This window comes from Saccharothrix sp. ALI-22-I (genome assembly GCF_001984175.1).
Lineage (GTDB): Bacteria > Actinomycetota > Actinomycetes > Mycobacteriales > Pseudonocardiaceae > Actinosynnema.
In genome coordinates this window covers 1-41,386 of the sequence record NZ_MTQP01000027.1, presented here as the reverse complement: position 1 = coordinate 41,386, position 41,386 = coordinate 1, and the positions used below count along the sequence as shown (strand labels likewise).

General features: G+C 69.2%; 42 protein-coding genes. 18 read left to right on the top strand and 24 right to left on the bottom strand.

The window, feature by feature from the left end; genetic code table 11:
- A partial coding sequence (locus tag ALI22I_RS01940; protein ID WP_143531894.1) for a transposase occupies positions 1 to 706 on the top strand: 706 nt, incomplete at its 5' end.
- A 278-nt stretch (positions 707 to 984) separates the two neighbouring features.
- Here the strand turns inward: ALI22I_RS01940 and ALI22I_RS01935 are convergent.
- The gene (locus ALI22I_RS01935) at positions 985 to 2,352 is read right to left on the bottom strand and encodes an FAD-binding oxidoreductase (RefSeq protein ID WP_077003849.1); all 1,368 of its coding nucleotides are present in this window, start codon (positions 2,350 to 2,352) and stop codon (positions 985 to 987) included.
- 87 nt (positions 2,353 to 2,439) lie between these two features.
- Here ALI22I_RS01935 and ALI22I_RS01930 point away from each other — a divergent pair, with 87 nt between their 5' ends.
- Complete coding sequence (locus tag ALI22I_RS01930; RefSeq protein WP_143531893.1) at positions 2,440 to 3,525, top strand: helix-turn-helix transcriptional regulator; 1,086 nt, start codon at positions 2,440 to 2,442, stop codon at positions 3,523 to 3,525.
- 7 nt (positions 3,526 to 3,532) lie between these two features.
- Here ALI22I_RS01930 and ALI22I_RS01925 read toward each other — a convergent pair whose 3' ends face one another.
- The 7 genes from ALI22I_RS01925 to ALI22I_RS50270 all read right to left on the bottom strand — a co-directional run bounded on the left by ALI22I_RS01925 (position 3,533) and on the right by ALI22I_RS50270 (position 10,537).
- Entirely contained in the window at positions 3,533 to 3,976 is a 444-nt protein-coding gene (locus ALI22I_RS01925) for a helix-turn-helix domain-containing protein (protein ID WP_238598013.1), read from the bottom strand.
- A 91-nt stretch (positions 3,977 to 4,067) separates the two neighbouring features.
- Positions 4,068 to 5,150 carry a hypothetical protein gene (locus ALI22I_RS01920; RefSeq protein WP_077003847.1) on the bottom strand — a complete coding sequence of 361 codons (1,083 nt, stop codon included), beginning with the start codon at positions 5,148 to 5,150 and terminating at the stop codon, positions 4,068 to 4,070.
- Positions 5,151 to 5,250: 100 nt separating this feature from the next.
- On the bottom strand, positions 5,251 to 6,600 hold the full coding sequence (locus ALI22I_RS01915; protein ID WP_077003846.1) for a hypothetical protein: 1,350 nt from the start codon (positions 6,598 to 6,600) through the stop codon (positions 5,251 to 5,253).
- On the bottom strand, positions 6,597 to 8,009 hold the full coding sequence (locus ALI22I_RS01910) for a hypothetical protein (protein ID WP_077003845.1): 1,413 nt from the start codon (positions 8,007 to 8,009) through the stop codon (positions 6,597 to 6,599). The genes ALI22I_RS01915 and ALI22I_RS01910 overlap by 4 nt, the downstream gene beginning before the upstream one ends.
- On the bottom strand, positions 8,006 to 8,440 hold the full coding sequence (locus ALI22I_RS01905; protein ID WP_077003844.1) for a hypothetical protein: 435 nt from the start codon (positions 8,438 to 8,440) through the stop codon (positions 8,006 to 8,008). Before ALI22I_RS01905 ends, ALI22I_RS01910 begins: the two co-directional genes overlap by 4 nt.
- 36 nt (positions 8,441 to 8,476) lie before the next feature.
- A complete protein-coding gene (locus ALI22I_RS01900; RefSeq protein WP_077003843.1) occupies positions 8,477 to 9,787 on the bottom strand; it encodes a hypothetical protein in 1,311 nt (436 codons plus the stop codon).
- Between the two features lie 585 nt (positions 9,788 to 10,372).
- A complete protein-coding gene (locus ALI22I_RS50270) occupies positions 10,373 to 10,537 on the bottom strand; it encodes a hypothetical protein (protein ID WP_179118057.1) in 165 nt (54 codons plus the stop codon).
- A gap of 759 nt (positions 10,538 to 11,296) precedes the next feature.
- Here ALI22I_RS50270 and ALI22I_RS01895 point away from each other — a divergent pair.
- Both ALI22I_RS01895 and ALI22I_RS01890 read left to right on the top strand, forming a co-directional pair.
- Complete coding sequence (locus ALI22I_RS01895) at positions 11,297 to 11,803, top strand: hypothetical protein (RefSeq protein ID WP_143531892.1); 507 nt, start codon at positions 11,297 to 11,299, stop codon at positions 11,801 to 11,803.
- 64 nt (positions 11,804 to 11,867) lie between these two features.
- Positions 11,868 to 12,062 (top strand): hypothetical protein, encoded by a 195-nt coding sequence (locus ALI22I_RS01890; RefSeq protein ID WP_077003841.1) that lies wholly within the window; start codon positions 11,868 to 11,870, stop codon positions 12,060 to 12,062.
- Here the strand turns inward: ALI22I_RS01890 and ALI22I_RS01885 are convergent.
- The gene (locus tag ALI22I_RS01885) at positions 12,043 to 13,956 is read right to left on the bottom strand and encodes a hypothetical protein (RefSeq protein WP_143531891.1); all 1,914 of its coding nucleotides are present in this window, start codon (positions 13,954 to 13,956) and stop codon (positions 12,043 to 12,045) included. The genes ALI22I_RS01890 and ALI22I_RS01885 overlap by 20 nt on opposite strands.
- A 143-nt stretch (positions 13,957 to 14,099) precedes the next feature.
- Between ALI22I_RS01885 and ALI22I_RS01880 the strand changes: the two genes are divergently transcribed.
- From ALI22I_RS01880 to ALI22I_RS01865, 3 genes are all read left to right on the top strand, one after another.
- Positions 14,100 to 15,074 carry an endonuclease/exonuclease/phosphatase family protein gene (locus tag ALI22I_RS01880; protein ID WP_077003839.1) on the top strand — a complete coding sequence of 325 codons (975 nt, stop codon included), beginning with the start codon at positions 14,100 to 14,102 and terminating at the stop codon, positions 15,072 to 15,074.
- 514 nt (positions 15,075 to 15,588) lie between these two features.
- Positions 15,589 to 16,215, top strand: coding sequence for a hypothetical protein (locus tag ALI22I_RS01870; RefSeq protein ID WP_143531890.1), 627 nt, complete (start codon positions 15,589 to 15,591; stop codon positions 16,213 to 16,215).
- A 6-nt stretch (positions 16,216 to 16,221) separates the two neighbouring features.
- Positions 16,222 to 16,860, top strand: coding sequence for a hypothetical protein (locus tag ALI22I_RS01865; protein WP_077003837.1), 639 nt, complete (start codon positions 16,222 to 16,224; stop codon positions 16,858 to 16,860).
- Positions 16,861 to 16,889: 29 nt separating this feature from the next.
- On the opposite strand, the gene ALI22I_RS50265 is transcribed toward ALI22I_RS01865, so the two are convergent.
- Positions 16,890 to 17,063: a hypothetical protein gene (locus ALI22I_RS50265; protein WP_179118056.1), complete on the bottom strand. Its 174-nt coding sequence runs from the start codon at positions 17,061 to 17,063 to the stop codon at positions 16,890 to 16,892.
- A 238-nt stretch (positions 17,064 to 17,301) separates the two neighbouring features.
- On the opposite strand from ALI22I_RS50265, the gene tyrS reads away from it, so the two are divergent.
- Together tyrS and ALI22I_RS48445 are read left to right on the top strand one after the other, a co-directional pair.
- Positions 17,302 to 18,699: a tyrosine--tRNA ligase gene (gene tyrS / locus ALI22I_RS01860; protein WP_077003836.1), complete on the top strand. Its 1,398-nt coding sequence runs from the start codon at positions 17,302 to 17,304 to the stop codon at positions 18,697 to 18,699.
- An 8-nt stretch (positions 18,700 to 18,707) separates the two neighbouring features.
- The gene (locus ALI22I_RS48445; protein WP_143531889.1) at positions 18,708 to 18,887 is read left to right on the top strand and encodes a hypothetical protein; all 180 of its coding nucleotides are present in this window, start codon (positions 18,708 to 18,710) and stop codon (positions 18,885 to 18,887) included.
- A gap of 97 nt (positions 18,888 to 18,984) precedes the next feature.
- On the opposite strand, the gene ALI22I_RS01855 is transcribed toward ALI22I_RS48445, so the two are convergent.
- Positions 18,985 to 19,362, bottom strand: a complete 378-nt coding sequence (locus tag ALI22I_RS01855) for a hypothetical protein (RefSeq protein ID WP_077003835.1) — start codon at positions 19,360 to 19,362, stop codon at positions 18,985 to 18,987.
- Positions 19,363 to 19,814: 452 nt separating this feature from the next.
- Between ALI22I_RS01855 and ALI22I_RS01850 the strand changes: the two genes are divergently transcribed.
- Positions 19,815 to 20,063, top strand: coding sequence for a hypothetical protein (locus tag ALI22I_RS01850; RefSeq protein WP_202970564.1), 249 nt, complete (start codon positions 19,815 to 19,817; stop codon positions 20,061 to 20,063).
- A gap of 214 nt (positions 20,064 to 20,277) precedes the next feature.
- Here ALI22I_RS01850 and ALI22I_RS01845 read toward each other — a convergent pair whose 3' ends face one another.
- The 6 genes from ALI22I_RS01845 to ALI22I_RS01820 form a co-directional block, all read right to left on the bottom strand.
- The gene (locus tag ALI22I_RS01845) at positions 20,278 to 20,922 is read right to left on the bottom strand and encodes a non-canonical purine NTP pyrophosphatase (protein WP_238598012.1); all 645 of its coding nucleotides are present in this window, start codon (positions 20,920 to 20,922) and stop codon (positions 20,278 to 20,280) included.
- A gap of 2 nt (positions 20,923 to 20,924) precedes the next feature.
- A complete protein-coding gene (locus ALI22I_RS01840) occupies positions 20,925 to 21,518 on the bottom strand; it encodes a DUF6461 domain-containing protein (RefSeq protein WP_077003833.1) in 594 nt (197 codons plus the stop codon).
- The gene (locus ALI22I_RS01835) at positions 21,506 to 22,129 is read right to left on the bottom strand and encodes a NucA/NucB deoxyribonuclease domain-containing protein (protein ID WP_077003832.1); all 624 of its coding nucleotides are present in this window, start codon (positions 22,127 to 22,129) and stop codon (positions 21,506 to 21,508) included. Before ALI22I_RS01835 ends, ALI22I_RS01840 begins: the two co-directional genes overlap by 13 nt.
- Before the next feature lie 261 nt (positions 22,130 to 22,390).
- A complete protein-coding gene (locus ALI22I_RS01830; RefSeq protein ID WP_077003831.1) occupies positions 22,391 to 22,735 on the bottom strand; it encodes a hypothetical protein in 345 nt (114 codons plus the stop codon).
- Complete coding sequence (locus ALI22I_RS01825) at positions 22,728 to 23,027, bottom strand: hypothetical protein (protein WP_077003830.1); 300 nt, start codon at positions 23,025 to 23,027, stop codon at positions 22,728 to 22,730. Before ALI22I_RS01825 ends, ALI22I_RS01830 begins: the two co-directional genes overlap by 8 nt.
- A 3-nt stretch (positions 23,028 to 23,030) precedes the next feature.
- On the bottom strand, positions 23,031 to 23,588 hold the full coding sequence (locus ALI22I_RS01820; RefSeq protein WP_179118054.1) for a DUF4254 domain-containing protein: 558 nt from the start codon (positions 23,586 to 23,588) through the stop codon (positions 23,031 to 23,033).
- A 322-nt stretch (positions 23,589 to 23,910) separates the two neighbouring features.
- Here ALI22I_RS01820 and ALI22I_RS01815 point away from each other — a divergent pair, with 322 nt between their 5' ends.
- The 3 genes from ALI22I_RS01815 to ALI22I_RS01805 all read left to right on the top strand — a co-directional run bounded on the left by ALI22I_RS01815 (position 23,911) and on the right by ALI22I_RS01805 (position 26,654).
- Positions 23,911 to 24,438: a hypothetical protein gene (locus ALI22I_RS01815; protein WP_077003829.1), complete on the top strand. Its 528-nt coding sequence runs from the start codon at positions 23,911 to 23,913 to the stop codon at positions 24,436 to 24,438.
- Positions 24,439 to 24,490: 52 nt separating this feature from the next.
- Positions 24,491 to 25,327: a hypothetical protein gene (locus ALI22I_RS01810; protein WP_077003828.1), complete on the top strand. Its 837-nt coding sequence runs from the start codon at positions 24,491 to 24,493 to the stop codon at positions 25,325 to 25,327.
- Between the two features lie 337 nt (positions 25,328 to 25,664).
- Positions 25,665 to 26,654 carry a phosphotransferase family protein gene (locus ALI22I_RS01805; protein WP_077003827.1) on the top strand — a complete coding sequence of 330 codons (990 nt, stop codon included), beginning with the start codon at positions 25,665 to 25,667 and terminating at the stop codon, positions 26,652 to 26,654.
- A 17-nt stretch (positions 26,655 to 26,671) separates the two neighbouring features.
- On the opposite strand, the gene ALI22I_RS01800 is transcribed toward ALI22I_RS01805, so the two are convergent.
- From ALI22I_RS01800 to ALI22I_RS01770, 7 genes are all read right to left on the bottom strand, one after another.
- On the bottom strand, positions 26,672 to 27,652 hold the full coding sequence (locus ALI22I_RS01800; protein WP_077003826.1) for a hypothetical protein: 981 nt from the start codon (positions 27,650 to 27,652) through the stop codon (positions 26,672 to 26,674).
- Complete coding sequence (locus ALI22I_RS01795) at positions 27,649 to 28,914, bottom strand: ATP-grasp domain-containing protein (RefSeq protein ID WP_077003825.1); 1,266 nt, start codon at positions 28,912 to 28,914, stop codon at positions 27,649 to 27,651. Before ALI22I_RS01795 ends, ALI22I_RS01800 begins: the two co-directional genes overlap by 4 nt.
- Positions 28,911 to 30,059 carry a glycine amidinotransferase gene (locus ALI22I_RS01790; protein WP_077003824.1) on the bottom strand — a complete coding sequence of 383 codons (1,149 nt, stop codon included), beginning with the start codon at positions 30,057 to 30,059 and terminating at the stop codon, positions 28,911 to 28,913. Before ALI22I_RS01790 ends, ALI22I_RS01795 begins: the two co-directional genes overlap by 4 nt.
- Before the next feature lie 449 nt (positions 30,060 to 30,508).
- Positions 30,509 to 31,906, bottom strand: a complete 1,398-nt coding sequence (locus tag ALI22I_RS01785) for a hypothetical protein (protein ID WP_077003823.1) — start codon at positions 31,904 to 31,906, stop codon at positions 30,509 to 30,511.
- A 66-nt stretch (positions 31,907 to 31,972) separates the two neighbouring features.
- A complete protein-coding gene (locus tag ALI22I_RS01780) occupies positions 31,973 to 33,136 on the bottom strand; it encodes a cytochrome P450 (protein ID WP_143531888.1) in 1,164 nt (387 codons plus the stop codon).
- A 399-nt stretch (positions 33,137 to 33,535) separates the two neighbouring features.
- Positions 33,536 to 34,414 (bottom strand): aminoglycoside phosphotransferase family protein, encoded by an 879-nt coding sequence (locus tag ALI22I_RS01775; RefSeq protein ID WP_077003851.1) that lies wholly within the window; start codon positions 34,412 to 34,414, stop codon positions 33,536 to 33,538.
- Entirely contained in the window at positions 34,414 to 35,754 is a 1,341-nt protein-coding gene (locus ALI22I_RS01770) for a helix-turn-helix domain-containing protein (RefSeq protein WP_202970563.1), read from the bottom strand. The genes ALI22I_RS01775 and ALI22I_RS01770 overlap by 1 nt, the downstream gene beginning before the upstream one ends.
- A 711-nt stretch (positions 35,755 to 36,465) precedes the next feature.
- On the opposite strand from ALI22I_RS01770, the gene ALI22I_RS01765 reads away from it, so the two are divergent.
- From ALI22I_RS01765 to ALI22I_RS01745, 5 genes are all read left to right on the top strand, one after another.
- The gene (locus ALI22I_RS01765; protein WP_077003821.1) at positions 36,466 to 37,281 is read left to right on the top strand and encodes a GPP34 family phosphoprotein; all 816 of its coding nucleotides are present in this window, start codon (positions 36,466 to 36,468) and stop codon (positions 37,279 to 37,281) included.
- 159 nt (positions 37,282 to 37,440) lie between these two features.
- Entirely contained in the window at positions 37,441 to 39,003 is a 1,563-nt protein-coding gene (locus tag ALI22I_RS01760; protein WP_077003820.1) for an amino acid permease, read from the top strand.
- Entirely contained in the window at positions 39,000 to 39,626 is a 627-nt protein-coding gene (locus ALI22I_RS01755; protein ID WP_077003819.1) for a GNAT family N-acetyltransferase, read from the top strand. The genes ALI22I_RS01760 and ALI22I_RS01755 overlap by 4 nt, the downstream gene beginning before the upstream one ends.
- 412 nt (positions 39,627 to 40,038) lie before the next feature.
- Complete coding sequence (locus tag ALI22I_RS01750; protein WP_077003818.1) at positions 40,039 to 40,608, top strand: DUF3558 domain-containing protein; 570 nt, start codon at positions 40,039 to 40,041, stop codon at positions 40,606 to 40,608.
- A gap of 137 nt (positions 40,609 to 40,745) precedes the next feature.
- Positions 40,746 to 41,354 (top strand): DUF3558 domain-containing protein, encoded by a 609-nt coding sequence (locus tag ALI22I_RS01745; protein WP_077003817.1) that lies wholly within the window; start codon positions 40,746 to 40,748, stop codon positions 41,352 to 41,354.
- Positions 41,355 to 41,386 lie beyond the last annotated feature (32 nt).

Sequence of the window (41,386 nt, the reverse complement as noted above, 5' to 3'; positions counted from 1 at the left end):
AGCCCTGATCGCCGGCGAACGCGACCCCAAGCGGTTGGCGCAACTGGCCCGCAGCCGGATGCGCGCCAGGCTCGGCCCGCTGGAGGAGGCGTTCACCGGGCACTTCACCGACCACCACGCGTTCCTGCTGGAGCGGATGCTGGCCCGCGTCGACGCGATCGACGCCGACATCGCCGCCCTGGAGGCCAAGGTCGAGGAGATGGTGCTCCCTTTCGCCCAGGCCACCGCCCGGCTGGATGAGATCCCGGGCATCGGCCCGACCGCCGCCGCGGTGGTCCTCGCCGAGATCGGACCGGACATGGGCCGGTTCCCCACCGCCGGGCACCTGGTCTCATGGGCACGGTTCGCCCCCGGGGTCAAGGAATCCGCCGGCAAAAAGAAGGGCAACGCCGGCACCGGACACGGCAACCGCTACCTGGCCCGCATCCTCGGCGAGGCCGCCGTCGGCGCCGCCCGCACCGACACCTTCCTCGGCGAACGCTACCGACGCCTCGCCAAACGCCGCGGCAAGAAGAAAGCCCTGGTCGCCATCGGCCGCTCCATCCTGATCATCATCTGGCACCTGCTGTCCGACCCCGACACCCGCTACCTCGACCTCGGCCCCGACTTCCACGACAAGCGCGTCGGCGACGACCGCAGGAAACGCAACCACATCCGCCAACTTGAAGCCCTCGGCTACACCGTCACCCTCACCCCGGCAGCCTGACCACCACACACCACCGCCAACCCGGCTTCGCCGGGCGATCCCTGGCTGCCCGGTCACGGCGATTTTCGGACTAGTGGTGTGTCTCGGAGGGTTGACCCGGTAACTGGGGCCGCAAAGGACCCGGTGGGGTTGCGGCGGGCGATCGCGGCGTTGATGTCCGGCCAGGGCATGCCCGGATTGACCTGTGGGCGATGCGTCAGCCCGGAGGCAGGTTTTCTGCCAAGTCGTTCGTTCCCGGTCGGATCGGATTCCGAGGAGTCTTGGAACGCTGGAAGAGCTCACTCCGGGCGCTGTGTCCGTCGAGGCGGGACGTTGTTGTTGTGGTGGAAGACGTTCGTCGGGTCGTACCGGGTTTTCAGGTCGACCAGCTTCGCCCACGTTTCGGTGCCGTAAGCCTCGCGAACCCGGGCGCGGCCCTCGTCGTCGAGGTGGTTGACGTACGCGCCACCCGCCGACCACGGACGCAGAGCCGTCCAGGCGCTGCGAGCCCAGGCCCGGTGTGGTTCTCCGTCGTCCGAACTGTCCGACCACAACGCGGCCAGCGTCAGCATCGCGGCGGCCTCGCGGAAGCGGAATGCGGTGGAGTCGGGCGGGACTCGCGCGATGGCCCCGCCCATGATCCGCACCAGCGTCTGGTTGAGCGGGGACGTCATCCGTTCTGCCGCTTCGACCAGGGCGTCGACGGCGTCGCCCGACATCGGCCCCAACCATTCCGAGCGGACGTGTGCGGCCAGACCCGGCGGTGTCGCGGCGTCCGCCATCGACTGGAGTGCGGTGTAGCGCAGGGCACCGAAGGTGTCCAGGTGTGCGCCTTCCCGGAGCGTGCGGGTCAGTTCGACGCCCTCGCCGTACGGACCCAGGTAGCCCGCGGCGAGCACGACCACCGGCCTTCCGCGCAGTTCGGCGGGCACGAACGGTTCCGGCGGTGCGGTGATGAGCGCCGCGTTCAGCCCCAAGTCGTCGGGTGCGTGTGCGGCGAGATCGAAAAAGGCGCGCAACGGCTCGCGGTCCAGCGGGTGCATCGCCATCCCGGCGAACAGCGGAACCGGGATCGGGTTCAGCCGGAAGGTGAACCGGGTGACCACGCCGAAGTTGCCGCCGCCACCGCGCAGACCCCACAGCAGGTCCGCGTGGTCGTCCTCGCTCACGTCGAGCACCGTGCCGTCGGCCGTCACGACGCGCGCGGCGACGAGGTTGTCGCAGGCCAGCCCGTATTTCCGGGAGAGCCAGCCGATCCCGCCTCCGAGCGTCAGACCGGCGACCCCGGTGTCGGAGATCTCCCCGCCCGGCACGGCGAGCCCGTGCGCTTCGGTGACGGCGTCCAGCTCCCGCCACAGGACACCCGGACCGACCTGCACCACCCGCCCTTCGACGCGGATCGACTTCATCGGGGAGAGGTCGACGACCAGCCCGCCTTCGCACACGGAGTGGCCGGGAATGCTGTGCCCGCCGCCGCGAACGGCGATCGTCAGCCCGTGCCGCACGCCGAACCGGATCGCAGCCACCACGTCGGCCGTCGACAGACACCGCGCGACGAACGCGGGCCTGCGGTCGACGGCGCCGTTCCACACCCTCCGGGCCTCGTCGTAGCCGTCGTCCCCAGGCCGCAGGAGCAGTCCGGTGAAACCTTCGAACATCGTTGTCATGACTCGACGATCGACCCGGCCGTGAACCCGCCGCCATCCCCGGAATCGGGGGTGCCCACGACGCACAGGAGGGTGATACTGCAGGTCATGCGGGTCCGGTCGGCCCAGCGGGTCGCGGAGGACGTCCGCCGAGCCTGCCGTGTCGCGGGCGGCCCGGTGGCGGTGGAACGCGCCGTCGTCGGCCCCCTGCGCGCGGCCGTGCCGTTCGACGCCTGGTGCGTGCTCACCGTCGACCCCGCCACGGTGATGACCACCGGTGGCTTCCACGAGGAGGGGTTGCCCGCCGAGCACCTCGGCCACCTCGCCGAGATCGAAGCCCGCGGCAGTGACGCCCTCGCACTGGCGGACCTGGCCCGGGGTCGGGGCAACGCCGCCACGCTCAACGGCGCGACCGGCGGACGACCGGAGCGCAGCGAGCGGTACCGCGACATCCTCGTGCCCAGCGGGCTGGCGTACGAGATGCGGCTGCTGTTCCGCTCCGGCCGGGCGGTGTGGGGGGCCATGGTCGCGTTCCGCGGCTCCGACGTCGCCGACTTCTCACCCGCTGAGATCGCACTCGCGGGGCAGGCCACGACGGGTGTCGCCGACATCATGCGCCGCGAGATGGTGCTCGCCGAGATCACCCACCGGCCGATGCCGGACGGACCCGGCCTCGTCCTGGTGAGCGGGGACCTGGAGCGGGTGAGCTGCACCGAGGCCGCCGAGCAGCTGCTCGCCGAGATCGACGACGGACTCGACCCCCGTTCCGGACTGCCGTTCTCGGTGGTGGTGCTGGCCCGACGGGTGCTCGCGAGCGGTCCGGTGCGCAGCAGGCTGCGCACCCGTCGGGGCAGGTGGTTGACCTTGCACGCCGATCGGACGGCGGACCAGGCGTCGATCATCGTCGAACCCACTCGCCCGGTCGAAGTCGCCGCGATCGTCGCCGACGCCTACGGACTGACCCGGCGTGAACGCACCGTGGTGCGGCTGCTGGCCTGCGGGCACTCCCGGCACGAGATCGCGCGTGGGCTGGCAGTGTCACCACACACGGTGGACGACCACATCAAGCACGTCTACGCCAAGCTCGGCGCACGCAGCCGCGCCGAGCTGACCTACCGGCTGTTCTTCGACCAGTACGTGCCGCGTATCCAGGACCAAGTCCCGCTCGGTCGCACCGGCTGGTTCCTCGACTAGCGGCTTGTCACGCAGCCTTGGCCGGGTAACGGGTCCAGGTGCGGATGGGTGAGTCGGTGGCGAAGTTGGTCTCGGGCTGTCCCACCCCGGGACATCGGGGTGTCGGTGTCGAGAACGCGGTGATGCCCCAGTCGGCGGGCGAGGTACGGGCGATCGGACAGATCCGTTGCCGGACCGCCTCTCCGATCGTCCGACTCCGCCCGCCGCTCCATTTCGGGTCCAGCGCCGCGAACCCCCGCTCGTTGAAGCCGTGGACCACATCCCGCACGTAGTCCTCGCCGACCTGCATCAACGAGGTGACGTCCCGGACCGCCAAGCCCTGGCGGGACATGAGCACCGCGATCGCCCGCCGCAACCGCACCGGGTCCTTCGCGGTCCTGGTGACCCGCTGAAGCCTCCGACCCTCCTCCATCGACAACGGCCGCACGAACACACTCGGATGACGAGCCACAACCACCTCCCACACTCGACATCCGGGACAAGCCCGACCCGCTGGCCCCACCGACCGGTTACCGGGTCAACCCTCTGAGACACACCACTAGTTAGTCCAGATCGCCCAGCGTGATCTCGGCCGTGCCGCTGTCGGCCGGTCGGCTCGGCGTGCCCAGCTTCGCCACGATCTTCTCGGCGGCGGCCTGTGCCGACTCGCACGAGGCGGTGCTGATGTGGACCAGTTCGAGGGCGGTGACGGGAGTGCGGGCCCGTCGGTCCTCCACGATCCCGGTGTCCTGGTCCCACACCACATACACGGAACAGCCGTTGCCCTGCTGGAGGATCACCGCCTTGCGCCCGCCGAGGGCGAGTTCGCCGGCGTTGCCGAGCGCAGCGACCAGACGCGCTGGGTCGCTGTCGAGCACGAAGCTCACCCTGGTCGCGCGGGGAGCCGACGTGCGCGGGGCCTGGGGGTCCGGCTTCGGTCCGGCCTCGCAGGCGAAGACCTCGACCGGGTTGAGTTCGGCGCCTTCGCCGTAGGTGTCCAGCACCGCCGAGGCGGCCGTGCACGGGTCCTGCTCGGCCAGGCTCAACCGCGGGGTGGTGCGGCCGTCGGCGCGCTCGGGCGGGTCGCTCCACAACGCCGCGGTCTCGGTGAGGTACTCCGTGGCCACCTGGCACGGTTTCTTCGCGGGCGTGCCCGCGCCCGTGGGGGAGACCAGCAGTTCGAGGGTCCGCAGGTCGTCCAGCGGTTTGGACAGCGTGCAGTTGCGCTCGGTCTCGCGCTGGTACACCTCGACCGCGCCCAGTGTCCGCTCCGGCAACTCCCGGCGCTCGGGGGACAGCAGCCGCGCGCCGACTTCCAGCTTGAGCCGCCACGTCGTGCGGTTCTCGGCGCTGTGCAGGTGCAGTTCACAATGGTTGAGACCGTCGGAGGTGGCCAGGATCGAGTCACCGAGGTCACCGGTGACCTTCTCGGCGGCCTCGATGTCGTGCAGCCCGCACGCGTCGATCGTGCGATAGGTCCCCAGCGCCGCCGCGGCCTCGCGGTCCTTGTCGGGGATCGCCGGTTGGCTCTGCGGTGCCTGCCGGTTCCGGCTGCCTGGCGTCGGGCTGTCCGACGGCGAGGCGCCGCCACCGGCGCACGCCGACAGCAACGCCACGGCCGGCACCGCCCACAGGTATCTGATCATGTCCTCGTTCCCCCTTGATCGGACTGTGTGGTGATCGACCTGCACGGTTCCTGTGCCGGCCCTGCCGGGCGCCCGTCGCGGACCCGCGACGTTCGGCGCGTCATGCGAGCGGGGCGGGTCCAGGGCCCCGCCTCCCGCCGGTGCCGCCCGACTCCCGGCCCCGCGCGGGTTCGCCGAAGACGGCGCCGGGCCCCGGCCTGCCGCCGTGGTCGCGCGTCGGTGCACCGCCCGCCAACGGCCGGTTCGCGCGGTGTCGCCGTTGTCGCCGTAGAGCTCTCCCCACAGCCACATCGTGGCGATCGTGGTGATGGCGTCGGCACGGTGCAGCGTCTCCAGGAGGTCGTCGAGGTCGCCGAGGTCGACCCGGCGGTGAGTGCCGGCCGCGTCGATCTCGGCGACGACGAGGTCGACGGTCTCGTCCGGGCACGAACCCGATCCGCAGTCCGGAGATGCTGATCCGGGTGGCCGGCAGGACATCCAGAGAGGTGTGTGCGGCGGCCACGACGTGCCAGTCCACGATCCTTGCGTAGGCGGCGGGCGCGACAGGCCGGCCGTCGATGCGGGCGGTGTGGTCGGCGGCGAGACGGACCACGCCGAGGGCGTCGGCGAGGAACTCCGCGGTCGGGCGCAGTCGAGCGGCCACGTGCTGCCGGTCGGGGCCGGGGAAGCGCGCCGCGTCCAGGGCGCGGGGTGGCGGAAGGCGGGTGGCGGACAGGCGGGCGATCTCGGCGTCGACCTGGTCGCGCGAGTGCCGCACGTGATCGTGGGTGACGATGCCGCCGGGCAGGCCGAGGGCGATCCCGAGACCGGCGATCGCCTTCGGGGAGGCGGGGCGGTGTGGTTCCCAGTAGGTCTTGCCGATCTCCGGGGCGGCCAGGCGGGCGTCCGGTGACCACGGTCCGCGCAGTTCGGCCAGCGCACGCGAGCACAGGGTGTGCAGTTGTTCCAGACGCGGGTCGGGCAGGGAGCCGGCCGGCCGGGCGTGTTCCGCGTGGAGGGTGTCGATGTCGGCGAACACGGCAAGCTGGACCCAGTGGGCCAGGTCGCGGGCGCCTTCGGCGAGCGGGTCGGGTTCGCCCTCGATGGTGCCGTCGTCGGCGAACCGGCCGGGAGTGCGGCGCAGTTCGCGGTGCAGGATCTCCACGACCCGCGGCGGCGCGCCCAGGTCGGTGTAGAGGGCGGCGGGGTGGACGTCGGCTTGTTGCAGCACCCACAGTTCGCCGACGACGGTGTAGACGCCGAGCAGGCAGCGGGCGTCCTCCATGACGGGGTCGAGGCGGCTGTCCGGGTCGTAGGTCTGGCCGTGCCATGGCGGGCGGGTCGACCTGTGCAGCGCGGCGCGGTGCCGGCGCTGCCGGATTTCGCGTGTGGCGGTCGTGTCGTGGTGGCCGGAGGTCAGCGAGGCGATCACCAGCTCCGGCAGTGGTGTCGCGGCGTGGCCGGTGCTCATCGTCGCCTCTGGTGGGAGGAGGTCTGTCCTGGTGGGACGGTGATGGTGGGCCGTTGCCCCATCGACCCGATCGCGGTGGCGGCCGTGGTGTGGATCGCGCGGTGCACGGCGTATCGGGCGATCCTGGCGACCGCGTCGGGACTGCCGAGCACGTCGAGCAGGCCGTGGAGCCGGCGGAAGTCGAAGCGGGCACTTACCCCGGCGGCGTTGATCTCGGCCACCACGGGGCGGGCGAGGTCGAAGCGGGTGGTCATCGTCCCGGCGGCGTTGAGCTCGTGCATCTCGACGCGGGCGTTGGCGTCGGGCCGGAAGTCGATGGTCAGCCCGGCCACGGTGATGGTGGTGCTGGGCAGTGCCCGCTGTACCGCCACGTCCGGCTTGCTCGTGATCATCTCGTGCCACGGTCCGGCCGCGTAGTGCTCGCTGAGCACATGGCCGCGCATGTCGCCGGGGACCGGGCGGCCGTCGACACGCATGAGGTCGTCGGCGGCGATCCGGGTGACCGCCAGCGCCGCGGTGAAGAAGCCCGCGACGTGGTTGCCGGCGGTGTCGGCCAGGCTCCCCGCCTCGGGCTGCGCGGCCGTCGATCCGTCCTGCAGGGCCGTGGTGCCGGTCAGGCGGGCGATCTCGGCGGCGAGTTCGGCTCGCACCGCCTGGCGTGCGGTGGCGAGTTCCGCCTCGGCGTCGGCCGCCGGTAGCCCGGGGCGGCCCAGGGCGATGTCGAAGCCGGTGACGACCGGCGTGCCCGTGGACTGGTGAGGCCGGTGGTAGTCCTTGCCGAGACCGGGGCCGGCCAGGGCGTGCTCCAGTGCCCAGGGCCCGTGTAGTCGGGGCAGGGCTTCGGAGCACAGCAGGCGCTGCTCACGCAGCGAGTCCTCGTGCAGGCTCCCGGCCCACCGCAGCAGCTGGTCGTGCAGCTGGTCGGGGGCGGCGAACAGGGCCAGTTCCACCGCGCGGGACAGGTACCAGGCTCCGGCGCCCAGCGGGTCCGGGACCGGCGCGCCGTTCTCCAGGTGCGTCTCGTGGCGGGTGGCTTCGCGGTGCAGCACGTCGTGCACCCGCGCGGTGTGCTCGGGCGTGGCGTAGAGGTTCTCGGGTTCGACCTCCGCCTCCTGCAGCACCCACCGCTCGTAGATCAGGGTGAGCGCGCCCAGGTAGGCGCGGGCGGGTTCGAGGTCGGCCGGGTCGTAGCCGGCGGCGGACGCGGCCCGCTGCGCCGTGGCGGGATCCAGGCGGGTGAAGCCGTCGCCGGCGCGCTCGACTGCGGTGTCCCGGAGTTCGCTCGCGTGTTCGGCCCTTTCCCAGCGGCGGCGCAGTTCGGCGGCGCCGGCCGCGCGGTCGGGGTGGTCGCGTGTCAGGGAGGCGAGCACCAGCTCGATCGCCGCGGCGGTGGACGGGTCGTCGATCATGTCAGCTCCAGCGGGGCGCGCCGGCCGGCCGGGCGTGGGACGCCCACCGCGGTCCAGAGGTGCACGACGCCACCGGGTGCCGGGTACTGGAGCGTCAGGCCGTGCTCGACCGACACCTCCCGCTCACCGGTGACGGCGGCGGTGTCGGGGGCGGGGGCGGTGTCGGTGCCGGGGTCGAGGTGGCGGCCGTAGAGGATCCACGCGCCGTGGTCGGCGGCCGAACGCAGGAACACCGCCAGGTCCATCGGGGTGTCGGTGCCCGGTCCGACCGGCGCGGTGACCGGAGCACCGGCGAGCAACCCCGGCCACAGCGACAGGCGGGGGTCGGTCGCGTGTACGAGTTCGACCAGCAGGTGCCACCGGCGGGCCCGGGGCGTCGTGGGCCCTGCCTCGGACGCGGGATGCCGGTGGGTGACGAGGTGCGCTCTCATGGTGTTCTCCTGGTGTGGTTGTCTCCGGTGTCGCGGTCAGCGGCGTGGGACGGGCGTGGGCGGCGCGGCGGGCGCGGGTGCGCGGTGCGGCCGGCGTGCCGGTTGCGCCGAAGTGACCTGGGCCGCGGTGGCGGGCGCGGTGGTGACCGGCGCGGTGGTGACCGGCGCGGGGACGTCGCCGTATCGCGAGACGAGACGTCCCACGGTGGTGATCGCATTGGGGCGGGGTTGGAGCAGCGTGTCCAGAACAGCGGGAAGCCGGTGTGCGGGGAAGCGCAGTACTGCCTGGTCGGCCCGGATGTCGACGACGACGGCACCCACGGTGCGGTCGAAGGCGTGGTCTATGCGCAGGCCCGCGACCGTGATGGTGGTGGTGGGCACCGCGCTGGGTGTACGCGCTGCGGCGGCCTCGCGATGCAGGCCCAGGACACGGTCGCGCAGGTCGCGGGCGACGGGCCGGCCGTCGACGCGCAGGTCGCTGTCGGCGGCCAGGGCCACCATGCCCAGCGCCTCGACGAGGAACGCGACCTCCTCCCGCCGGCGCTGCGTCCGCTCGTCGACTCCGGCGGCGGGTGGTGGAGGATGCGCGGCGGCCGCGGCGGCGATCTCGGCGCGTGTCGCCGCGCGCGCCCGGTCGAGTTCCGCCCTGGTGATCGTGTCGCCGGGACGGCCGAGGGCGACGTCGAGCGTGGGCAGCGTGTCCCAGCTCGCCGCGTCGCGGAACAGGTAGGGCTGTTTGCCCAGGCCCGGTACGGCCAGCGCCTGCTGCAGCGTCCACGGACCGTGCAGGCGGGCGAGCGCGTCGGTGCACACCCAGGCGCACTGCTCCAACAGGGCCGTGGCCATGTGGCCCGCCTGGCGGGTCTGGTCGTCGTAGAGGGCGCGCGGTTCACGCAACAGCGCCAGATCCGTCCAGTGGGCCATGTGGCGTGCGGCCAGTCCGACCGGGTTGTACCCCTCGGCTCGCGCGGTCTCGCGCTCCAGCACGGCGATCACCTGCCGGGCGGCGTCGGGCTCGGCGTAGAGCCGCTCGGGACGCACACCGGCTTCCTGGAGAACCCACAGGCTGTGGATCTCGGTGAGCGCGCCCAGGTAGCAGCGGGCGCTCTCGACGGTGGACGCGACGGAAGCCGAGTCCTGCGGTGACCGGTTCACCATGGGCGTCGTGGACGTGGGGGCCTGCGGCCGGACAGTTGCGGGCGTGGGCGGTGACACCGTGGAGCGGAGCGCCGTGGCGAGATCCCAGCGGCGCTGGATCTCGGCGCGGTGCTCGGCCTCGTCCGGGTGTCCCGGGGTGAGTGCGGCGGGCACCAGTTGGATCATCGGCGCGTCGGTCAGGTCGGCCATGGGTCACCTCGCCGCCGGGGTGGACGCGGGAGCGGTCCGCGAGCCGAGAACTCGTCGGCAAGCCAGGGCATCGGGATGGGCTGGCAGGGAAGGGGGCCTGCTGCTCGGCTCATGGGATGTGCGTGCCAGGCGTCCCCTCGACGGCGCCGGTCCGCACGCTCTGCGGTGGTCGGGTCAGCGGGCCTGGAGCCCGAGGAACACGCCGTCGATAGGGGAGTCCGGGCCATCGCCCTGGATCTGGGACCGGATGCGGCCCGAGTCGGGCTCCGCCGGGGGTCCACCGTCTCGGCCGCAGCCGTGGGAGACTGCTCCGCAGGCGGCTCCTTCCCCCGCGGTTGCCCGTACACGCGGTCGCCACCAACAGCACGGTGTCCAACGCGAGCACCCTGACCGACTTGATCATTCCCATCCCCCGATGAGCTGTGGATTCGTTGAGCGGGTCCCGCAGCTGCGTTCGGCAGGCGATCCGCGCGTGGCGCACGGCCTGCGGGGCAGCCCGGATTCGGTTACGGCTAGGTCAAACCGGACAAGTGGTCCGGGACTCACGCCGATCGTGTTGGCCTCTGCCGCGTCGGGCACACCGGGTCACGCCGAGAGCATCAACGCCAGCAGGATCACGAGAATCGCGACTACGAGCAGGAATCTGCGTGCCGCCACTGGCACCCTGGTAGGGGTGTCCTCCCATACCGAGACGCGTGGCGCGTTCTCGGGCAGGATGTCGTCCAAGCGCTCTTGACTGAGCGATCTCATTGCCGCCACGTCCCCCAACGTGGTTTGACGGACGTTGTGCAAGGAGCTTCGATGCTCTTCGTAGGCGCCCGTGACGTCGAGTCGGCATCCTGCGGATGCGGCTTTGTGTCCGCTCGTGGCCACCAGTTGTCGGCGCGCCGAGCGGTCACTTAACCGGACACGTACCGTATCCCGACCCGTTCAGTACCCCCTGTACTGAACGTAATCAGACTTTGCCTTACGGGCGCACGTGGAGTCAACGACCTGCGAAAACAACTACAGAGGTCGTGCGATTTGGGTACGCACTGTAATCTTGGGTTGTGGGTTGCTGTGACGCTGGACGGGGTGCATCGGGCCGGGACACGGCGGGAGCTGATGCCCGGATGCGCTGTTCCTCGTGACCGCGGGATATGCGAACTGGTAGAGCCGGTCCACGCCTCCGCCCGTGGAGGCCGGATGGCTCGTTTGTTCACCATCTATGTTTGAAAACCTGTCTGCGGACTGCGGGGATGTCGCCTTCCCCCGTAGTGTGATTGTGGAACCCGCGGGCGTTGGACATTCTCCCGACGCAGGCCTCGAATGCGGCAGCCTCCTCCACCAAGCCCGTTGACGGTAGCCGCCCGGCACCAGGCCAAGCAGGCACTCTGAGCGGTGCGCTGCCGGGTACGGCCGGGCCCGGCCTACCGGTCACCGACCGTCCGCAGCGGGAACACCCGCACCTGCCCGTGACGTGGCAAGAGTCGTGGTCGGCGGGTGGGAGGCGGTAGTCGGGTGGTGAGCGTGAGGGTGTCGTGGTCGCAGGCGGTGGCCTGTGCCGAGCGGCTGCGGTCCTGGTACGAGGAGGTGTCGCCGTCGCCATCAGGGTGGGGCGGCGAAGCCGGGTACCGATCCACAGTGGAGCGGTTGGCGCTGGTCGTGTATGCGGTCGCAGGGGGGACCGGGCAGGACCCGGACGCGGTGTCGGAGTCGCTGTGGGCTTCCCGGTTGCGGTACCGATTCGACGACCGGGACAGCTTCACCGGGTGGCTGGGCGGGCGGCTGAACGCGATGGGGCACCCGGTGGATCCTGTGGAGATACCGGAGTGCCTCCGCGGCGCAGCCGCCGACGCGCAGGCGGCCGACATGCTGTTGGCCGCGCTCCGGGCGGAGTCGGACCCGCGGTCGGACGATCCGGTGGCGGCGCGGTGGCGGTCGGACACGGTGGTGACGGCGGGCTCGTCGGAGACGACCGACGGCATGGTCGTGACGGACCCGTACGACTGCGCGTTGTGCGGTACCGGTTGGTGATGGTCCGCCAGCTGGACGCGGTGTTGCTGCTGGAGCGGGGTGGCTGGCTACCAGGGACGCGGGGGTGCCGCACTGGATCGGCAAGGACGGGCGGCTGGCCGCCGAGGCCGGTGTGTCCGGCGACCTGGACGCCGCCTGGGCACGGCCGCATGTGCTGTTGCGGCCCATGGTGCCGGCCGTGGACGCGGGACCAACCGGATCCAGGCAACCGGGGACCGGGGACATCGTGGAAACCGTGGTCAAGGGCTCTCGGGTGTGATCAGGGCGGGGCCGAGCAGATCATGCACCCAGGCGGGCAGCGCGGCCAGGACGTTGCGCCGCCAGACGGGTGGGGTGCCGTCACGGCCCAGGTGCACGGTGGGGTGGCGCAGCCACGGCATCACCGGCCGGGTGAAGGCGCGCAGCACGGCCAACTGGACCCGCAGGCTGGGTTCGTCGCCGGAGGAACGACGTCGGGGGTGCGCGGTGATCCTGCCGAAGGCGATGTTCGTGCGCCGTCCCTGCGCGTCGAACATGATCTGACCGGCGGGCCCCGGGATCAGCAGGCCGTGGTCGAGTTCGGCGGCGTTGAGGTGGACGCGGACGTTCTCCACCCGCGGTCCGGATCCCGAGTCGGGGGCGTGGACGGTGGCCAGCCACCCGGTGTCGGGGTTGACCAGCACCACGTCCACCCCGTCGGGGCCTGCGGCGAGCACACCGGTGGCATCGGGCGGGGTCCAGGTCGGCACCGTGCGCACATGGAGGAAACCCTCCTGGCGCAGCACGTCCTCGACGTCCGCGAGGGTGGAGTCCGGGCCGAGTCCGTCGAGGACCTCGCGTTGCCGGAGCGTGCACCAGCGCATCGCCCGGAGCCAGTTCCGCAGCTCGTCGCGGGCGGTGCCGGTGACGAGCTCCCGGTCCGGGTCGCACCACGGTGCCAGGTCCGGTATCGGCCGGTTCCTTCGTGCCTGCTCGGCCTGCAACAGGTCCCGGCTGGTCGGCGGCTTCTCGTCCACGCCGAGGTACGCGCCGGCGACGAGGCGTTCCGCGACCCGTCGCGGTGTCGAGTCGCCGCACTCGGACAGTTCCCGGTCGCGCAGCTGCCACAATCGGTTGATGGCCGCCGCCCGGTCCGGGTCGACGTCGGCGGGCACCCCCGGAACCCCGCTGCCGGTCGGCCCGGATGCCGTGCCGGCCGCCGACGCGACCCCGGCGTGCGGCAGCGGCTTCGGCTCCGTGTCCCGGTCGACCACCGGGACGACGTCACCTTTGTCGGTGACGTGTTTGTCGGTGACGTGCGGGTCCGTCGACTCCGTGGCCGGCGGCTCCGGCAGGGCCACGGGGGTGGGGTCGGGGAACGGGTCCAGGTCCAGCACGAGCGCCGACGCGGGGACCGGGCCGGGAGCGTCCGCGGCGGCCCGGCCGGTGGACAGGCTGCGGTGGCGCAGTCGGTACGCGCGCGGCGGCCCGTCGGCCAGGCGGTGCCGCTCGTGGTCGAGTTCCCATACCGGGGAAAGGACTTCCGCCCGGTCGCCGGACACCCCGGCTTCGGCGGGCAGCCGCCCGTCCGGGCCGATCCAGTGAGGCACCCCGCGTGTGCGTACCCGCGTTCCCGGCAGCCAGCCGCCCCGCTCCACGTGCAGCGCCGCGTCCAGTCGGCCGATCATCACCGGCCGGTGCTGCCACAGCGGGCAGTCGTACGGGAAGGTCACGGTCACGCCGTCGGTCGTCTCCGCCGAGCTTGCCGTCACGATCGTGTCCGACCGCCAGCGTGCCGCCACCGGGTCGTCCGACCGCGGGTCCGACTCCGCATAGAGGGCGGCCAGGTGCATGTCGGTGGCCTGCGCGTCGGCGTATCCGCCGCGGAGGCGTTCCGGCATCTCCAACGGCTTCACCGGGTGTCCCATCGCGATCAGCTGGCCGCCCAGCCATTCGGTGAAGGCGTCCCGGTCGTCGAGTCGGTACCTCAACCGGGAAGCCCACTCCGACTCCGGCACCGCGTCGGGGTCCTCTCCGGTTTCCCCGGCGATCGCGTACACGACCAGCGCCCACCGCTCCACCGTCGACCGGTACGCGGCGTCGCCGAGCGGCCGCGACGGCGACACCGCCTCGCATCCGGACTGCAGCCGCTGCGCGCACGTCACCGCCTGCGACCACGACACCCGTACGGTCACCACCCCACCACCGCCTCCGTCCCGGCCACCACACGACACGGCCCGCGTCCCCGTGCGACGGAGCCCAGGGTGACCACACCGCTACAGTAGCGGCGCTGCGGTGACGATCCGGCGATTTCGAGCAGGACCCGCGAGGAGCTTCCATGATCACGTTGATGTCGGTGAACGCGTTGGACCTGTACGGCAGCGACGATCCGGCCGAGGAAGCACGGTTCGCCGGCCTGGAAGCCCTGATCCGCGACCGGGACGCCGATGTGATCGCCGTGCAGGAGATCATCTCCACCGGAGAGGACCACAAGGACAAGTGCCCGGGTGCCGTCGCGGGCTTGCGTCGACTCGCCGAAGCCGTCGGCCGTCGCTGCGAGGTGGCCGGGGAACCGGCGGTCGCGGTGGGCGGGATCATCCACCACACCGGGCTGCTGTGGCGCGACGGGATCGAGCCGGTGCCCGGCACCCTGCATCCGCTGACCCGGGAAGGCGCGGGGATGTGGCACTGCGCCGTCGCCGCGGTGTTCGACCTCGGCGGGCCGAAGGCCCGTATCGGATCCGTCCAGCTCTCGCCGTTCGATCAGACCTGGGCCCGGATGGACACCAGCCAGTTGCTGCGCGTCTTCAACCGCGACGACATCCCGGGATTCCTGGGCGGGGACTTCAACGGCATCGGCGCCCAACAGGTCGTCGACGAGGACGGCTACAGCTGGTACGACCACGACCCCTACGTCGGCAGGTCCGCCCCGCCGTGGCATCCCGACCACGCCTATCAGCTGGGTGAGGACGGCCTGGTCGACCGCCAGGCCGCCGTCCGGCTCGAACACCCCCGGCTGGGCCGGATGCGTGACTGCGCCGTCATCACCGGCACCGGGTGGATCCCGACGACCGGGTTCCACCCGGCCGACAGGAACCCCGATCGACGAATCGACCGCTGGTATGCCACCCACCACGCCCCGGACGCCGCGATCGCCGCCTACCGGGTGGTGCCGTTGGAGCAGGTCAGGATTCTGATCGACGACCGGCCGGTCGAGTTGACCGATCACAATCCGATCGAAGTCGACGTCGACGAGCACGCGCTGGCCGGCGGCGCGGACGCACGACCCTGGAACGCCTCCGATCGCGCTTGATATGGCACGGGCCTCTGATACGGAGGACCTCGACGGAAAGCCCCGAACCGGCCTTCTGACCTCCAACCGGCGAACCGACAGAACATCACGGAAGGGCTGTACCGGGTACTACGACCCCGCACTCTCCCGCATCCGCACCCTTGACTGAGTGACCATCCTCTGTCGACAACCGGCGGCGGTGGCTGTACCCGACGCTCCTCGACGGCGCTGCGCAGCTGGTTGACCAGCGTGGTGTCGGACTTGAGCTGGGCGGCGGAGGTGACCGCTGTCGACTTGAGCGCGACGTCGATCGGCGCGGTGGTGCTCTCGGTGTAGGCGAGGTTCTCGGTGTAGACGAACTTGTCGCAGGCCGCGACGAACGGCTTGGGCGTCTTGCGTTCGCCGAACCCGTACACGGTGAGGCCGGACTCGCGAAGACGCGCGGCCTTCTCCGGACTAGATCTTGCCCGAATTGACCCGTTCCCTAGTCGGGATCGCTCGTTCGTGTCACGGTGTCCGTGACTACGGTCCGTGTGTGGCCACTACATCTTCCGCTGATAGTACGCGTACGGCCCTGGATCTGGTCGCCGAGGCGATCACTCGGCTGCGGTCGACAGATCCGACCGACACGGCGGCGTCGTTGCTGGCTGCGTGGCACGGCTTCGGCACTGCGGAGGCGGCGGGCGGGTTCCTCGCACAGGACAACGCGGATGACGCCGTGCTGGCCCGGAATGCCCGCCCGGTGATGGCGGCCGTGGCCACGCGGCTGCGCGACGCGCCGTCCTTGCCCTATACCGACGAGGTCGTCGAGACCGTGGACGGCCTGGTCCCCGACGACTTCCGGATTCCCGTCGACGACCGGGCAGCCGTCCACCACGACCCGGACCAGCCGGTGGACCGATCCGCAGCGGGGATTGTGCGCCGCGCCATCCTGGCGTTGGCGCTGGAGCTGAACACGTTGCTGCCGCAGGTGGCCGAGCACGCCGCGGATCCCGCTGACCGGGTCGCGTGCGAACACGGCACCCGGCTCGCCTACGAACTCGGGCGCTGTTGGGAAGGCCGGCTGAGCTCCTTCCTCGGCAGCTCCCGCGACCTGGGCGCGGCTGGTCGACCTCGTCGGCAACCGAGCAAGAACACCAAGCGCGCGAAGAAGAGGACCTGACTGCTGATGCTGCCGACAGACCGGTTGGTCCTCATCGACCTGGAGAACGTGGTCGGATTCCGCCCGAAACCTCGCACTCTGCGCGCTCGGGTCACCGCCCTGCTCAACGCCGCCGGACAACGCCATCACGCAGTGGCCGCCTACGCGGCCCACGACGCCGAGGACGATCCCACGGCCTCGGCGCTCGCCTGCCTGGGTGTCGCACCCCTTCGGGTGCCACCCGGCTCGGACGCCGCGGAAACCGCGTTGCTGGCCCACGCACAGCGGATGCGGGTCGAGGGGTGCGTGTTGTTCACGGTCTGCTCAGGTGATCGCGCTTTCACCGCGTTGGCCGACGATGAGTCCGCCCGCGTGAACGTGCTGATCTGGGAGGGACAACCAGTAAGCTCGAAACTCGAACAGGTGGCTGATCACGTTCACCGATTGCCCCGGCCGGGCGGCGAGGTTTCCGTCGCCGAGCCCGTGACGACCGCGGCGCTATCGCATGATGCGCATCCGGTGCCGTGTCACCACAATCGCCTCGTACGCCAACCGCTGGGCAGCTTGACCGCGGGACTGGTCACCGGCATCGGCCTCGCACTGGGACACCGCCTGGCCGACCGACTGCTGTCACGGCGAGGCAGGATCCCGCCCGGCCGGCGGTGAGCGGTCCTCCAGCGACATCAGCCGAGCCGTCAGCGACGCTCGCGGTCGGCCGGACTCGTGATGACCGGCATTCCGAGGCCGGCACGTCTCGCCGTGCTGTTATTGCGCGTGCGTTCCAGAGTGCGATCGAGACTGACGAGTTTCTTCTTGGCGTCGATGAGACTGACCTGGAGTCCTTGCACTTCGCCGAGCCAGTTGTTCATCTTGGCCTCGGTAATTCGGCCGGATAGATTGCGGATGATTTCCAGAAGTCGCGGACGTTGCGTCGGCGCAACCCCGCAGCATCGGGCACCCGACGTCCCGTTGACCGAAATGGTTCGGGACGTCCTTGGCCCTCCCGAGGTGCGCGATCCGATCAGCTTGTGGCCACGTTGACCAGGAGGAATCGGCTCGCGATGGCCCGGTAGCATTGATGCACATCCAGTTTCCAGGAGAGCGTTGATGACCCGACTGAGCCAGTCCGTTGACCGCGCCACCGCCCTGCTGAACGGCGCGGACCTCGCGGCCGACGCCACCGTGCGCGAACTGCTGACCGAGACCACGCAGCGCCGCAGCCTGGACTTGTCGGACCTGGCCCCGGCCGAGCAAGCTGCCCTGATCGCCGCTCGCTCGCAGGAGCTTCAGCCGTCCACCGAGGCGCTGGCCGAGCGAATCATCACCGCGGACAAGAAGGGCCGCCGGTTCATCGCCAAGTTCGGCATCGACCCGACCGGGGCCGAGGTGCACCTGGGGCACTCGGTGCCCATGCTCATCCTCAGCCGCTTCCAGCGGATGGGCCACCAGGTCGTGTTCATCGTCGGGGACATGACCGCCAAGATCGGCGACCCCTCCGGCCGCTCCGACGACCGCCCGGCCCTGACCGACGAGGACATCGCCCGCAACCTCACGACCTACCGCCAGCAGGTCACTCCGTTCTTCGACTTCGACCGCGCCCAGTTCCGCCACAACGGCGACTGGCTGCGGCAGATCACCCTGCCGAAGATCATCGAGATCATCTCGCAGATCCCGGTGTCGATGCCGCTCCAGCGCGAGGACTTCCGCAAGCGCCTTGACGCCGGACAAGGCCTGTCGCTGGCCGAACTGATGTACTCGGTCGTAATGGCACTGGACTCCGTGGAGACCAACTGCGACCTGGAGGTCGGCGGGATCGACCAGTTCCTCAACATGCAGATGTGCCGCAAGGTCATGGACGTCTGCGGTCAAACCCCCGAACTCGTGGTTGCCACCTCGCTGATCGAGGGCACGGACGGCACCGGGGCCAAGATGAGCAAGTCCAAGGGCAACTACGTGCCGCTGACCGCCCCGCCCGGCGAGATCTTCGGCAAGATCATGTCGGTACCCGACCGGCTCGTGGAGCCCTACTTCCGGGCGCTGTCGGAATGGCTGGACCCCGAACTCGCCATCACCAGCGAGCGTGTGGAGGCCGGGACGCTGCACCCGATGGATCTGAAGAAGGTCCTCGCCGGAGAGGTCACCGCCGCCATCCATGGCGTCGACGCGGCGATGAAGGCTCGCGAGGAGTTCGTCGCCCGCTTCTCCAAGCGCACCTTCGGCGAGGTCGAAGACCTGCCCACGATCCCCGACCTCAGCCAGCCCGTTACCGAGGTCGTCAAGGCCCTGGGCTTCGCCAAGAGCAACGGCGATGTCCGCCGCGTCGCCCAGCAGAACGGTCTCCGCCTCGTGGTCGAGTCGGAGGGCGGCCAAGAGCAGGTGACGCTGAGCGCCGACGAAACCCGCGAACCGCTGGCGACCCTGGTCAAGGACAAGCTCGACGGCCAGACCGGCGACTACTACCTCAAGGTCGGCCGCAAGCTCGCCCGCATCACCACCACCGCCTGATCCAGGCTGTGCAGGCTGTGGTGCTGGACCTGTTCGGCACCCTGGTCACCGCGCCCACTCCCGAGGAGCGCACCGGCGCGGCATCGCGGGTGGCGGCCGTGGTCGGCTGCGACACGACCCCCGAGGCGGGCCGTCACACCCGGTCCGCCTACCGCCCGCATGACCACCCATCGACGGGACGGGTCTGATCCAGCTCGCTTCGACAACCCTTCTGCTGCTGGGCGGTGACGACTTGGTCTCTCAAACGGTCAACGGTCAGCTTGCGGCACCTGGTGGATCGTCCGCTCACTGCGACGCGCCCCGGGTCGGCAGCGTCGTGATCTCCGCTGCATCATTCAGTTTGCCCTGCAAGCCGCCTACAACGTCGGCGACATCCTCACGGAGCCCAGCCTGGCGATCGTGCTGCACCGCGCCGGTCACGCCGACACCGCGCAGTGTCTGGTCGTCGACACCTCCGCCGTCGTGCAGCCCCGAGCTGTACTGCGGCGCGGAGTGCCTGTCGGTGTACGGATCACTGCTGTCCACCGCCGCGGTCGACGGAGACCGGGACACCGCGCGCATCCTGATCGGTGAAGCGTCGACATCGCCGCACGGCTCGGTGCCGACGGCAATCACCGGTTCACCGCGTTCGGGCCTACGGGGCGGGCTGTGCCGGATCAGCATTGCCCGAGTCCTCGGTACGGCGATGCCGTCAAAGCCGCACAACGGGTGAATCCGGGCGGCGTCTCGCTCGTCGAACGCCGTGCCCGCTACCGGTCGGACGTCGATGCCGCCACGTTCATCGTCGGGACGGGGTCGTGGTGGAGATTGAGCTGTGGAGATCCGGTGCGCCGTCCCCGGTCCGCCCTCGTGGCCGAGGCACGATGGCGTCATGGTGGGCGACAACGCGCAGGCGGCCCGGCACCTGGCAGGGCAGGCCTATCGGGTGGGTCGCGTGTCGGGTCGGCAATCGTGGCGTGAGGTCCCTGCGGTGGATCAGCCGTGGGAGGCTTGGCGGCCCACGCGGCCTTCCGGTTGGGTCCGAGTCGAGCACTCCCTGGCACGACGCGATGTCCGGTGAGCGGCCTGGTTGGCGTGAGCGCTCCGCCACCCTCGATGGCCAGACCGTGTTTGCCGTGGATTACCAGGTCTGCCGCCGCTGCCGGCTGGGCTGGGTCGAGCAGCCGTACACCGATCCGTACGTTCAGCGGTGTGGCCTGGCCGGTGCCGGTCTGGCCGCTCTGCGCATCGAACACCCCGGCCTGAGCTGGCACACCCTCGGCGGCCACTTCTCCGACTCGCGAGCATTCTGGACAGCCGTCGGCACCGGTGTCCCCGGCGGCTACGAGCGGCGCCCACTCTGCTCGCATGTCCGTCCGGGCTGATCAAGCCCAGGGCAGGTACTTGAGGATCATCGAGACGATCTGGTCGACCAGATCGTTCGTCGTGATCTGCGGGCTGTGGCCCATGAAGCGGTGACCAGCGCCATCCGCGGCCGTGCGGAGCAGGGCGGCGGCCGCGGATGGCGCCTCCTGTGCAACCTGCCGGAACCGTGCGAGCAGCTCCGCTGACGATGAAGGGCCGCGCGGACTCCGGCGCTCAGCCGGTGGAGATGCCCAGGCCCCTTCGCAATTCCTCGACAGCCAACCTACGGTGCGAGATCGCGTTCTTCTGCTCGCTGGACATCTCGGCGAAGGTGAGATCACCACCGTCGGGCACGAAGATGGAGTCGTACCCGAAGCCGCCGTCGCCGCGGCGCTCGGTGGTCAGTACCCCCGACAGCGTGCCGGTGAAGACCCTGACCCCGTCGGCGTCGGCGTAGCCCAGCGCGGTCGTCACCGTGGTGCTGCGGTCCTCGACGCCGGCCGCCATGTCGAGGATGCCCTGGACACCAACGGAGGACAGGAACCACGCGACGAGCGCGCCGGGCAGGCCGTTCCACGCCGTGAGGCTGAGGCCGGTGTTGTCCACCAACACCGGGCCGCGCAGCTTCGAGTACGCGTCCTGGGCCTTGCGCTGGACGACCTTTACGACGTCGAGGTCCTGGATTTCGATGAGGTCTTCCCTGACCGCGGCGACGTCGATGCCGAGGAGGGTGGCGTACTCGCGGGCTTTGCCTTCGTTGCCTGTAATGAGCGCGATGCGGTCGATCACCTGCTCGCCTTTCGAAAGGTAAGGGTCAATACCCGTCACCCGGAACCCGCTTTCTTGCAGCTCAGTCCGACGCGAAGGCGCGCTGGTCACGTCTACGGAACCCGCGCGTCCTCGACGTCCTTCAGCAGCACGTCCGGGTCGGGGATGCGGTAGGTCGTCAGCTTGGCCGCAAGCCAGGCTTGGTCGAAGGCCACACCGGTCTGCTGCTCGGCCACCGCGAGGCAGGTCGCCCTGAGCTTGCCGACCTCGAAGGTCACTTCGGCGGCCCATCCCGGTACGACCTCACCGGGATCGTCGGCGTCGGCACGCATGGGGTCGAAGCAGGCGGTGACCTTGCCGTCAGCGGCTTCGGTGATGCGGAACAGGCCGTTGACGTTCCAGTGCACGCTGAAGAAGGAGCCGCCGCCGGCCGACGCGCGGCGGGCAATCTCTGGGATGGTGCCGCTCCAGCCGTTGTTCTCCAGGGCGATGACGTGGTCCTGGTGCTCGAAGACCTGGACGTGGAAGTGGCCGCGGTCGTCCAGGGCGGCGTCTTCGGCCTCGACGGTGGTCATGGGCCGGCTACTGGCCGGGTCACCGCCGTAGGTACGGACGACTGCCTGCGTCGTGGAGCGCGTGATGACGGCGAAGGTCATCACGACGTCCTGGCGTTCGATCCAGTCGTAGGCGTCGGTCAACTGGTGCATGACGGGTCCTCGGCGGTGTCGCTTCCGGCGTAGGCGCTGGCGGCGATCTTGTCAGGGTTGGTGATGACGACGATGAAGGCGTCGCCCTGGGCGATGTTGGCCCGACGGTACTCCTGGCGCAGGGTGCCGCCCTGGCAGTTCTGCTCACGCAACGGGACTTCCTCGGTGCGGACGTTGGCCCACTGGCCGCCCTCGACCGCGGAGGCGAAGGCGTACTCGTCGCAACTGCCGTCCGGGAAGGTCTTGGTGAAGACGCTCGCGCCGCAGACGACGCCTCGCTTGGTCTGGTCGGTGCCGGGGGCATCCTTGTGGAGGATGGCGGGCTTGCCCTCGCCCCAGGCGAGCTGGATGTTGCGGGTGATGTAGGGCATCTTCACGGCGTCGAGCTTGACGACCTTGAGGTCGTCGCACAGCCGGTCCTTGAGGAGTTGGTCCGCGGTGCACTGGTCGGTGCGGGGCTTGACGGCCGGGGCCACGGCGTAGGCGGTGTCGGTCGATCCGCCGAGTTCGGGCAGGACGTCCTGCACGCCGTCGAGGAACTGGGGGCCGACGAGGATGACGACAGCTCCGAGGAACAGGAGGGGTAAGACGCTGGAGCGGGTCTTGGACATGGTTGGGCGAACTCCTTGCCGCAGCAACAGGGCATGGCAGCGTGGCGGATGGCGTGGCTGGCCGAGAGGTGTATCGAGCATGGTCACCCGAATGGTCCGGCCCAAGAACATCCGGTTCGTCGGGGTGGTGAGGCTGACATTGGGCGGCGTCGTGCTCGCGGGTTCGAGCACGAGCGCCCGGTCCGTTGTGCGAGCGCGGCTCGCGGATGCGGTCATGCGACCGGAGGAACGCGCCGCGTCGGGAGCGGCGCGTCCCTCCGGTCAGGAGGCCCCCAGCACGGCGACGGACGACCGCCGGTCGGCTGCCGCGTGCCGACCGGTCGCGGCCGTGGGAGGGCCGTCGGTGACCAGGTGCTGGTGGGCGGTGGTCCACACCGTGCACGGTGATCTCCGTGCACGGAGCTGGCCGGAGCACTGCCGGCAACGGCCGCGCTCGTCGAGGGTGTGCTGGTCGAGCAGAGCCCGCCACGCGGCGGTAAGGCGTGCGATCTCGGAGTCCGCCAAGGCCGCGCGGCATCGGAGATCACCCTCACCGACCAGGGTGTCGAGGTAGTTGAGGTGGTCGAACACGGCGTTGTGCATGGCCGTGAGCGGTGCTTCAGCCATTCGAGACCTCCTCGGTGGGCCAGGGCTGTTGCTGCGGTGTGGCCGGTGGCCACAGCTGCGGGTGCAGGTCGACCGGCACCAGGTCGGCGAGCCGGACTCCGACGGCGATCACCCGGTGCGCCGCGTCGTGGAATGGGGGACACGGCCACGACCGAGCCGAGCAGATCGGGCAAACGAGCTGTTGACCAGTGGACGGGAGGTGGGTGGTGAGTTCGTCGATGGTCGTCGCGATGCGACCGGCGGGGCTGTCGACTGCCACGACGACGGCGACGACATCGCGTGTCCCGTCCACGTCTCATGCCGCCACGTCGTGGCCGGTGAGTACCTGGTAGATCGGCAACCGGCGCCGACCGCCCAGCAGGTCGGCCACCAGGTCGTCGTAGCCGATGCACAGCTCTCCCAGCCGGTGCAGCGCGAGCTTCGCCGGATCACGCGCGGCCGGGTTGTCGTCCTCGGCCAGCAGCCGGGACCGAACCCACGCAGCGGCCAAGCGGTCGGCCAACTGCCCCAGGCTCTCGGTGTGCAGCAGCCGCGCACTGGACTCGCCGAATTGCCCGGCCGCCCAGACGTCGATCCGCTCGACCAGCACCGATCGGGTGACATCGTGGTCGTGGATCGCGCGGAGAGCCGCCGCGACCACGTGCTCGTCGCTGCGCGGATCGCTGAGGACGCGCTGGACCTCGGCGCGTGCCCGGTTCTCGGCACCCAGGTCCGCCGCCACCGCCAGCACCGAGTGCAGGCCGTTGACCTCGTGAGGACTGCTGAAGGCGCGAACCACCAGCGAGGCACGCGGGATGACGCCGGCTGCGGCGGCGTTCGCCGTTCCACCCTGCTCAAGCGCGATCTCCGTCATGCCACCAACCGTGCCCGCGATCCGCATTGCTGCAAATACCAGGAACCGGGGATGTCAAGGGGAGGATTCGGGGAGGGTTCCAATCCTCCCCTTTCGCGGAGCAGTACCCGTTCCGTCACGTTGCGTGTCACGATGGCCCTGGTCACACCCTCGAGAGGCTGGACCAGTGTCCACGGCAAACGATCAGCTGCGGCAGGCGCGGGAACGCACCGCCTCGCCGACGCAGCCCGGCGAATGCCTGTCCCGGCAAGAACTCGCCGACCTGGTCAACGCCTACATCTGACGTCACTACGAGCGGAAGGTCGAGCTCGACGCCAACTACATGGGCAAGCTCGAACGCGGCGACATCCGTTGGCCCGGAGCGCTGTACCGCGAGGCACTGCGTGTCACCCTCGGTGCTTCCAGCGACGCCGCGCTGGGCTTCAGCAACCGTCGCCGCACGGTGGTAAAGCTGGCGACCGTGGACCGAAAGCAATTCCTGCGCACCGCCGCCCTCGGCGTCGGCACCCTCGCGCTCGCCCCGGTCGCCGCCCTGTTGGAAGGCACCCAGCCGACTGCGGCTCCCGCCCGCGTCGGCCAGACCGAGATCGAGCAGATCCACACCGCGGCACGCGTGTTCGCCGGGTGGGACCACACCTACGGCGGCGGCCTGGCCCGCGAAACCGTCCTTGCCCAACTCCGGTTCTCCGCCGACCTGCTGGAAGCCAGCTATCCGGCCAGACTGCGCGGCCCTCCCCACAGCGCCGTGGGCTATCTCGTCCACACCTGCGCCTTCATGGCCTTCGGTGCCTGGCCAGCCACCTGCACGTGGATCACGAGCGCTTGTCGACTTTCGAACGCTTCTGCGTGAATACGCGTAGAAGGGTCGCGAGTCGACATTGGAGATTGGCTAGTGTCCGCCTATGAAATTCGACGGCTACAAGCTGCGTGACGAAATCCTGGACGACGTGTTCGCCGAGGCCGAGAGGGCGTTGGGGGCGCGGCTGGACCCGTCCGGCATCACCTACGGCACCCAGGGGGCGACGGTCGGCCTCCCCACGACTGCGGACACTTGGGTGCGCGTGGCGTGGAGTGCTCCGGAGAAGGTGCGCCTACAGGCGTGGACCGGCGGGGAGATCGCCTCGGCGGTCGTCGGTGTCAAGAAGCCTGAGCTGTATCGCTCGTACCGGTGGGTCGATCGGAACCGGTCGGTGGTGTGGCGCGCAGACGAGGTCGAGCTGATCAGGTCGAAGGCGGTCCACCCGACCGGGGTCATCGACAGCGATCCGGACCTTCCGGCGGGGTGGTGGGAGGGCTTGGCGTCGTCGTTGGTGGCTCTCGCGGGGTTCCCGACCCGGCGGGTGGGGATGCCGCAGGAGCACCTGACGCGCCGCATCAACCAGGTGTTCGGTGATGAGGGCGTGGCCACCGAGGTGGACGAGTGGACGACGGCCCACGCCGATGTCCACTGGGGCAACGTCACCGCGCCGGACTTTTACCTGCTGGATTGGGAGGACTGGGGACTGGGACCGCGAGGCCTGGACGCCGCGACGCTGTGGGTAGGCAGCCTGCTGGTGCCGGCCGTGGCCGACGTCGTGCAGAAGGTGTTCGCGGACGATCTCAATACCCGCTCGGGGCTGCTTGCTCAACTCCTGGTCTGCTCGAACGTCATCCGGATCAACTCTGGGAAGCCGACACCCAGTCCGCTGCTGGAGCCCGCTCGACGCGAAGCGGACCGCCTCCTGGACGCCCTTCGGTAGGCGGTCAATGGCGGGAGCACATCGAGGTCAACGGTCTACGGAACGGACCGGCGATCGAAGGTCGGCGTACATCAGTGAGATATCCGCTGAACGAACTGGACGGTGCCGCGCATTCATGGGACGGAACCTCGTCACGGGATTGCGCGGAGCGAACGGATCCACGAACCCGTCGGCCGCTGGAATCCGCTCCAGACTCAGACGCTCGGCGGTCGAAGTCGGCGTCGGCGTCGGTCATGCACTGCTACGATGACCGGGAATGTGACGGTGTTTGTAGGTGCGATATCAACCGACTCGGCGAAACTTCCAATCGTAGTCGCCGTGAGCATGAAGGAGTCCAGTGGAGTTCCGCCAGATTGAGCGTTCCGTCGATGCGTTCCAGCAGTCGGTGACCTCCGGGCAGATCGAGGCCATGTGCCGGCGGGCGTTCGGATCGAATACGTGTGTGACTTCGGCGGTTGAGCTCGGAAATGGGATGTACAACAACACGTACCGTGTCGACATCGAGGGGGATCGTCCGGTCATCCTCCGGGTCGCCCCGGAGTCGGCCCGGCAGTTTCGCATCGAGCAGGGGCTGATGCGCAATGAGCATGCGAGCGTGCCGTTTCTCGCGCCCATCGCGCCCATGATTCCGCGGACGCTCGCAGCGGACTTCACCCATGAGGTGATCGGCAGGGATTACTTGTTCCAGACGGTGCTCGACGGGGTTCCGGGTCCGGAAGCTATCGGACAGTACCCGCGCCCACAGTGGAGGTCCTTCTTCCGGCAGATGGGTGAGATCGCCCGCAGTATCCATGCCGTCCGAGGGGAACGCTTCGGCCCGGTGGCAGGTCCGTGGTACGACACGTGGAGCGAGGCTGTGATCGCCTTCTTTGCCGATCTCGCGGCCGATCTGGACGGTGCTGGTCTCGACTCTGCGGACGTGCGGGAGGTTGCGGCTGCCGCGGAGAGGTGGCGTGCTGTCCTGGACGAGGTCGCGGAGCCGCGGTTGCTCCACGGCGATCTGTGGACGGTCAACGTCATGATGGCATCCGGCGCGGCCGAGCCCACGATCAGCGGAGTGTTCGACAACGACCGGACATCGTGGGGCGACCCCGAGTCCGACTGGACGATCTTCATGGCGGCCAAGAATCCCGGCACGGAACGCGACGCGTTCTGGGAGACCTACGGGCCGCGGCCGTCCACGCCGGGCGCGGCCCGGCGGTCGCTGTTCTACCGGGCCAAGCACATCGGAGCTATCCGGCTGGAGCGACACCGATTGGGAAATGCCGACGCAGTCCCGGAAACGTACGAGCAGATGCGGAACGTACTCGACCAGCTCCGGGGGTGAGCCGCGTGAGGAGGCGCTCACGGCGCGGCACCGACTCCACGGTCCTGGGCCGCCCGCAACTCGGCGACGAACTGCACTTGTGATCGGATGTAGGCGCGCAGGTCGACATCGTGAAGCAGCACGGGCGGATGGGCGAGTAGAAGCGCACCGATGGCGACGAGGAATGTGCGGGTCGTGGCGTCGCTGCCTCGTTTCCTGCGTGGTGCCTGATAGAGCAGGTATGCCGCTTCAGCCCAGGCGATCGTCGCGTCTGCGGGGGTGGTGTGGTCGTGGGCGAGCAGGGCCATGGCGCTGTGGAAGATCGTCCGGCGGTCGGTTTCCGGTGCGCTGGCGATGTAGATCAGGTCGCCGTCGGTGACGATGCGGGAGGTGTCCCCGCCCCGCGCGGCGATCCGGGCGGCCATTTCGGCGGCGGCGTGGCGGGCGGCGTCAGCTCGCAGCAGACGCATCCCGTGCACCACGCGACCGTCCGGCAGGGTGACGCGGTTGCTGACGATGTCCGCACCCGGCGACTGGGCGAATCTCGCGGCTGCCAAGGCCCCGAACCGTCGCATGGTTCTGCTGGCCGGAGTCTCGGTGCCGCCCGTATAGGTCCGCGTGATCGAGTCCCAGTCAACGCCCTCCCTCAGGCGCTCGTGTTCCCCGATCCGGAAGAGATTCCGGTTGTCGTCGGCGATCGGCGTGCGGAACCGCTCCACATGGCCTGCGCCGTAGCGGCCGGTGGAATGTGGCATGGTCGCCGCGATTCGGTACCGCCAGTCCTCCGTCGCCTCGAACACCGTCGTGAACACCGCGCCGCGCTCGTCGACGTCGCGAGCCTCCGGCAGCTTCTCGCTCAGTATTTCGCGCAATGAGCGTGCCGCCGCGGCCTGCTCGTGGGCGAACTCGCGCAAAGTTCGCTGGGCCGACGGGTCGTTGGTGCGCAGGATGAGCCCAGGTGTCGGGAAGCACTCGGCCGTGATCGGCTGTGGGCCCGGCCGGGTCGTCGTGGGATTCATCGGTCGATCCAGGGGCTGTTCGGAGTGATGGGCTCGACCCGGATCCGGACCTGGCCGAGCAGGTGGTCCGCGTAGTCGTCGACGGACTCACGGTCGGGGCCGACCACGACGAAGCTTCCAAGCCGGGCGGCGTTGTCCTTCACCCCGCTCACTGCCTCTCCTATGGCTTTGCGTACACGGACGACCGGGACCCGAGGGCTGAGCTCGGGCAGTCCGCTCAGCGTGACAAGGCGCCCAGCCTGGTGGCTGACAAGGAACCGGACGGTGGCGTAGCTGCTGCGGGTCGGGGCGAGTCGGGCGGGGCGGCCCAGGGCCGTGTCGAGGCAGGCCGCCCATGGATCGATGCCGAGTGCGTGCTGGATGAGGACGCCGATCTGCCCGGCTCCGATACGGGCTCCGATCTCGATCACGACGCACCGGCCGTCCGGTGTCAGCATCACCTCGGTGTGTGCCGCCCCGTTGCGTATCCCGGCCGCAGCGATGGCCCGATTCACCTCTTGGCGCACGGCCCGCTGGACATCCGGAGGCAAGTGGGCTGGAAGTCCGTGGCCGAGTTCGACGCGGTGGGTTCCGGCGGTGACGGTTTTGCGGGTCAGGCACAGATGTGTACTCGCGCCGTTCTGGGTGATCGATTCGACGCTGTACTCGGTACCCTCGATGTACTCCTGAACCAGGACTCGTGCGTCGAGGAGCATCCCGTACATACCGCGTGGCTCCTGGGCGGCCTCGAACGCCGTGACCATCTCGGCCGCATCGCGTACGACGGTGACGCCCGCGGAGCCCGCGGCCTCCGCCGGTTTGACGACACAGGGAAAGGTGAGCCCGGTCGCGCACAGACCGAGCAGTTCGTCCTCCCGTTCGACAATATGGGTGCGGGGTGCGGTGACACCTCGCCGGACGAACTCGCGGACCATGTCGGCCTTGTTGCGGGCGGTCGTGGCCAGGGCCGGATCGTTTCCGGGCAAACCCAGCGCGGCGCAGACGTTGGCGACTAGTGGGGTGAGGTATTCGTTGGTGGTCAGCACCGCGTCGATGCCGACGCGACGGGCGTAGCCGATGACGTCATGCAAGGCCTGCTCGGGTTGGGAGAAGTGGGTGAGCAGCCAACCGGAGAGCGCCGTGCGGAGTTCGGCGCTGTATGTGGCGAACCGGTCGGGTTGGGTGACGACGTGGACCTGGTAACCGCAGGCGGTTGCGGCTTCGACCAGAGCGGCGGATTCAGGCCCTGCCGCCTCGATGACCAGGACACGAACTGTGGTCACGACAGGTAGTCCTCGCACTCGCCGGTGCGGTCAGTGTCGAGGGTGAAGCAGTGGAACCCTCCGCCGAACAGGCGCCGGTGCCGGTGCCGCACGGGGACGGGGGTGAAACCCTCGGCTTCGAGGGTCTTGAGCAGACCGGTGCAGTCTGCGTTGACCAGGACCGTGTCCTCGTTGACCGACAGCACGTTGAGGTCGATATAGGGGCTGGTGAGAACGAGGTCCTCGTCGTCGTATGCGGGGAACGCGCCAGGGTCGGGCTCGGGCGGAACGATGAACTTCCACGACCGGAGCTGCTCGGGCAGCATGTCCCGGATGCCTTCGTGGCGGGCCAGGAACACGCCGGGCCGGAGTGCCAAGAGCATGCTGTCGATGTGGTTGTCGGCCATCCGGTCGACCTGGTGGATGCGGTACCGGTCGGCAAGATGGCGCCGCAGCCAGTCGAGGGCCATCCGGTGGTTGTGGTGGGCGATGTTGACGACCAGGTCGCGGCCCAGTCGCAACACTTGGGCACCGTCGAGCATCATCTCGAAGCCGACGTCGTAGAGACTGGGCTGGGGGTCGGCGATCGGCTCGGTGGGGCCGCCCAGCGTGGTGGCGGTGTCGCGGGCGTAGGACAAGTCGAAGGACAGGTCGGTGAGCAGCGGCCGTGGCATCGTCGTCCACCGCGCACCGGCCTCGTAGTACCGGCGAAAGAGAGGAGCCAGCAGACGGGTCTCCAGGTAACGGGAGCGGATCGCCGGTGGCGTCTCGATGATCTCGTCGCCGAGGATGAGGGTGTTGTCGCGGATGTTCAGCGCCGGGGTCGGCGCGGCCTGCCAGCCCAGGCCGGCGATGGGTGCGGCGTTCGGCGGCAACGGCAGGGGCCGGTGCACAGTGACACCGACGGCTCTGAGCGTGGCAGCCAGGTTCTCGACATCGTCGTGTAGTTCCTCGGTGTAACGCCGCTTGATGTTCCAGTTCCTGGTCGTGCGGTCACCGTCTGCGGCGGCCAGACGGGGGTAAGCCCAGTCCGACCGGAACCCTGTCAGATTTTCGTGGTGGAACAGCTCGAAGGTCACGTCCCGATCGTGGGACAGGTAGTTCTCGGCGGAGCCGACGATGATCTCGCGCAGAGGCGTGAAGTCGTCGTGGCTGTGTAGCTGCATGGTGTCCTCATCTGCAGTGACGGGAGAGCGCCGCATCGGGGCGGCTTGGGCGGTTGCGGAAGATTGGCCAGCTGTAACACAGACATGCGCCGCTACCGCAGCGGTCGGCCGCCGTGGAAGCACGCGGTCGTCGAAGAAAGCGGGACGGTGCACTGTTCGCTGCATCGGCCAAGCGGCACTTGTCGGCCCCGACCGGTGCTAGAGAAAACTCGGCCGGTAGCCGTGAACGTCTGCCGTCCGTTCGGTTGCGCTGATTCCCGGTCATGGTGGTGACCGCGCCGATACCGCACACCGTGGCGTGATTCGCTAGGCCTGCTGGCGGTGGTTAGTGACCTCGGACGGTTTCGTGCGGGGCGTCTGCTGTCGAGGCTCGGGGCGAGCGTGTCCGCCTCGGACAACGGCGGGTGCTGTGGGTGTTCGACCGGAGGATCGCGTCCAGAAGCGCGGTGTCAGGGTGCCGGTGGGAGCGGTACGCCGATGCGGTCGCTGGCGCTGTAGGTGTCTGCGGGGATGGTCGCGAACCGTGCGTCGAGGCGGTTGAACATCGCCCTGCGGTCAGCGTCTGTGGCGTAGGCGATGCAGAAGAGGAACTGGGCGCGATTGACTTCGAGTGGGATGACCGGCATGGACACGATGACGCCGGTGCGGGTGTCAGGGGCGTAAGCGCAGCCGAGTTCGTCAACGGCTGCGAGAAACGTCTCGAAGTCGGGAACCGCCCAGGTGGGGGGCACGTGGTACTCCACCACCGATCGCTCCGGTATGGCTGTGACTCCCACGATGTGGTGGGCGATGACCTCGTAGATGTGCAGGGATCCCGACACCTGGGCGTTGACTTCGGTGAACACGACCTGCCCCTCGGGGGTGACGATCGCGTCCGCACTCAAATAACCGCGGTACCCGAACGCCCGGTATGCCTCGGCCAGCTGCGTTCCGCCGCGCAGGAGCCGTTCCCGGACACTGTTGTCCGTGCCGCGCAGTGGGACGACCTGACGGCTCAGGCGCCGCCCGACATAGTGCAGCGTCCCCATCTCAGTCGGCCGCGACCCGTGATCGGCAACATGATGCTCGGAATACACCGACCCCGTGTGCGGCGTGAACTTCTCGACTACGACCGGGAAACGACCGCGCGCGGACGCCCAATCCCAGCGCTGCGTCCAGTACGCCTCGATCGCGTTCGGGTCACGGCCGTCGAGTTGGTGAAGGTGGCGGGCCCCGACATGATCGACGGGGAGCGACATGTCACGCAACACGAGCTGATTGCCCACGCCCGCCCCATTGTGTGCCTGCTTCACCACGACTGCCCCGGTGACAGCCAGCAGGTCCGCTGTCGCGGCGACTGCCTCGTGCACGCTGTGGCACACCGAACCAGCGGGGATCGGCACGCCGGCGCCGGCTGCCAGTGCCCGAAAGGTTGCCTTGTTGTTGCCCAACTCGCCGCCGCCCTGTGAGAAGAAGCCGGCGCCGGGGAACCGGTCTTCGACGCCCAGAGCTGCGGCGAAGCGGGACACATGGGCCGATGGCCACAGGGCGAAGACCTCCTCGACCTGATCCAGGCCGACCTCGCCGAGTCTGTCGCGGACAGTGTGGACGAACCCCGCGTCGGTCAAGCTCTCCGGGTCGAGCAGGCGCCCACCATGGCGCCCGGCCGGAGGAACGATGATGTGCAGGCTCTGAGCGTCCACGCCCGTGAACGATGTCGCGTAGGCAAGAAACCGCCGGTCCGGCTCGTCGGACAGGACAATCACGTCTCCCTCGCGCGCGAACCACACGATGCGCTGCGTCCAGGCGCGCAGGTCTCCGCGGTTGCGGATGGCTGGGTCGATGTGGTTGCCGATGAGGATCTTCACCGAGGTACTCCAAGTCGACGGGTGCCCAATGCCGGTCCATATTCGGGAAAGGCGGGCGGCGGATAGTTACGAACGGAAGGTGGCGGGCAGCACATCGAACACACGCATGGTCGCGGTGCGGCGGCGGCGCGGCAGACCCGCCGCGCGTAGCGGTGCCGGGTGCGCCAGCAGACCCGACACCAACGCGCGCAAGGCGGCCTGGGCAGGCACCGTACCGATGCACGTGTGAGTGCCCCAGCCGTATCCGAGGTGCCGGTTGGGCGAACGGTCCAGCAACAGCCTGTCCGGGTGCGGGAACTGGTCAGGGTCGTGATTGGCGGCGGCGAACAAGGTCAGCACGGTCTCGCCCGCCCGTATCGCGATCTCACCGATCTTCGTGGGCGAGGTCGCGACGCGGCTCGTGCCCTGCACCGGCCCGTCGTAGCGCACCAACTCGTCGACACCGCTACGCAGCACCGCACCATTACGCATCCGCCCCAGGGCATCCGGGTGCCGTAGCAGAGTGTGCACGGCGTTGCCGATCGCGGCGGTCATCGTGCTGTAGCCGCCCTGGAACATCACGCGGGCCGTGTTGCGCACGTACAGGTCGTCGGTGTCGGACGCCGAGTCGGAGTGCTGCCGGACGTGCGACAGAAGCCCAGGCCGTTCGGAGTCTCGGAACCACGACTCCACCAGCGCATTCAACTCCTGCCGGGCTTTCCGTCCCGGCTCGGCCGTCTCCGGATCCAGGCCGGCGTCCATGCTCCGCATGATCGCGTCCGAGACAGAGGCGAAGGAACCGATGTCGGGTTCGTCGACGCCGAGTAGATCCGAGACCACCGCAACCGACAGCGGCGCCGCGATGTCCGCCATCACGTCGAACTCCGCCTGGTCGGCGAGCCTGTCGAAGACTTCGGTCAGCCGCCGTTGCGCCCGGCCTTCGATGGTCACGAGATCCTGTGCACGCAGCGCGTTCATGAACAGACTTCGCACACCCGCCTGCGCAGGCGGGTCAAGAGACTGCACGCTCAGGCCCGGCTCCGGCACCGCGGTACCCGTCCGCCGCCGGTCACGAGCGAAGCGCTCGTGATCTCGCAAGACAGCGACACAGTCGGCATACCGCGTTAAACACCAGGACTGCAATCCCTCATGCCAGAACACCGGGGTGGTGTCCCGCAGGCCCGCGAAGACCGGGTAGGGGTTCTCCAACGTGACCGGATCCAGCGGATCATAGACAGATAGGGACGGCATCAGCTCTCCCCACAGGGTCAGCGCGTTTTATCGGTCATTCGGGTCGAGCGGGGCCCGATGCACACCGGGCCCCGCCCGACGATCGAGATCAGTGGTCGTAGAACATGTCTGCCCCCTCTCCGAGCGCAAGTGTCCGGACCGTCTGCGCCAGCACCGCCGGCGCCCGATCCGTCCGAAGGTTCAAGAAAGCCGTATCCACCAACTGGGCAGTGCAATTAGCGGATCTGACTTCGGTGTTGTGTATAGGCGCGACGCTGACCTTCAAGCGGAACCGGCAGTGCTGCCCCGAACTGGCGCGCCAGCAATCCGGCGGCGAATTGATCACCGTCGGGACGTATGCTTCGAGCATATTCCGGGCGCAGGGCTATCCGCGTGTGTGCGACTCGCCTTACCGTTTGACTAAGCGGCGCGCCATGGCCATGGACGCGGACCGCATTCGCCACGTAGACACGCAACTCGCAGGCTGGCTTCATCTCGATACTTGGGCTGGTCAACGGCGAGTTGGGCAATCCATGTGGTGATCCTGAGTTCGCGGATGTCCCGCAGGAGCGTGTAGCCGTCCCACGACGTGACGTCGTGGCCGTATGCCATGCAGTAAGCGCGGTAGTCTTCGCTGCTTATCCACTCGAAACCGCGGTGGACAGCCGTCGACGTCAAGTCCCACTCGGGCGGACCGACGGAAAACCGTTCGAGGTCGAGTACGACCGTGACTTGGTCGTCCTCTGTGACGACGATGTTCCCGCCGTAGGCGTCGCCGTGGATCACGGCGACCGGAAGGCCGTCCGGCAGCCCCCTGATATACCGGTCTTCAAGTTCTGTCAAACGAGTCCGTAGCCAAGCGCGGTCATCGACGGTCAGCGTCCTCGCCTGGTCAATGCGTTGTGCTGTGCGCACGAAGGGAGTCAAAGGTTCGAGGAAATCCGGCGGTGAAAGGCTGTGCAATCGGCGTAGCGCTGCCGCGACTTCGGAATACCGTCCTGGACGATGGCGCGGGAGTTCACGCCAGATCGTCACGGCGGTCTCATCGATGACGATCGGCTCGGTCCACGGGTGCACCGCTGCGATGTCGTGTTCCAACAACCACTTCGCAACCTGGACTTCCTTGGCCGCGACGGCCTGCTGTCCAGGCCGGGCGACGCGTGCGACAAGCCCGTGAGGCAGGCGGAACAGCGCGTTTTCCCCTAGCCTCATGGGCTCGGCGTCCGCACCGTCCAGACCGGCCTGCCTGCATGCGGCGATCAGTACCGATCGGTACCCGTCGAGCGCTGCCACGGTCATCACGCCAGCACCGTATTGGTGATCCGGTGTCGGAGGTCGGGGACATCAGCGATGCGTTCGTGCGGCCGCGAGTAGCGGGCGAGTTCGCGCAGACAGTCTGACACCCGATTCGATCTGATCGACGCAGCCGCGTCGAGCGCACGGTTGCCGATCACTACGCCTTCGCGCGGGTCGCCCGTCGCCATGTGCAGGGTCGCCAGCTTGGTCTGGGATAGGACGCGTGATCGGGCGGCGATGCTGACGTGTCCGGAGACAGCAGTTTCGAACCTTTCCGCGGCGTCGGTCTTGACTCCTTGGAGTGAGAGGTCCATGAGCGCGTGCGCGGTGTCGCCCGCATGCTGCGAGGCATCGTAGTAAGCGAGCCACTTCGGGTCGGTATCGGACTGGCGGTCGGCGAAGAATTCGTCGGCGAGTGCTACCGAGCGCAGCGCTTCATGCCGCCGGCCCATCTTCGCGAGCGCTCGCCCCCGAACCGTGTGAAGCATCGCCCGAGTGGTCGGCGTAACACGGTCGGCGCGCACGAGCGCATACTCGATCCACGTCATCCCTTGATCGGGATGACCCGTATGGATGTCCTGTCGAGCCATCCTTGACAGGATCTCGGCGCGAAGCCCCCAATCTTCCGCCTCTTCGGCGCAGGCGAGTGCGAAACGGAGCGTTCGCCTCGAATCGTCGAAAGCGTAGGCGTCGAAGCACATGAACCCGTGGACCGAAGCCAGGTAAGCGACTGCGGAGAAGAGTTCTGGACGCAGAATCTCCGGATAGGTCGAGTCCAGCAGCCGCGCCGACCAACGCAGCTGCGCGAGGACCGTCTCCCGGGACAAGCCTCCACCATGCTCGGCGTCCCAGCTCTTGAAGACCCTGGCCGCCGTGTGGACCTGCTCGACCTCGGTCCTACCGATTCGGGTGGGTGGCACTGTGGCTTGGCTGGGCTCCAGGAACGCGTCCAGGGACCCGAGCGCCGCCAGTCCGACGCTGACGCCGGCGACGCGCAGGAACTGCTTGCGGTTCATGTCAGCAACCTTCACGGTTCGACGTCGGCTGTTGGAGAAGCCCAACGCTTCGTCGGTCGACACGCCGAGCACCGCGCGGAACGCCGCCCGGTAGTCCTCGTTTGGCCATCTGATGAGGCCGCGTTCGACCTTGCCGACGTAGTTTGCGTCGATTCCCTCTCTGCGATTGGCATGACGATAGACGTACTCGTTGACCAGCTCGGCGAGCTCCTGGCGGGACAGACACTCGCCGGGATGCGCGGGCGACTCGGTACGTTCCCGCGCCGCACGTAACGCCTCGTTCTCATTGCGCACGATGACCTCCGACGATGGTTCACCCTTGGCCATCGTCGCACGGACGGTAGCAACGCAGACACGGGCAAGGGAGGGATGCGAAGGGGGATGGTTCCGAAATTCCCCCTAGCGTCCCCTTGACATCCCGTGATCCGGGCGTTCTCAAGCCGCTGCGACGGGGCCACGGTTGAGTTGCGAACGACGTGGCGGCGTACCGATGCGGAGGCAACGCAGTGTGGGACTCGGGAGCATGCGCAGCACCAGCTGGCGCGTCGTGGAAGTTGCCCCGTACGGGACGGGCTGCACCCCGGAGGCGTCGCCCGACGTGCTCCATCACGGAAGAGGCTGAGGAGGGCAACAACTCTCGACAGCCTGCCCTTGGTCTTCAGCGAACATCAACGCCCGGCTCCCGGACAGCCAGATGAGCGTCTCCTTCAGGAGATCTCTGCTGGCTGTCGCGGGCCGTGCGGTTCGGATTGTCTATGCGAGCAATTCGATCCCATACGAGTGATGTTCCTCGCCGGTATCACGAACTGCACGATGCTCGTCGGAGGCTCACGCTCTGACCTTACGGTCAAGCGAGCCTCGCTCCTGGACGGACGAGGGCATGTCGAGCCCAAAACTCTCCCGCGGGCTCCATGCCCTCGTCCGGCCATCAGCGCCTAGTCGTCGGTACCCGGCGAGTCGAATTCAGCCCACTCGTACGCCCTTGATTCCGACACTCGATGCCGCCAGATTCCCGACTCCTCAGACCCATAGGGGGTGATGATGCACCGGATCGACTGCTTGATCGGCAACTGGATGTGGCTGTGCACCCGCGACGACACCACCGGCCGCATCCGGTTCGCCCCGGGCGCGACGAGCGTGGCTCTGGCCGGTGCACTGCTGGGTGAACAACTGCTGGCACACACGATGACGATCACGGGGGATGTGATCGTCCCGTTCAAGACGCGGCCCGCGGACCGGCCCGTCCACGGGACCGCATCGCATCCCGGGCGACACACCCTCCAACCGGTCGGGCACGTGGGGCCGGGCGGGCGCACTGCTGCGCGACTGGCCCCTGAGCCGGAGCCTTTGTTTCTCCGAGCCCTCGATCCGGCCTTGCGGGCGGACATCGCCGCCGTCCGCAAGGACAACCTGGTCCGCGCCGTCTACACGGAACTGACGTCGTCCTCGCTGCTGCGCGACCCGACGTTCGCGCTGGAGCACCTGGCCCAGGACGCGCTGCCGCGGTTGGGGCAGCGGATCGGGAAGTCCGACGGGATCGAGGTCGTCCTCGATCGTGTGGGGTGGCTGAGGCGGTGGCGGGACTACCGGCTGGTCGATCCGGACCACGCCGCCACGGTGACCGCGTCGTTGGGCGGGCGGCTGGCACGCGGTGACACCGGTATGGCCCCGCAGGAGACGTTGCTGTGCGCGCTGATCCGTGCCTGCGACATGGACCACCACGTCTTTCCCGGACTCGAACCCGACGCGTACTCACACCTCGACAGCATGATCTCGATCCAGCTGGGGCCGCCCGTACGCCGCCTGATCGAACTGGTCGGGCGCATGGCCGCCCGCGACGCGTTCACGATCTGACCCCGGTCGAGCCCCACCGACTCGACCCAAACCCTCCCGTGTGCACCAGCCTGCTCGCCGGCCGGGCAGCGGCATCCCTTCCCCCAAACCCCGGAGCCTGACATGTCCTCTCAACGCGGCCGAACCACCCCGTTCTTAGCCGGTCGGATCGGGTGGCCGATGCTGGTCGCCCTGGCCATGGTCGCCGTCACCCCGATGACCGTGGCGGTGGTGATCACCGTGACCGTGATCGCTCAGACCGGTGTCATCGCGATGCCGGCGGCGTTCGCGGTCGTGGCCGTGGTGCTGGCGCTGTTCGTCCCCGGCTACTTGAAGATGAGCCGGGAGATCGACAACCCGTCGGCGTTCTACGCCTTCATCGCGCGCGGCCTGCACCCCGCCGCGGGTGTCGCCGCCGCCCTGGTGGCGCTGGTGTCCTATTGGGCGCTGCTGGTCGGGTTGTTCGGTGTCATCGGGCAGGCCACCGCGCCGCTGGTGGAGCCGCTGGGTGTGCGGCCGCACTGGGCGGTGACCGCGGTGGTGGCGGTGTTGCTGGTCACCGGTTTGGCGTCGGTGAAGTTGTCGTTGCCGGGGGTGGTGGTGCTCGTCGCCCTGGTGTTGGACGTGGTGTGGATCGTGGTCACCGCCGTGGTGCTGATGGTCCACCCCGCCGAGGGCACCGCCGTGGCGGCCGGCGCGGTCCGCGCGTTCTCCTTCGGCGACGGTCCCGTCGTGTTGTTGTCCGCGCTGTTCGCGACCGTGTTGCCGGCGTTTCTGGGGTTCGTGGGATTCGAGACCACGGTCGTCTACCGGGACCGTGCCCGCGACGAGCGCACCGTGCCCCGCGCCACCGTCGTGGTGGTCGCGACGCTGGGGGTGCTGTACGTGTTGGGCGCGTTCGCGCCGATCGTCGCCACCGGCCCCGACGGTGTGGTCGCCGCGGCCCGCGAGCACGGCCCCGAACTGGTGTTCGTGTTGGCCGAAACCCATCTCGGGGCGGCGTGGGTCGCGTTCGGTCGGGTCCTGTTCGCCTTCGGCGTGGTGGCCGCGATGATCAGCTTCACCCTCACCGTGGCGCTGTACGCCTACGGCCTGGCCCGCGACGGGGTGTTGCCCAGCGCGGTCGGGCGCCTGTCACCGCGCACCCAGGCACCGGCCCGCGCGGCGATGGCGCTGCTCGTGCTCAACCTGCTGGCCATCGGTGGCGCCGCCTACCTCGGACTCGATCCGGTCGGGCACCTGCTGCTCGGTGGCGGAGCCGTCGGCGCGCTCGGTGTGCTGACGTTGCTGGCCGCCACCGCCGTGGCGATCGTGGTCCACCGGCGACGCACTCAGCCCGACCCGGACGATGCACCGGCGGCCCCCGCCGGGTTCGACGCCAAGCCTGAGTTCGATGGACCGGGCTACAGGGCCAAGGGCGACGGGTCCGCCGACGGCACGTCCGGGTCGGGCGGCGTCACCGCCGCCGATGGTGCGGGCCGCAAGTCCGCGGCCGGCACGCTGGCCGTGGTGGCGGCGGTGGCCCTGGTCGCGTTGCTGGTGCTGGGTGTGTGGCGTTTCGACGCGTTGCTGGACGGCCCGGTGATGTTGCTGCGGTGGTCCGTGCCGATCGGTTTCGTGGTGGTCGCCGCGACGGGCGTGGCGTACGGCCTGTGGCTGCGACGCAACAGGCCCAGGGTCTACGACAGGATCGGTGGCACCGGTCGCGGCACCCGTCCGGTCGACCACGGGGTCCGATCGTGAGCGGGAGCGGCGTCGTCCAGGCGCTCCTCCCCGACACGCCGGCCGTCGCCGACGTCGTCACCAAGGCCTTCTTCGCCACGGAGGTGGCGCGCCGGCTGGTTCCGGATCCGGCGCAGCGGCAGGACCCGCTTTGGGGTCACCTGCTGCTGACGATCCGGCACGCCCAGCGGCACGGCCACGTCGACGTGACCGCCGACCGCACCGCCGCCGCGGTCTGGATCCACCACGACAACCCCCGGTTGTCGCCCCCGATGCCGCCGGACTACGACCGGCGGCTGGCGGATTACTGCGGTCCGTACATCGACCGGTTCCGTGCCCTGGACCGACTGTTCGAGTCCTGCCATCCCCACGACACCCCGCACCACTACCTCGCACTGCTCGGCGTCGACCCCGCCCACCACCGGCAGGGCTACGGCACCAGGCTGTTGCTCCACCACCACACGGCGCTCGACCAGCGGGGCCTGGGCGCGTTCCTCGTCGCCACGAGTGTCGACGCCGCACGCCTCTACACGTCGTTGGGCTACCGGACCACTCGTGAGCTGCGCCTGCTCGACGACGGTCCCACGCTGTACGCGATGTGGCGGGACCCGGCCAGCGCCACAACCGGGGGCCGGCTTCCATGACGAGCCCCGCAGTCGCTCCACGTGCCACCACTCCACGCCACGACGGTGAGTCCACCCGGCCGGTGGTGACTTTCCACAATGGCCACCGTTGCACGGGGTATCGAACGGACGCGGGTTTCCAGGAGTGTGTACACGGTTACGTCCGGCGAATCGGCGTCCGGCGGCGGACGGCAGCCCTCCGCACAGCCGTGATCCAGGGTCGTGGGACCGATCGGGCACACGACACCGACGACGGCGCCCGAGGTTTCCGTGTCGCCGGCCCGGCGACACCGAGGGTCACCGGGTGGAAGACCGACACGGGCATGCCGCACTGATCGTTCGCCGAGTCCATAGCTGCCAACGGCATGCCCACACGTCCGGTCGATACCGGCGGCCGACGGAACGCACCACAGAACAGGGACATCAGGACACGATGCGTCGATCACTGATCGCAGCCACGACGTTGACCGCGCTGTTGACCGCGTGCGCTCAACAAGGAGGAACCACGAACGAGACCGTTTCCGCGACCGTGGTGAGCACGACCTCGACAGCGATCAAGCCCAGTTCGGGGCGGCCACGTGACGTCGAACTCGACGACAGGCTGGCGTGTGAACTGCTGTCGGCCGACCAGTTCCCCATGCTCGAGATCGACAGTGAAGGCCATACGACGGAAATCGAGGCCCTCAAGGCCACCGGTTGCACGTGGACGGTGACCGGCGCGTCCAACATCCTGGCTCCGGTGCTGCACGAGGACATCGGGGCGTGGATGGACGGCAAACGGATCGGGAAGGGCGAGTGGGTCGCCCCGGTGGCGGGGTTCCCCACCATCACCGTCGCCATTCCCGGCAGTCCGGACCGTTGCGACCTGATGGTCGGCACCACGGATAACCAGTACCTCGCGGTGGCGTTCTCGGTGAGCCCGGGTTTCCTGGACCGGTTCCCCACACCGTGCGACGGGGCACGGCAACTGGCAGAAGCGGCCATGCAGAACCTGATCGGATGACCGATCGCCGATGAGGATCGGCGACCAGCACGTCTGCCCGGTCACGACCCGCAGCTCGACGACCGGGCTCACTGCGGCCGGTCCCCGGTCGGAGCCGGCGGTGCCGGTGCCCGGCAGAGACAAACGGCGGAATACGAATGCGACAGCGGAACAACGTGAACACCACGCGACGAATCCTGCTCGGAACAGCGACCACACTCGTCGTGGTCGCGGCATGCGGCTCCGGTACCGACACGCCGGGGCACGACATGCCCGATCGCGGCGACACCGGTACCCGGACCACCGCACCGTCCCTGTCGGAGTCGACTTCCACACGTCCGCGTGCGGTCGATCTGGACGGCACGGCCCCCTGCGGCCTGCTCACCGATGGGCAGCTGCCCACGTTGAAGATCGACACGGCGGGACGGCCCGTGGACAGCGACTTCTACAAGACCACGGGCTGCTCGTGGACGGTCATCGGAGCCGGCAGCCATCTCGTTCCCGTGACCGTCGAGGGCATCTCCGCGTGGACGGACGGCAAGCGGGCCGGCCAGGCGGAGACGATCGATCCGGTGCTGGACTTCCCGGCCATCACGGTGACCCTGCCCAGCGACGAGGGCCGCTGCGACGTGATGGTCGACACCTCCGAGGGGCAATACCTGGTGGCGGCCTTTTCGGTGCTGCCGACGTACGAGGACCGGTTCCCCGCACCCTGCGACGGGGCCCGGAAGTTGGCGGAGGCGGCGATGGAGAACCTGCTGAAGTGACGGAACGACAACAACACCGATGCGCCGCCGTA

Bases quoted from the DNA above. Each gene is read 5' to 3' on its own strand.
- ALI22I_RS01760 (WP_077003820.1), top strand. From the start codon at position 37,441: ATGCTGGTCGCCCTGGCCATGGTCGCCGTCACCCCGATGACCGTGGCG.
- ALI22I_RS01880 (WP_077003839.1), top strand. From the start codon at position 14,100: ATGATCACGTTGATGTCGGTGAACGCGTTGGACCTGTACGGCAGCGAC.
- ALI22I_RS01835 (WP_077003832.1), bottom strand. From the start codon at position 22,129: ATGTCCAAGACCCGCTCCAGCGTCTTACCCCTCCTGTTCCTCGGAGCT.
- ALI22I_RS01915 (WP_077003846.1), bottom strand. From the start codon at position 6,600: ATGAGCACCGGCCACGCCGCGACACCACTGCCGGAGCTGGTGATCGCC.
- ALI22I_RS01745 (WP_077003817.1), top strand. From the start codon at position 40,746: ATGCGACAGCGGAACAACGTGAACACCACGCGACGAATCCTGCTCGGA.
- tyrS (WP_077003836.1), top strand. From the start codon at position 17,302: ATGACCCGACTGAGCCAGTCCGTTGACCGCGCCACCGCCCTGCTGAAC.
- ALI22I_RS01910 (WP_077003845.1), bottom strand. From the start codon at position 8,009: ATGATCGACGACCCGTCCACCGCCGCGGCGATCGAGCTGGTGCTCGCC.
- ALI22I_RS01820 (WP_179118054.1), bottom strand. From the start codon at position 23,588: ATGACGGAGATCGCGCTTGAGCAGGGTGGAACGGCGAACGCCGCCGCA.
- ALI22I_RS01830 (WP_077003831.1), bottom strand. From the start codon at position 22,735: ATGGCTGAAGCACCGCTCACGGCCATGCACAACGCCGTGTTCGACCAC.
- ALI22I_RS01790 (WP_077003824.1), bottom strand. From the start codon at position 30,059: ATGCAGCTACACAGCCACGACGACTTCACGCCTCTGCGCGAGATCATC.
- ALI22I_RS01780 (WP_143531888.1), bottom strand. From the start codon at position 33,136: ATGCCGTCCCTATCTGTCTATGATCCGCTGGATCCGGTCACGTTGGAG.
- ALI22I_RS01865 (WP_077003837.1), top strand. From the start codon at position 16,222: ATGCTGCCGACAGACCGGTTGGTCCTCATCGACCTGGAGAACGTGGTC.
- ALI22I_RS01800 (WP_077003826.1), bottom strand. From the start codon at position 27,652: ATGAATCCCACGACGACCCGGCCGGGCCCACAGCCGATCACGGCCGAG.
- ALI22I_RS01815 (WP_077003829.1), top strand. From the start codon at position 23,911: ATGGGCAAGCTCGAACGCGGCGACATCCGTTGGCCCGGAGCGCTGTAC.
- ALI22I_RS01775 (WP_077003851.1), bottom strand. From the start codon at position 34,414: ATGACCGTGGCAGCGCTCGACGGGTACCGATCGGTACTGATCGCCGCA.
- ALI22I_RS01855 (WP_077003835.1), bottom strand. From the start codon at position 19,362: ATGCTGATCCGGCACAGCCCGCCCCGTAGGCCCGAACGCGGTGAACCG.
- ALI22I_RS50270 (WP_179118057.1), bottom strand. From the start codon at position 10,537: ATGAGATCGCTCAGTCAAGAGCGCTTGGACGACATCCTGCCCGAGAAC.
- ALI22I_RS01765 (WP_077003821.1), top strand. From the start codon at position 36,466: ATGATGCACCGGATCGACTGCTTGATCGGCAACTGGATGTGGCTGTGC.
- ALI22I_RS01905 (WP_077003844.1), bottom strand. From the start codon at position 8,440: ATGAGAGCGCACCTCGTCACCCACCGGCATCCCGCGTCCGAGGCAGGG.
- ALI22I_RS01750 (WP_077003818.1), top strand. From the start codon at position 40,039: ATGCGTCGATCACTGATCGCAGCCACGACGTTGACCGCGCTGTTGACC.
- ALI22I_RS01900 (WP_077003843.1), bottom strand. From the start codon at position 9,787: ATGGCCGACCTGACCGACGCGCCGATGATCCAACTGGTGCCCGCCGCA.
- ALI22I_RS01840 (WP_077003833.1), bottom strand. From the start codon at position 21,518: ATGCACCAGTTGACCGACGCCTACGACTGGATCGAACGCCAGGACGTC.
- ALI22I_RS01935 (WP_077003849.1), bottom strand. From the start codon at position 2,352: ATGACAACGATGTTCGAAGGTTTCACCGGACTGCTCCTGCGGCCTGGG.
- ALI22I_RS01930 (WP_143531893.1), top strand. From the start codon at position 2,440: ATGCGGGTCCGGTCGGCCCAGCGGGTCGCGGAGGACGTCCGCCGAGCC.
- ALI22I_RS01920 (WP_077003847.1), bottom strand. From the start codon at position 5,150: ATGATCAGATACCTGTGGGCGGTGCCGGCCGTGGCGTTGCTGTCGGCG.
- ALI22I_RS01770 (WP_202970563.1), bottom strand. From the start codon at position 35,754: ATGGCCAAGGGTGAACCATCGTCGGAGGTCATCGTGCGCAATGAGAAC.
- ALI22I_RS50265 (WP_179118056.1), bottom strand. From the start codon at position 17,063: ATGAACAACTGGCTCGGCGAAGTGCAAGGACTCCAGGTCAGTCTCATC.
- ALI22I_RS01810 (WP_077003828.1), top strand. From the start codon at position 24,491: ATGAAATTCGACGGCTACAAGCTGCGTGACGAAATCCTGGACGACGTG.